Origin of the sequence: Modestobacter caceresii (genome assembly GCF_000761485.1) — a bacterium.
GTDB lineage: Bacteria > Actinomycetota > Actinomycetes > Mycobacteriales > Geodermatophilaceae > Modestobacter > Modestobacter caceresii.
In genome coordinates this window covers 74,593-129,600 of the sequence record NZ_JPMX01000058.1, presented here as the reverse complement: position 1 = coordinate 129,600, position 55,008 = coordinate 74,593, and the positions used below count along the sequence as shown (strand labels likewise).

The 55,008-nt window shown below is 74.0% G+C and carries 56 protein-coding genes (1 of these 56 only partly in view); 23 read left to right on the top strand and 33 right to left on the bottom strand.

Annotated elements, in window-relative coordinates; all coding sequences use genetic code 11:
* The 3 genes from IN07_RS13400 to pcaH all read right to left on the bottom strand — a co-directional run.
* The coding region (locus IN07_RS13400; protein ID WP_036336389.1) for a lyase family protein at positions 1-1,144 on the bottom strand (1,144 nt) is incomplete at its 3' end.
* 37 nt (positions 1,145-1,181) lie between these two features.
* On the bottom strand, positions 1,182-1,862 hold the full coding sequence (gene pcaG / locus IN07_RS13395) for a protocatechuate 3,4-dioxygenase subunit alpha (protein ID WP_081975394.1): 681 nt from the start codon (positions 1,860-1,862) through the stop codon (positions 1,182-1,184).
* Positions 1,859-2,626 (bottom strand): protocatechuate 3,4-dioxygenase subunit beta, encoded by a 768-nt coding sequence (gene pcaH / locus IN07_RS13390; protein WP_036336388.1) that lies wholly within the window; start codon positions 2,624-2,626, stop codon positions 1,859-1,861. Before pcaH ends, pcaG begins: the two co-directional genes overlap by 4 nt.
* Before the next feature lie 69 nt (positions 2,627-2,695).
* Here pcaH and IN07_RS13385 point away from each other — a divergent pair, with 69 nt between their 5' ends.
* The 5 genes from IN07_RS13385 to IN07_RS25280 all read left to right on the top strand — a co-directional run bounded on the left by IN07_RS13385 (position 2,696) and on the right by IN07_RS25280 (position 6,532).
* Positions 2,696-3,472 (top strand): IclR family transcriptional regulator, encoded by a 777-nt coding sequence (locus IN07_RS13385; RefSeq protein WP_036336387.1) that lies wholly within the window; start codon positions 2,696-2,698, stop codon positions 3,470-3,472.
* 62 nt (positions 3,473-3,534) lie between these two features.
* The gene (locus IN07_RS13380) at positions 3,535-4,707 is read left to right on the top strand and encodes a 4-hydroxybenzoate 3-monooxygenase (RefSeq protein WP_036336386.1); all 1,173 of its coding nucleotides are present in this window, start codon (positions 3,535-3,537) and stop codon (positions 4,705-4,707) included.
* Positions 4,708-4,944: 237 nt separating this feature from the next.
* Positions 4,945-5,154 carry a hypothetical protein gene (locus tag IN07_RS13375; RefSeq protein WP_036336385.1) on the top strand — a complete coding sequence of 70 codons (210 nt, stop codon included), beginning with the start codon at positions 4,945-4,947 and terminating at the stop codon, positions 5,152-5,154.
* A 98-nt stretch (positions 5,155-5,252) separates the two neighbouring features.
* Complete coding sequence (locus IN07_RS25285; RefSeq protein WP_036336384.1) at positions 5,253-5,873, top strand: hypothetical protein; 621 nt, start codon at positions 5,253-5,255, stop codon at positions 5,871-5,873.
* Positions 5,873-6,532, top strand: a complete 660-nt coding sequence (locus IN07_RS25280) for a hypothetical protein (protein ID WP_036336383.1) — start codon at positions 5,873-5,875, stop codon at positions 6,530-6,532. The genes IN07_RS25285 and IN07_RS25280 overlap by 1 nt, the downstream gene beginning before the upstream one ends.
* A gap of 6 nt (positions 6,533-6,538) precedes the next feature.
* Here the strand turns inward: IN07_RS25280 and mftG are convergent, their stop codons facing one another.
* Positions 6,539-8,170 (bottom strand): mycofactocin dehydrogenase MftG, encoded by a 1,632-nt coding sequence (gene mftG / locus IN07_RS13360; protein WP_036336382.1) that lies wholly within the window; start codon positions 8,168-8,170, stop codon positions 6,539-6,541.
* A 27-nt stretch (positions 8,171-8,197) separates the two neighbouring features.
* Positions 8,198-9,064: an MBL fold metallo-hydrolase gene (locus IN07_RS13355; RefSeq protein ID WP_156119177.1), complete on the bottom strand. Its 867-nt coding sequence runs from the start codon at positions 9,062-9,064 to the stop codon at positions 8,198-8,200.
* A 65-nt stretch (positions 9,065-9,129) separates the two neighbouring features.
* Between IN07_RS13355 and IN07_RS13350 the strand changes: the two genes are divergently transcribed.
* Positions 9,130-9,609 carry a hypothetical protein gene (locus tag IN07_RS13350; RefSeq protein WP_036336381.1) on the top strand — a complete coding sequence of 160 codons (480 nt, stop codon included), beginning with the start codon at positions 9,130-9,132 and terminating at the stop codon, positions 9,607-9,609.
* 80 nt (positions 9,610-9,689) lie between these two features.
* Here IN07_RS13350 and IN07_RS13345 read toward each other — a convergent pair whose 3' ends face one another.
* From IN07_RS13345 to IN07_RS13330, 4 genes are all read right to left on the bottom strand, one after another.
* Positions 9,690-11,012: a M23 family metallopeptidase gene (locus IN07_RS13345; protein ID WP_036336380.1), complete on the bottom strand. Its 1,323-nt coding sequence runs from the start codon at positions 11,010-11,012 to the stop codon at positions 9,690-9,692.
* A 151-nt stretch (positions 11,013-11,163) separates the two neighbouring features.
* Positions 11,164-11,973 carry an ATP-binding cassette domain-containing protein gene (locus IN07_RS13340; RefSeq protein ID WP_036336379.1) on the bottom strand — a complete coding sequence of 270 codons (810 nt, stop codon included), beginning with the start codon at positions 11,971-11,973 and terminating at the stop codon, positions 11,164-11,166.
* Entirely contained in the window at positions 11,970-12,947 is a 978-nt protein-coding gene (locus IN07_RS13335; RefSeq protein WP_081975392.1) for an ABC transporter permease, read from the bottom strand. The genes IN07_RS13340 and IN07_RS13335 overlap by 4 nt, the downstream gene beginning before the upstream one ends.
* 80 nt (positions 12,948-13,027) lie before the next feature.
* On the bottom strand, positions 13,028-14,011 hold the full coding sequence (locus tag IN07_RS13330) for a sugar ABC transporter substrate-binding protein (protein WP_036336378.1): 984 nt from the start codon (positions 14,009-14,011) through the stop codon (positions 13,028-13,030).
* A gap of 287 nt (positions 14,012-14,298) precedes the next feature.
* On the opposite strand from IN07_RS13330, the gene IN07_RS13325 reads away from it, so the two are divergent.
* Together IN07_RS13325 and IN07_RS13320 are read left to right on the top strand one after the other, a co-directional pair.
* Positions 14,299-15,354 carry a Glu/Leu/Phe/Val family dehydrogenase gene (locus IN07_RS13325; protein ID WP_036336420.1) on the top strand — a complete coding sequence of 352 codons (1,056 nt, stop codon included), beginning with the start codon at positions 14,299-14,301 and terminating at the stop codon, positions 15,352-15,354.
* Between the two features lie 199 nt (positions 15,355-15,553).
* Positions 15,554-15,769: a DUF3073 domain-containing protein gene (locus IN07_RS13320; RefSeq protein WP_036336377.1), complete on the top strand. Its 216-nt coding sequence runs from the start codon at positions 15,554-15,556 to the stop codon at positions 15,767-15,769.
* 125 nt (positions 15,770-15,894) lie between these two features.
* Here the strand turns inward: IN07_RS13320 and purM are convergent, their stop codons facing one another.
* The 4 genes from purM to IN07_RS13300 all read right to left on the bottom strand — a co-directional run bounded on the left by purM (position 15,895) and on the right by IN07_RS13300 (position 20,296).
* Positions 15,895-16,959, bottom strand: coding sequence for a phosphoribosylformylglycinamidine cyclo-ligase (gene purM / locus IN07_RS13315; protein ID WP_036336376.1), 1,065 nt, complete (start codon positions 16,957-16,959; stop codon positions 15,895-15,897).
* Positions 16,956-18,515: an amidophosphoribosyltransferase gene (gene purF / locus IN07_RS13310; protein ID WP_036336375.1), complete on the bottom strand. Its 1,560-nt coding sequence runs from the start codon at positions 18,513-18,515 to the stop codon at positions 16,956-16,958. Before purF ends, purM begins: the two co-directional genes overlap by 4 nt.
* A 75-nt stretch (positions 18,516-18,590) precedes the next feature.
* Positions 18,591-19,199, bottom strand: a complete 609-nt coding sequence (locus IN07_RS13305; RefSeq protein WP_036336374.1) for an MBL fold metallo-hydrolase — start codon at positions 19,197-19,199, stop codon at positions 18,591-18,593.
* The gene (locus IN07_RS13300) at positions 19,196-20,296 is read right to left on the bottom strand and encodes an S-(hydroxymethyl)mycothiol dehydrogenase (RefSeq protein WP_036336373.1); all 1,101 of its coding nucleotides are present in this window, start codon (positions 20,294-20,296) and stop codon (positions 19,196-19,198) included. The genes IN07_RS13305 and IN07_RS13300 overlap by 4 nt, the downstream gene beginning before the upstream one ends.
* 236 nt (positions 20,297-20,532) lie before the next feature.
* Between IN07_RS13300 and IN07_RS13295 the strand changes: the two genes are divergently transcribed.
* Positions 20,533-21,951 (top strand): OFA family MFS transporter, encoded by a 1,419-nt coding sequence (locus IN07_RS13295; protein WP_036336372.1) that lies wholly within the window; start codon positions 20,533-20,535, stop codon positions 21,949-21,951.
* The gene (locus IN07_RS25815) at positions 21,948-22,097 is read left to right on the top strand and encodes an MFS transporter small subunit (RefSeq protein ID WP_164700067.1); all 150 of its coding nucleotides are present in this window, start codon (positions 21,948-21,950) and stop codon (positions 22,095-22,097) included. Before IN07_RS13295 ends, IN07_RS25815 begins: the two co-directional genes overlap by 4 nt.
* A 137-nt stretch (positions 22,098-22,234) precedes the next feature.
* Here the strand turns inward: IN07_RS25815 and IN07_RS13290 are convergent, their stop codons facing one another.
* The 4 genes from IN07_RS13290 to purS are packed head-to-tail and all read right to left on the bottom strand — an operon-like array spanning position 22,235 to position 25,933.
* Positions 22,235-22,645, bottom strand: coding sequence for a sterol carrier family protein (locus IN07_RS13290; RefSeq protein ID WP_036336371.1), 411 nt, complete (start codon positions 22,643-22,645; stop codon positions 22,235-22,237).
* A 36-nt stretch (positions 22,646-22,681) separates the two neighbouring features.
* On the bottom strand, positions 22,682-25,003 hold the full coding sequence (gene purL / locus IN07_RS13285; protein ID WP_231558328.1) for a phosphoribosylformylglycinamidine synthase subunit PurL: 2,322 nt from the start codon (positions 25,001-25,003) through the stop codon (positions 22,682-22,684).
* The gene (gene purQ / locus IN07_RS13280) at positions 25,000-25,674 is read right to left on the bottom strand and encodes a phosphoribosylformylglycinamidine synthase subunit PurQ (RefSeq protein WP_036336370.1); all 675 of its coding nucleotides are present in this window, start codon (positions 25,672-25,674) and stop codon (positions 25,000-25,002) included. The genes purL and purQ overlap by 4 nt, the downstream gene beginning before the upstream one ends.
* 10 nt (positions 25,675-25,684) lie before the next feature.
* Positions 25,685-25,933, bottom strand: a complete 249-nt coding sequence (gene purS, locus IN07_RS13275; protein WP_036336369.1) for a phosphoribosylformylglycinamidine synthase subunit PurS — start codon at positions 25,931-25,933, stop codon at positions 25,685-25,687.
* 135 nt (positions 25,934-26,068) lie between these two features.
* On the opposite strand from purS, the gene IN07_RS13270 reads away from it, so the two are divergent.
* Positions 26,069-26,821 carry a flagellar brake protein gene (locus IN07_RS13270; RefSeq protein ID WP_036336368.1) on the top strand — a complete coding sequence of 251 codons (753 nt, stop codon included), beginning with the start codon at positions 26,069-26,071 and terminating at the stop codon, positions 26,819-26,821.
* 44 nt (positions 26,822-26,865) lie between these two features.
* On the opposite strand, the gene IN07_RS13265 is transcribed toward IN07_RS13270, so the two are convergent.
* Complete coding sequence (locus IN07_RS13265) at positions 26,866-27,744, bottom strand: phosphoribosylaminoimidazolesuccinocarboxamide synthase (RefSeq protein ID WP_036336367.1); 879 nt, start codon at positions 27,742-27,744, stop codon at positions 26,866-26,868.
* Entirely contained in the window at positions 27,741-29,048 is a 1,308-nt protein-coding gene (gene purB, locus IN07_RS13260) for an adenylosuccinate lyase (protein WP_036336366.1), read from the bottom strand. Before purB ends, IN07_RS13265 begins: the two co-directional genes overlap by 4 nt.
* A 92-nt stretch (positions 29,049-29,140) precedes the next feature.
* Here purB and IN07_RS13255 point away from each other — a divergent pair, with 92 nt between their 5' ends.
* Complete coding sequence (locus IN07_RS13255) at positions 29,141-30,589, top strand: AI-2E family transporter (protein ID WP_036336365.1); 1,449 nt, start codon at positions 29,141-29,143, stop codon at positions 30,587-30,589.
* A gap of 95 nt (positions 30,590-30,684) precedes the next feature.
* Here IN07_RS13255 and purD read toward each other — a convergent pair whose 3' ends face one another.
* Together purD and rsgA are read right to left on the bottom strand one after the other, a co-directional pair.
* Entirely contained in the window at positions 30,685-31,938 is a 1,254-nt protein-coding gene (gene purD / locus IN07_RS13250) for a phosphoribosylamine--glycine ligase (RefSeq protein WP_036336364.1), read from the bottom strand.
* A 56-nt stretch (positions 31,939-31,994) separates the two neighbouring features.
* Positions 31,995-32,933, bottom strand: coding sequence for a ribosome small subunit-dependent GTPase A (rsgA, locus tag IN07_RS13245; protein ID WP_231558316.1), 939 nt, complete (start codon positions 32,931-32,933; stop codon positions 31,995-31,997).
* A gap of 179 nt (positions 32,934-33,112) precedes the next feature.
* On the opposite strand from rsgA, the gene IN07_RS13240 reads away from it, so the two are divergent.
* Positions 33,113-34,159 carry a glycerophosphodiester phosphodiesterase family protein gene (locus IN07_RS13240; RefSeq protein ID WP_036336362.1) on the top strand — a complete coding sequence of 349 codons (1,047 nt, stop codon included), beginning with the start codon at positions 33,113-33,115 and terminating at the stop codon, positions 34,157-34,159.
* A gap of 71 nt (positions 34,160-34,230) precedes the next feature.
* Positions 34,231-34,398 (top strand): hypothetical protein, encoded by a 168-nt coding sequence (locus IN07_RS25810; RefSeq protein WP_164700075.1) that lies wholly within the window; start codon positions 34,231-34,233, stop codon positions 34,396-34,398.
* Positions 34,399-34,475: 77 nt separating this feature from the next.
* On the opposite strand, the gene IN07_RS13235 is transcribed toward IN07_RS25810, so the two are convergent.
* Positions 34,476-35,765 carry an adenylosuccinate synthase gene (locus IN07_RS13235; protein ID WP_036336361.1) on the bottom strand — a complete coding sequence of 430 codons (1,290 nt, stop codon included), beginning with the start codon at positions 35,763-35,765 and terminating at the stop codon, positions 34,476-34,478.
* Between the two features lie 76 nt (positions 35,766-35,841).
* Between IN07_RS13235 and IN07_RS13230 the strand changes: the two genes are divergently transcribed.
* From IN07_RS13230 to IN07_RS13220, 3 genes are all read left to right on the top strand, one after another.
* The gene (locus IN07_RS13230) at positions 35,842-36,459 is read left to right on the top strand and encodes a hypothetical protein (RefSeq protein ID WP_036336360.1); all 618 of its coding nucleotides are present in this window, start codon (positions 35,842-35,844) and stop codon (positions 36,457-36,459) included.
* Positions 36,460-36,532: 73 nt separating this feature from the next.
* Positions 36,533-37,633 carry an ABC transporter permease gene (locus tag IN07_RS13225; RefSeq protein ID WP_231558302.1) on the top strand — a complete coding sequence of 367 codons (1,101 nt, stop codon included), beginning with the start codon at positions 36,533-36,535 and terminating at the stop codon, positions 37,631-37,633.
* Positions 37,630-38,451: an ATP-binding cassette domain-containing protein gene (locus IN07_RS13220; protein ID WP_052091232.1), complete on the top strand. Its 822-nt coding sequence runs from the start codon at positions 37,630-37,632 to the stop codon at positions 38,449-38,451. Before IN07_RS13225 ends, IN07_RS13220 begins: the two co-directional genes overlap by 4 nt.
* A gap of 15 nt (positions 38,452-38,466) precedes the next feature.
* On the opposite strand, the gene IN07_RS13215 is transcribed toward IN07_RS13220, so the two are convergent.
* A complete protein-coding gene (locus IN07_RS13215; protein WP_197058475.1) occupies positions 38,467-39,939 on the bottom strand; it encodes an AAA-type ATPase lid domain-containing protein in 1,473 nt (490 codons plus the stop codon).
* Between the two features lie 212 nt (positions 39,940-40,151).
* Here IN07_RS13215 and IN07_RS13210 point away from each other — a divergent pair, with 212 nt between their 5' ends.
* The 3 genes from IN07_RS13210 to IN07_RS13200 are packed head-to-tail and all read left to right on the top strand — an operon-like array spanning position 40,152 to position 43,005.
* Positions 40,152-41,195, top strand: a complete 1,044-nt coding sequence (locus IN07_RS13210) for an amidohydrolase family protein (protein WP_036336359.1) — start codon at positions 40,152-40,154, stop codon at positions 41,193-41,195.
* Entirely contained in the window at positions 41,195-41,983 is a 789-nt protein-coding gene (locus IN07_RS13205; RefSeq protein WP_036336358.1) for an iron-sulfur cluster assembly protein, read from the top strand. The genes IN07_RS13210 and IN07_RS13205 overlap by 1 nt, the downstream gene beginning before the upstream one ends.
* Positions 41,980-43,005: an NAD(P)-dependent alcohol dehydrogenase gene (locus tag IN07_RS13200; protein WP_036336357.1), complete on the top strand. Its 1,026-nt coding sequence runs from the start codon at positions 41,980-41,982 to the stop codon at positions 43,003-43,005. The genes IN07_RS13205 and IN07_RS13200 overlap by 4 nt, the downstream gene beginning before the upstream one ends.
* Positions 43,006-43,053: 48 nt before the next feature.
* Here the strand turns inward: IN07_RS13200 and IN07_RS25805 are convergent, their stop codons facing one another.
* From IN07_RS25805 to IN07_RS13170, 7 genes are all read right to left on the bottom strand, one after another.
* Positions 43,054-43,197 (bottom strand): GPGG-motif small membrane protein, encoded by a 144-nt coding sequence (locus IN07_RS25805; protein ID WP_164700081.1) that lies wholly within the window; start codon positions 43,195-43,197, stop codon positions 43,054-43,056.
* A gap of 120 nt (positions 43,198-43,317) precedes the next feature.
* Positions 43,318-43,725: a DUF3151 domain-containing protein gene (locus IN07_RS13195; RefSeq protein WP_036336356.1), complete on the bottom strand. Its 408-nt coding sequence runs from the start codon at positions 43,723-43,725 to the stop codon at positions 43,318-43,320.
* Positions 43,726-43,728: 3 nt separating this feature from the next.
* Positions 43,729-44,763: a class II fructose-bisphosphate aldolase gene (gene fbaA / locus IN07_RS13190; protein ID WP_036336355.1), complete on the bottom strand. Its 1,035-nt coding sequence runs from the start codon at positions 44,761-44,763 to the stop codon at positions 43,729-43,731.
* Between the two features lie 98 nt (positions 44,764-44,861).
* Positions 44,862-46,223 (bottom strand): FAD-dependent oxidoreductase, encoded by a 1,362-nt coding sequence (locus IN07_RS13185; RefSeq protein WP_036336354.1) that lies wholly within the window; start codon positions 46,221-46,223, stop codon positions 44,862-44,864.
* 29 nt (positions 46,224-46,252) lie between these two features.
* Positions 46,253-47,689, bottom strand: coding sequence for an FAD-binding oxidoreductase (locus IN07_RS13180; RefSeq protein WP_052091231.1), 1,437 nt, complete (start codon positions 47,687-47,689; stop codon positions 46,253-46,255).
* 49 nt (positions 47,690-47,738) lie between these two features.
* Positions 47,739-48,296 carry an orotate phosphoribosyltransferase gene (gene pyrE / locus IN07_RS13175; protein ID WP_036336414.1) on the bottom strand — a complete coding sequence of 186 codons (558 nt, stop codon included), beginning with the start codon at positions 48,294-48,296 and terminating at the stop codon, positions 47,739-47,741.
* Between the two features lie 69 nt (positions 48,297-48,365).
* Complete coding sequence (locus IN07_RS13170; protein WP_197058474.1) at positions 48,366-49,079, bottom strand: fasciclin domain-containing protein; 714 nt, start codon at positions 49,077-49,079, stop codon at positions 48,366-48,368.
* Between the two features lie 101 nt (positions 49,080-49,180).
* Here IN07_RS13170 and IN07_RS13165 point away from each other — a divergent pair, with 101 nt between their 5' ends.
* Positions 49,181-49,654: a hypothetical protein gene (locus tag IN07_RS13165; RefSeq protein WP_036336353.1), complete on the top strand. Its 474-nt coding sequence runs from the start codon at positions 49,181-49,183 to the stop codon at positions 49,652-49,654.
* Between the two features lie 6 nt (positions 49,655-49,660).
* Here IN07_RS13165 and IN07_RS13160 read toward each other — a convergent pair whose 3' ends face one another.
* Together IN07_RS13160 and clpB are read right to left on the bottom strand one after the other, a co-directional pair.
* Positions 49,661-50,299 carry a hypothetical protein gene (locus tag IN07_RS13160; RefSeq protein ID WP_036336352.1) on the bottom strand — a complete coding sequence of 213 codons (639 nt, stop codon included), beginning with the start codon at positions 50,297-50,299 and terminating at the stop codon, positions 49,661-49,663.
* Positions 50,300-50,541: 242 nt separating this feature from the next.
* The gene (gene clpB, locus IN07_RS13155; protein ID WP_036336351.1) at positions 50,542-53,133 is read right to left on the bottom strand and encodes an ATP-dependent chaperone ClpB; all 2,592 of its coding nucleotides are present in this window, start codon (positions 53,131-53,133) and stop codon (positions 50,542-50,544) included.
* A gap of 196 nt (positions 53,134-53,329) precedes the next feature.
* On the opposite strand from clpB, the gene IN07_RS13150 reads away from it, so the two are divergent.
* Entirely contained in the window at positions 53,330-53,791 is a 462-nt protein-coding gene (locus IN07_RS13150; protein WP_036336350.1) for a MarR family winged helix-turn-helix transcriptional regulator, read from the top strand.
* A 194-nt stretch (positions 53,792-53,985) separates the two neighbouring features.
* Positions 53,986-54,420, top strand: coding sequence for an OsmC family protein (locus IN07_RS13145; protein ID WP_036336349.1), 435 nt, complete (start codon positions 53,986-53,988; stop codon positions 54,418-54,420).
* Positions 54,421-54,537: 117 nt separating this feature from the next.
* On the opposite strand, the gene IN07_RS13140 is transcribed toward IN07_RS13145, so the two are convergent.
* On the bottom strand, positions 54,538-55,008 hold the final stretch of the coding sequence (locus tag IN07_RS13140; protein ID WP_081975388.1) for an MFS transporter. Its footprint extends 1,194 nt past the window's final position; the window shows 471 of its 1,665 coding nt (coding positions 1,195-1,665); its start codon lies beyond the right edge, outside the window; the stop codon is at positions 54,538-54,540.

The window sequence follows — 55,008 nt, the reverse complement described above, 5'->3', positions numbered from 1 at the left end:
CCGCGGCGTCGTGCGCGGGGCCCGCGCCCAGGGCCGGGGCGAGCGCCTCGGCCAGCGCACCGGCCAGCTGGGGGTCGCCGGCCGCGGCCACCGTCCGCGCCATCCGCTCCGGGTCCAGCCGCAGCGAGGCCAGGCACTCGGCCAGCCAGGACGCCGCCGAACCGACCGTGCCGAGCAGGTCGGTGAGCGTCGGCCACTCCGCGTGCCAGGTGCCCGCGCCGCGCTCGTGCTCCTGCTCCATCGCGGCGAAGAGGGTGGCGACCAGCCCGGGGGCGCGGCGGGCGCAGGCCCGGGCGGAGACCGCGGCCACCGGGTTGTTCTTGTGCGGCATCGCCGAGGAGCCGCCGCGGGCCTCGGCCACCTCGGCCACCTCGGCGACCTCGGTCTGGGCCAGCAGGACGACGTCCAGGGCGATCGTGGCCACCACCCCGGCCGCCGCACCGAGCACGCCGGCGACGTCGGCGATCGGCAGCCGCACGGTGAACCAGGGCACCTCGGTGGCGACCAGCCCGAGCTCGGCGGCCAGCTCCCGGCGCAGGTCCACCCCGGAGCCGGAGCTGGCGGCCAGCGTGCCCACCGCCCCGCCGTACTGCACCGGCAGCGCCGCCGTCACCGCGGCGATCCGGGCGCGCACGCCGTCCAGCCCGGCGAGCCAGGTGGCGGCCTTGAGGCCGGCGGTGATCGGCAGCGCCTGCTGCAGCAGGGTGCGGCCCATCAGCACGTCGTCCCGGTGCGCCCCGGCGAGACGGGCGCAGGCCTCGGCGGCCGCGGCGAGGTCGGCGTCGATCAGCTGCAGGCCGCGGCGGGCCAGCAGCACCGCCGCGGTGTCCACGACGTCCTGGCTGGTGGCGCCGACGTGCACGGCGCGGGCGGCGTGCGGGCCGACGGCGTCCTGCAGCGCCCGGACCAGCGGGGGCACCGGGTTGCCGGCGTCCCCGGCCCGGGCGTACACCGCCGCGAGGTCCAGGGCGGCCGGGTCGGCGCACACCCGGCTCACCTCGTCCGCGGCCGTGCCGGCCACCAGGCCGACCCGGGCGGCGGCGCGGGCCAGCGCACCCTCCACCTCCAGCAGGGCCACCAGCCAGGCGTCCCCGGAGGTGCCGGCGGAGACCGGGCCACGGGCGAAGGTCGCGTCGAGGATCACGCGCCCATCCTGGCGGGTGCCCCCGCGTGGCCGGCGCTCACACCGCGAAGAAGACGGTCTCGTCCATGCCCTTGGCCGTGCAGCCCTGCAGGTGGATGTCGAGCACGTAGCCGTCCGCGCTGGGCTGGGCGATCAGCGTGGCGCGGGAGGCGTCGTCCGGCAGGCTGCGCAGCACGGCGTCCTCGGCGTTGGCGGCGGCCTCGTCGGCGAAGTAGATCCGGGTGACGAGCCGGTCGAGCAGGCCACGGGCGAAGACCGAGACGTCGACGTGCGGCGCCTGCAGCCCGCCCTCGCCGTCGGGCACGCGGCCGGGCTTGAGCGTGCGGACGGCGTACTCACCGCCCGGGACCGTGTGCGACCGCCCCACGCCACGGAACCCGGGGGTGGTGACGGCGCCGCGCGGGTCGTCCGGGTGGGCGAAGCGGCCGTCCGGGTCGGCCTGCCAGGTCTCGATCATGCCGTCGGGCACCAGGTCGCCGTTGCCGTCGAAGACCCGGCCACGCAGCCAGATGGCGCCCGGGGTGCCCTCGGCGACGACGTCCGGGCCGTCGGGCCAGGTCAGCCCGATCGCCAGGTACGGCCCGACGGTGGAGCTCGGGGTGGTGCCCAGCCGGAAGGGCTCGGTCAGGAAGCCGGTGCCGCGCCGTGGCGTGCCCTGGCGGCGGTCGTTGCTCTCGTCGGCGGCCAGCACCTGGGGGGGCAGTCGGTCCGCGCTCACGCCACGTCTCCGTCGTCGTCGGTCTCGAAGGGCGTCTGGTCCTGCCCACGCAGCACGATGTCCCACTGGAACGCCAGGGCCCAGTTGGGCTGGCTGCGCTCCAGGTCGAACCGGCTGACCGCCCGGTGCCGCGCCGTCGTCGGCATGGAGTTGAAGATCGGGTCCTGCCCGAACAGCGGGTCGTCCGGGAAGTACATCTGGGTGACCAGCCGCTGCGTGAACGCCTGGCCGAAGAGGCTGAAGTGGATGTGCGCCGGCCGCCAGGCGTTGTGGTGGTTGCCCCACGGGTAGGCCCCGGGCTTGATGGTGGTGAACTCGTAGCGCCCCAGGTCGTCGGTCACCACCCGGCCCAGCCCGTCGAAGTGCGGGTCCAGCGGGGCCGGCCAGTTGTCGACCACGTGCCGGTAGCGGCCCGCGGCGTTGGCCTGCCAGATCTCCACCAGTGCGTGCGGCACCGGGCGGCCGTCGCTGTCGAGCACCCGGCCGTAGACGATGATCCGCTGACCCTGGGCCTCGCCGCCCTGGCGCAGCGTCAGGTCGGCGTCGGCGGCGGTGACCATGTCCTCGCCCAACACCGGGCCGGTGATCTCGGTCAGCCGGTGCGGCAGGTCGACCGGCGTGCGCAGCGGCGCACGCAGCCCCGTGCTCTTGTAACCGGCGTAGGCCACCGGGGTGCGCCGCTCGGCGGGCTCCCGGAGGTAGCGGGGCAACACGAGGGCGCTGTCCGACGCCGGTCGCGGCTCGCGAGATGTGGTCCCGGTCATGCCGGGACCGTACGACCCGGCACTACGCTGCCCAAGCAACGTCTTCCACTGAGCAGAAAGAAGGACGCCATGGCCGGTGGTGCTGCCGCGGCCGGCCGCTCGGTGACCTCCCGTGCGCTCGGCGTCCTGGACGCCTTCGACGCCGCCCACCCCCGGCTCAGCCTCTCCGAGGTCGCCGAGCGGTCGGGCACCCCGCTGACCACGACCCACCGGCTGCTCGCCGAACTGGCCGCCTGGGGCGCCCTGGTCCGCCGCAGTGACGGCCGGTACGAGATCGGCCGCAAGCTCTGGGACCTCGGGCTGCTCGCCCCGGTCGACCTGGAGCTGCGCCAGGTCGCCTCGCCGTTCCTGCTCGACGTGCACACCGCCACCCGCGACACGGTGCACCTGGCGGTGCGCGAGGGCACCAAGGCGCTCTACGTCGAGCGGATCTCCGGCCGGGAGTCGGTGCCCGTGGTCAGCCAGGTCGGGAGCCGGCTGCCGCTGCACGCCACCGGGGTGGGCAAGGTGCTGCTGGCCTCCGCACCGGACGACGTCCTGGAGCAGGTGCTCCGGCAGCCGACCCGGGAGACCCGGCACACCGTCGTCGACGCCGGGCTGCTGAGCCGGGAGCTGGCCGAGGTGCGCCGCCGCGGCTGGGCCCGCACCGCGGAGGAGATGAGCCTGGGCGCGGCGTCGGTCGCCGTCCCGGTGACCGTGGAGCGGCTGGCCGGGCCGATGGTGGTCGCCGCGCTGGGCATCGTCGTCCCGGCCCACCGTCGCGACGTCGCCCGGCTGGCCCCGGTGCTGCAGGTGGCCGCCCGCGGCATCGGCCGGGCCCTGGCGCGCACCGAGCAGTTCCGCTGATCCTTCCGCCCAGCGGGAGGGGGAGGTCGCCCCAGGTCGGCGGCCGGGGTCACACTCGGGCGATGCGCACCCAGGTGGGGATCATCGGAGCCGGCCCGGCGGGGCTGCTGCTGTCCCGGCTCCTGCAGCTGCAGGGCATCGACACCGTCGTCCTGGAGAACCGGTCCCGCGACTACGTCGAGGCCCGGATCCGGGCCGGGATCCTGGAGCAGCACACCGTCTCCACGCTGATCGACGCCGGCATGGGCGACCGGCTGCAGCGCGAGGGCCTGCCGCACGACGGCATCTTCCTGCAGTACCCCGGCACCCGGCACCACCTGGACTTCCCCGAGTTGTGCGGCCGCAAGGTGTGGGTCTACGGGCAGACCGAGGTGACCAAGGACCTCATCGCCGCCCAGCTCGACGACGGCCCGCCGCTGCTGTTCGAGGTCTCCGACGTCACCCCCGAGGACGTCGACACCGACAGCCCCCGCATCCGGTTCACCGACGCCGACGGCGTGCCCCAGGTGCTCGAGTGCGACGTCATCGCCGGCACCGACGGCTTCCACGGCGTCTCCCGCCCGGTGGTCACCGCCGGCACCTCCGGCCGACTGTGGGAGCGCACCTACCCCTACGCCTGGCTGGGCATCCTGGCCGACGTCGCCCCGTCGGAGGACGAGCTCGTCTACGCCTGGCACCCCGACGGCTTCGCGCTGCTGTCGATGCGCTCGCCGTCGGTGTCGCGGCTCTACCTGCAGGTCGACCCGGACGAGAAGATCGAGGACTGGTCCGACGACCGGATCTGGGAGAACCTGTCCACCCGGTTCGCCCTCGACGGCTGGGAGCTGGAGACCGGCCCGGTCACCGAGAAGTCCATCCTGCCGATGCGCTCGTTCGTCAGCGCGCCGATGCGCCGCGGCCGGCTGTTCCTCGCCGGCGACGCCGCGCACATCGTCCCGCCGACCGGCGCCAAGGGTCTCAACCTCGCCGTCGCCGACGTCACGCTGCTCGCCACCGCACTGGTCCGCCTGCTGCAGGAGAAGCAGACCGACCTGGTCGACGGCTACAGCGACCGGGCGCTGGCCCGGGTCTGGCGCTGCACCCACTTCTCCTGGTGGATGACGTCGATGCTGCACCGCTCCGGCGACGACTTCGACGCCGAGCTGCAGCTCTCCCAGCTCCGCCGGGTCTGCTCCTCCGAGGCCGCCGCCCGCGAGCTGGCCGAGAACTACACCGGCCTCCCCCTCGACGCCTGAGGCCTTCTCCCCACCACCACCGAAATGGCCATTTTGGTGGTGAGGGGTGGGGACGGCGCTGGGCGGGGCTGTCGCGAATCCGTGTGCACTGGCAGACTCTGCCGGGTCGGATCGTCCAATCCTGGTCGACATGTCGACGTCCACTGTCAGATGTCCCGCATCTGGTGATCGACTTCGGCTACTTGTGCCCAGTGGAACGCCGGACACGGACCAATCCGCACCACTAGTTTCAGCTGCATGCTCTCGACGCTCTTGAACATCGCCGGCGTTCTCGTGGGGCTGCTCGTCCTGCTCTTCCTGATCGTGCACCTGTCCGCCCGCCCGGCCACCCGGGGCAGCACGACGGGCAGCCGCGCGCCGGGCTGGGCGAGCGACGCCGGGCAGCCGCACCCCGACCCGTGGGCACCGCTGTCGACCACCAGCACCCAGATCCGCACCGTCCGCTGAGCTGACCTGGGCGGCGGCCTCCCCGGGCCCCCCGGACCGGCCGACACCGGCCCGGCGGCCCGGCGTCGGACTCCCGACCCCGGTTAGGCTCGCCCGCGATGACCAGCGACTCGACCGCGTTGCAGGTCTACCCGATCGGTCAGCTGATCGGCGTCCGCGCGGTCGTGGACCAGTTCGACGTCCGGGTCGGCGCAGCCCTGCACAGCCTCACCTCGGCCGAGTTCGGGGTCTGGGCCATGGCGCACGGGCCCGCCGACCACGTACCGCGCCCGTGGACCCCCGACGCGCTGGCCGCGCAGGCCGAGTCGGTCGGCGTTCCCGACTGCGCGCAGCGGCTGGACCGGCTGCAGGAGCAGGGGCTCGTCGCCCTGGCCGCGCCCGGCACCGAGTCGGCCCGCGACCTGGCCCGACGGGTCCGGATGGTGCCCCTGGTGCTGGGCCTGGGGAACAGCGCCGCCGCGCCGGACGCCTACGCGGTCGGGTTGCCCGGCCGCCCGCTCGCCGTGCTGTCGGCCGCCGCCTACGACCTGTTCGAGTGGGCGCACATGGAGACCAGCCTCTGGCGGGCCTGCGAGGGCGCTGCGGCCACCGCCGCGCGGGTGGGCATCGCCGACACCCTCGCCACCGATCCCGACGCGCTGCTGACGTCGTTGCTGGAGGACCTGCACCGGCTCCTCACCCCCAACGCCGTCCACCTGGACACCTGGGCGGTGAGCTGATGCCCTCCTCCGACGAGGCGCTCGTCTTCCCCCTCGGCCATCCCATGGGGGCCTTCCACCAGCACCGCGGGGAGCCGCCGAGCTACTGGGTGGTCCGGCTGGGCTGGGACAGCCCGCTGCTGGGCGACCAGACCACCGCCGACGTGTGGACGCTGACGCACGGGGTGCCCAGCCGGGTGCGGGACGGCGTCCCGTGGACCCGCACCGCAGTGCGCGAGGCAGCCGAGGAGGCCGGCGTCCCCGACTGCGACCTCGTGCTCGACACGCTGATCGAGCGGGGGCTGGTGGCCGAGCTCGTCCCCGGCAGTGAGCCGGCCGCCGAGTTCGCCCGTACCCACCGGGTGCAGTCACTGCTGCTGGGGCTGGGCGAGCCGCCCGACCGGCCGGGCGTCGACGGCATCGGGCTGCTCGGGACGCCCGCCTCCGCCCTGGTGGGGCCGGCCACCTACGAGTTCTGGCAGTGGGCCCACCTGTGGCCGACGCTGGCCGACGCGTCGGTCGGGCTGGCCGAGATGGCCGGGCAGGCGCCGGACCCGGACCCGGCGGACACCGACCCCGCCGCGGTGCTGGACCGGTCGTTCCGGGAGCTGCACCGACTGCTGTCCGGCAACGCGGTCTACCTGGACCGGTCCTTCGCCGTGGCCGACGCCCAGCGCTGAGCCGCCCTACAGGGTGGTCCTCCAACGGGCACCGGTCATCAGCTCGGCGGCCCGCTCGCCGATCGCCACGGCCGTCGCCGCCGGTCCGCGCGAGGGCACCGTCGGCATCACCGAGGTGTCGACCACCCGCAGGCCCACGATCCCCCGCACCCGCAGGTGCTGGTCGACGACCGCCCCGGGGTCGGTGGCCGGCCCCATCCGGGCGCTGCCGGCCAGGTGCACCGCGGTCGCCAGGTGGGCCCGGGTCCACCGGTCCAGCTCCCGGTCGTCGGCCAGGACGGCGTCGGGCAGGCCGGTGCGCTCGGCGACCAGCGGCGCGAAGGCGGGGGTGCGCAGCAGTTCGGCGGCCAGCCGGACGCCGGCCCGCAGCCGTCGCCGGTCGGCGTCCGCGGTCAGGTAGCGGTACTGGATCCGTGGCTGCACCAGCGGGTCGGCGGTGGTCAGGCTGATCCGGCCGCGGCTCTCCTCCTGCTGCAGCGCCACGGCCAGGTAGAGGTCGTCCCGCCGACGGGCGGAGTCCAGCAGCCGGGACACCGAGGCGCCCCGCAGCGCCCGCAGCGTCGCCGCGGGCCGGCGCAGCACCTCCGTGACGCCGGACAGCGCCGGACCCGACGTCCGCAACAGCATCACCTGCCGGAACGGCTTGAGCCAGGGCATGACCTCGAGGTGGTCGGCGGTGTTCAGCGCGGTGGCCAGCGGGAGCAGCCCCCGGGGCATCGGGGTGCGCCGGGCCGGCCGGTAGGTCACGTAGACGTCGGGGTGGTCGCTGAAGCCCTGACCCACCCCGGGCACGTCGGCGACGACGGCGACACCGGCCGCCCGCAGGTGGTCGGCGGGGCCGATCCCGGAGAGCAGCAGCAGGTGCGGGGAGCCGACCGCACCGGCCGACAGCACGACCTCCGCGGCACGCACCGGGCCACGGTCGGTCTGCACGCCCACCGCCCGGCCGCGCTCCACCAGCACCCGGGTGACCCGGACCCCGCCCACGACGGTGAGGCCGGGGGACTCCCGGCGCGGGGACAGGTAGGCCATCGCGGTGTTGACCCGCACGCCGTCGGCGACGGTGAACGGCACCGGCCCGTGCCCGGGCGGGCCGTCGGCGTTCTTGTCCGGCTCGGCCGGGAAGCCCAGCGCGTCGCAGGCACCGGTGAAGGCGTCGGTGAGCGGGTGCTGCCGGTGCACCCGGGTGACCGGCAGCGGGCCGGTCGAGCCGTGGCCGGGGCGGTCGCCGTAGTCGGCGTCGCTCTCGCAGCGGACAAAGGCCGGGCGCAGCGCGTCCGCCGACCACAGGTCGTTGCCCGCTGCGGCCCAGCCGTCCAGGTCGGCCCGGGTGGCCCGGATGAAGTAGGTGCCGTTCAGCGCGCTGGAACCGCCCAGCACCTTCCCCCGCGGCACCGGCCAGCGCAGGTCGTCGGTGAGCTCTCCGGTGAGCTCCCAGTTCGCGGGGTGCCCGGGGGTCGCGGCACCCATCGTCGCGGCGTCCCGGATCGTCGCCGGGAAGTCCTCGGGGCGCGGGTGGTCGGCACCGGCCTCCAGGACCAGCACCCGCCGGCCGGCGTCGACCAGCCGGGCGGCCAGCGCGCAGCCCGACGACCCGGCACCGACGACCACGACGTCCCACTCCCCCGCGAGCTCCACCCCCGGGACCCTAGGACGGCGGCGGGCTCAGGACAGTCGCACCCGGTCCCCGTCGGGCTCGACCCGGCCCTCGGTGACCAGCTTGGCCAGGGTGGCCCGGGTCGACTGGGCGGCGGCCGGCCAGACCGCCTGCGGCACGGCCGCGTAGACGACGGCGACCAGCTCCTCGACCGTCCGGGGCCCCTCGGTGAGGGCGTCGAGCAGCTGCTGCTCGCGGTACGTCCGGTGCGCCAGGTAGAACCGCAGCACCGCCCCGGGGTCGGTGGTCAGCTCGGGCCCGTGGCCGCAGTACAGCGCGGAGGGGCCCAGGTCGTGCACGCGACGGAGCGACTCGAGGTAGGCGAGCACGTCGCCCTCGGGGTGGGTGACCACGGAGGTGCCCCGGCCGAGCACGTGGTCGCCGACCAGCACGGCACCCGACGCCAGCCGGAAGGCCAGGTGGTCAGCGGTGTGCCCGGGTGTCGGGACGACGTCCAGGGTCGTGCCCGCCAGCTGCAGCCGCTCCCCCGCCCGGAGCAACCGGCCGCCCGGGCCGGCGACCTCACCGGTGGCCGCAGCGACCGGCGCACCGAAGTGCCGCCCCCACGGCAGCGCCGCCTCGGCGTGGTCGGCGTGGTGGTGGGTGACCAGCACGGCCACCACCCGGGCGTCCCGGGCGGCCAGCGCCGCCTCGACGGCGGCCAGGTGCCGGGGGTCGTCCGGCCCGGGGTCCACGACGACGGCCTGGCCCGAGCCCGGCTCGCCCACCAGGTGGGTGTTGGTGCCGTCCAGCGTCATCGGCGAGGGGTTGGGGGCCAGCACCCGGGTGACCAGGGGCTCGGGGGCCGCAACCGGCGCCATCGTGCCGGGTGCCGGCAGCGCCCAGCTGGTCCGCGGGTCGACGGGGGCGGTCACGGCAGCACGGTAGCGGGCACGGTGGGCCCCGGTGGCCGCCGCCGGGAGCGGCTACCGTCGAGAGCATGCGCGCTCTCACCACCCCGTTCCGCGCCGGACTCTCCGCCGCAGCCGCCGTCGTCCTGCTGGCAGCGTGCGGCAGCGACGACGAGCAGCCCGATGCCGCGTCGACCACCAGCAGCTCCAGCAGCTCCAGCAGCTCCAGCAGTCCCGCCACCACCTCCGACGAGGAGGTCCAGGCGTTCTGCACCGAGGCCGAGACCGTGCTCACCACACCCCCGGATGCCGGCCTGACCCAGCAGGAGGCGCTCGACCGGACCATCGCCGACCTGGACCAGCTGGACCCGCCGGCCGAGATCAGCGCCGACTGGGACGTCCTGGTCCAGACGTTCGTCGGCGTGCGAGAGGCCGTGGCCGACGTCGACCTGACCACCCCGGAGGGGCAGGCCAGCGTGGAGGAGGAGCTCGCCGGCCTCGAGGCCGGGGCGACCGACGCCCAGACCCGGCTGGACACCTGGCTCACGGAGAACTGCGACAACGCCTGAGCCGACGACGCACCGCGGCCCGGCCCCCTCCCCAGGGTGCCGGGCCGCAGTGCGTCGGTGCCGCGCCGTCGTCGCCCGGGTCAGCCGCAGCCGCGGATCGTGATGCCCCGGGCACGCAGCCACGGCACCGGGTCGACCTGGCCGCTGTGCATCTGCCCGTCGGGGTGCACCTCGAAGTGCAGGTGCGGCCCGGTCGACTGACCGCGGTTGCCCACCTCGGCGATCTGGTCACCGGCCGCGACCCGCTCCCCGGCTCGGACGAAGTGCCGGTTGACGTGGCCGTACACGGTGATCGCGCCGTCGTCCCCGCGGAGGTAGACCGCCAACCCGAAGCCGGTCGCCGGCCCCGCCCGCTGGACCACCCCGGCGGTGGCCGCGCGCACCGGCGTGCCGATGGGGGCGCCGATGTCGACGCCGAAGTGCGTGACCCCCCAGCGTGCGCCGAAGCAGCTGCTCGTGATGCCGACGGCCGGCCGGGCGTAGCCGGACCCGGTGGCGGCGGCGGCGTCCGCCTGGAGCGCCTGCTGGTCGTCGGCGAGCGCCTGGGCCCGGGCCTGCTCCTCGGCCAGCCGGGCCGCGGCCTCCTCGGCCGCCTTCTGCTGCTGCCACACCTGGTAGGCGTTGCGCGCTCCCTGGAGCGTGAGCAGCTGCACCTGGGCGTCCTGCAGCTGCTGGTCCAGCGCCGCCTTCTCCGCGGTCACCTGGGTGTACACCGACTGCTGGTTGGCCAGCTGCCGTTCGGCCTCGACGCGGGCGCCCTCGGCCGCCACCTCGGCCGCCACCTTCTCGTCGCGGGCCGCCCGGGCGGCCGCGTCGGCCTGGGCCTGCTGCACCCGGGCCTGTTCCATCACGCCCAGGACGTCGACCTGGTGGTCGCCGACGTAGGACAGCATCGCGGCCTTCTGCACCAGCTCGGCCGGCCCACCGACGTCCAGCAGGGCCATCTCGCTGGTGAGCTCGCCGCCGTTCTTGTACGTGTCCCGGGAGAACTCGGCGATCCGCGTCTGGGCGGCGGCGACGGCGTCGGCCGCGGCCTGCAGGTCCTGCGCCGTCCGTGCCGCGACGGCCTCGGCCAGCACCCGGGCCTCCTCCGCCGCCAGGTAGGCGGTGCCGGCGGCCTCGGCCAGCACCTGGACCTGCTCCAGCTGCGCCTCGGCGGCCGCGACCTGCCCGGCGATCCGGCCGACCTCGGCTGCGGCAGCGTCCTGCGCCGTCTGGGCGCCGGTGAGCTGCTCGTCGCTGGGGTTCACCGGCTCGGCGTGCGCGATGCCGCCGCCGGCCCCGACCAGCACGGTCGCGACGGCTGCGGTCAGCGCACCGGCCAGCAGTCGGGACGGCCGGCGGCGTCCGGCGCGGACCCGGCGGACGGCCGCCGAGGCCGGGCGCCGCACGTGCTGCGTCATGGTCGCTCCCTGGGGAAGAGGGATGGACGGGTGGGCTCGACGAGCGTCCCAGTCGCACCACGAGTCACACGGTCAACACGCGCAGCAACCGCGAGCCGTCATGAAGTCGTCCGGTCGTCCCCCGGTCCGGTCATCATGTCGACGCTTCAGCTCAGGCGCCGCCCGGCCGCCCCAGCTCCTCGGCGAGCCGGGTGAGCTCGTCCCCGCCGGCCATCATCTCGGTCAGCTGCTCCCGCGTCACCTCGCCCTTGGCGAAGTCCCCCATGCTCCGGCCACGGTTGAGCAGCAGGAAGCGGTCGCCCACCGGGTGCGCGTGGTGCGGGTTGTGGGTGATGAAGACGACGCCGAGCCCCTGGTCCCGCGCCTGGGCGATGTAGCGCAGCACCACGGCGGCCTGCTTGACCCCCAGCGCCGACGTCGGCTCGTCCAGGATCAGCACCCGCGCCCCGAAGTGCACCGCCCGGGCGATGGCCACCGACTGCCGCTCCCCGCCGGACAGCGTGCCCACCGGCTGGTCCGGGTCGCGGATGTCGATGCCCATGGCGGCCAGTTCACGCCGGGTGACCTCCTTGGCGGTCGCCCGGTCGAACCGCCGGAAGGGGCCCCACCCGGTCGTCGGCTCCGAGCCGAGGAAGAAGTTCCGCCAGATCGACATCAGCGGGATCATCGCCAGGTCCTGGTAGACGGTGGCGATGCCGGCGTCCAGCGCGTCGCGCGGCGCACCGAAGTCGACCGGCTCGCCGTCCAGCAGCAGCTCGCCCCGGGTCGGCCGGTGCACCCCGGAGAGGACCTTGATCAACGTCGACTTGCCGGCGCCGTTGTCGCCGAGCACGCAGGTGACCTGCCCGGCGCGCACGGCAGTGGAGATGCCCTCGAGGGCGATCACCGAGCCGAAGTCCTTGCCGATGCCGCGCAGCTCCAGCAGCGGGGCGCCACCTGGCGCGTCGGTCGCGGTGCTCATCGCCGGGCCGCCTCGGCGTAGCGCCGGACCAGCCGGTTGGTGAGCACCGCGAGCAGCAGCATGGCCCCGAGGAAGAAGTAGAACCAGTCGGCGTCCCAGTTCAGGTAGACGATCCCCTGCTGGGTCATGCCGAAGATGAGCGCACCCAGGGCCGCGCCGATCGCCGAGCCGAACCCGCCGGTGAGCAGGCAGCCACCGATCACGGCCGCGACGATGTAGATCAGCTCCTGCCCGGTGCCGGTGTTGGCCTGCACCGAGGTGAGCCGGACGGCGGTGATCGAACCGACCAGCCACGCGGCGGTGGCGGTGGTCATGAACAGCACGATCGTCGTCCGCTGCGCCGGGACCCCGACGTTGCGGCTGGCCACCTCGTCACCGCCGGTGGCGAAGACCCAGTTGCCGAACCGGGTGCGCAGCAGCACCCAGCTGGCCACCGCCGTGACCAGCAGCCACCAGAGGACGGCGACGCGGAACGGCTGCCCGAAGACGTCGATCGTGGAGGCGAGCACCAACTCGGCCGAGTGGTAGCCGGGGGCGTCGGCGATCCCGCGCACGATCACCGTCCCGGTGAACAGCTTGGTCAGCCCCAGGTTCAGCCCCTGCAGCATCAGGAACGTGCCCAGCGTGATGATGAAGCTGGGCAGGCCGGTGCGGGTGACCAGCCAGCCGTTGAAGGCGCCGATCCCCAGGGCCAGCACCAGCGCGGCGGCGATCGCCACCCAGATGTTCTGCTGCAGCTCGACCGCGACGATGCCCACGGTCAGCGCGGTGGTGCCGGTCATCACGCCGGCCGAGAGGTCGAAGTGCCCGCCGATCATCAGCAGGGCGACGGCGACCGCCATGATCCCCAGCACCGAGGCGACGTCCAGCCAGTTGGCCACCCCCGCCAGCGACCGGAAGACGTCGGACTGGGCGGAGAAGAACCCCAGGATGACGACGGCCCCGATGAGCGAGCCGAGTTCGGGCTTGACCATCAGCCGGCGCCACGGACCGACCCGGGCGACGCGTTCGTCCGCGCGGGCCGGCCCGTCGACGGGCGCCTCCCGGGTCGTGCTCAGCGGGTCCCTGCCGAGGCGAGGTCGGCGATCTCGTCGACGTTCTCGGCGTCGACGATCCCCGGGCCGGTCAGCACCGCCTGGCCGCCGCCGACGGTGTTGAGGTTCTCCGCGTACAGCTTGAGCATCACGATGGGCAGGTAGCCCTGCTCGTACTGCTGCTGGTCGACGGCGAAGGAGATCGTGCCGTCCTGGATGGCGGAGATGACGTCGGCGTTGAGGTCGAAGGTGGCGATCGCGGCGTCGGAGCCGGCGTCGGCAGCGGCAGAGGCGGCCACCGAGGCGACGGCGGAGTTCAGCGTCAGCACGGCGTCGATCGAGGGGTTGCTCTGCAGCTGAGAGGTGATCGTCGACTGGGCCGCCTGCAGGTCGTTGATGTCCACCTGCAGCAGCTGCACGTCGCTGCCCAGCCCCTGGGAGGCGCCGTCGCACCGCTGCTCGAGGCCGATGTTGCCCGCCTCGTGCACCACGCACAGCACGTTCGTCGCGCCGTCCTGGGCCAGCCGCTGCCCGGCCCCGATGCCGGCGATCGTCTCGTCCTGCCCGACGTGCCCGATCGCGCCGAACTCGGCGGAACGCTCGGCGCCGGAGTTGATCGTCACCACCGGGATGCCTGCCTCCGTCGCGGCGCTGATCGAGTCCTCGAGCGCGTCGGGGTTGGCCATGGAGACCACGATGCCGTCGACGTCCTGGTTGACCGCGGCCTCGATCAGCTGGGACTGCCGCTGCGGGTCGCCGTCGCTCTGGTAGTCCACACCGACGCCGAGGTCCTCCCCGGCGGCCTCGGCGCCGTTCTGCACCACGTCCCAGAAGGCGTCACCGGCCGCCCCGTGGGTGACGACGGCGAAGTCGAGGTCACCGGAGGCGGCCGTGCCACCGCCGTCCCCGCCCTCGTCGCCACCGCCGGAGTTCTCCGTGGAGCAGGCGCTCAGCAACAGGGGTGCCGCCAGGGCGAGTGCGAGCAGCCGCTTGGATCGAGCCATCGTGTGCGTGTCCTCCTGTGTGGCGGCGCTGCGATGCCCCGCTGGTGTCCTCCACCGGTCGGCCCCGACTCGGGCCACCCAGAGGAGTGTGCGGCACCGGGGTCGGCCGGCGCCTGTGGTCCACCTCTGATCATGCCCGCCGCGGCAGGCGGACACGGCACGGACCTCCTCGACGAGACCCGGTCGTTGCCGTTGCGCCGTCCGCGGAGCGGCGACAGCGCCCCCGCGGGGGCGCGCGCACGCGGCGGACAGGCCCGCGGCTGCCTAGGCTGCAGGTCGTGGACGTGATGGGCTCCGGGCACGAACAGGTCGTCTTCTGCTCCGACCCCGGGTCGGGGCTGCGCGCGGTGATCGCGGTCTACTCCACCGCGCTCGGCCCGGCGCTCGGCGGCACCCGCTTCTTCCCCTACGCCTCCGAGGAGGCCGCGGTGGCCGACGCGCTCGCGCTGTCGAAGGCGATGGCCTACAAGAACAGCCTGGCCGGCCTCGACCTGGGCGGCGGCAAGGCGGTCATCATCGGGGATCCGCACACCGACAAGACCGAGGCGCTGCTGCGCGCCTACGGGCGCTTCGTCGAGAGCCTCGGCGGGCGGTACCTCACCGCGTGCGACGTCGGCACCTACAACGCCGACCTGGACGTCGTGGCCCGGGAGACCCGCTTCGCCCACGGCCGGTCCGAGGCCTTCGGCGGCTGCGGCGACTCCTCGGTGCTCACCGCCTTCGGCGTCTTCCAGGGGATGCGCGCCGCGGCCCAGCACCGCTGGGGCTCCCCGACGCTGGCCGGCCGCACCGTCGCGGTCGCCGGGGTGGGCAAGGTGGGCAGCTGGCTGGTCGACCGGCTGATCGCCGACGGCGCGTCCGTCGTCGTCACCGACGTCGACCCGGCCGCGGTCGCCCGGGTCCGGGCCCGGCACTCCGCGGTGCAGGCGGTCGCCGACACCGCGACCCTGGTGCGCACGCCGCACGACGTCTACGCCCCCTGCGCCCTCGGTGGCGCCCTGGACGACGAGACCGTGGCCGTGCTGCCCGCCGAGATCGTCTGTGGCGGGGCGAACAACCAGCTGGCCCACGAGGGCACCGCCGAGCTGCTGCGCGGCCGGGGCGTCCTCTACGCCCCCGACTACCTGGTGAACGCCGGCGGCGTGATCCAGGTCGAGGACGAGCGGCACGGGTTCTCCTTCCCCCGGGCCGAGTCGAAGGCGACCTCGATCTTCGACGTCGCGCTGCGGGTCTTCGCCGCGGCCGATGCCGAGGGCGTCTCCCCGGCCGTGGCCGCCGACCGACTCGCCGAGGAGCGGATGAGCTCGGTGGGGCGACTGGCGACCATCCGACTGCCCCGATGACCGGCTCCTGCAGCCGAAACGGGTGAGACCCCGGTCACATCCACCTCCGGATGGGGCAGCCGGGGGGTGGGCTGCGTGCCCGTGACCGATCCGTGTCGTAAGCTCGGCCAAGGACACAGTCACTCAGTCGGGGTCGCCACACGGGCCGTCCAGCCCAGTGCTGGAGACGACCCGCACTCCGTCACGAGGGGGTCGAGCCATGGGGCGCGGCCGAGCGAAGGCCAAGCAGACACGCGTGGCCCGTGAGCTCAAGTACAGCTCACCCAACACCGACCTCACTGCCCTCCAGCGCGAACTGGCTGGACAGCCGTCGTCGTTCCCCTCCCGGGGGCCGAAGGACGACGACGAGGACGACACGCACGTCGGGAGCTGGTCGCAGGACGACGAAGATGACGACTGGGCTGCCAGCCGCTGAACCGGCGACCCAGCCCTCTGTAGCACGGCGACACCGCTCCTCCTCCGGGGGGAGCGGTGTCGCCGTGCGTCCCGACCCCCGGCAGGTCCCGCCGCGAGCGAGCGGTGGGAGCCGGGGGCCCTCCGTCAGCGGTAGGAGCTGACCAGCCGCGCCGAGGCGTCTCCGTCGTGCGGCCCGACCGTGCCGGCCACCCAGGCCGGGACGCCGCGGGCGAGGAGCAGCTCGACCGCCCGGTCCGCGTGCTCGGGCGCGACCGCGGCCACCATGCCGACGCCGCAGTTGAAGGCCCGCTCGGACTCCGCGCGCGGCACCCCGTGCTCTTCCAGCAGCCGCACCACCGCGGGCAGCGCCCAGGTGCTCCGGTCCAGCACCGCCTCCAGCCCGGCCGGGACGACGCGGACCGTGTTGCCGGCCAGCCCGCCACCGGTGATGTGGGCGAAGGCGTGCACCGTCTCCACGCCCAGCTGCTCGACCAGCGCGAGGCAGTCCCGGGCGTAGATCCGGGTGGGCTCGAGGAGCTCGTCCCCGAGCGGGCGGCCGAGGCCGGCCGGGGTGCCGGTGAGGTCCAGCCCCGCCCGGTCGATGACCCGGCGCACCAGCGAGTAGCCGTTGGAGTGCAGCCCGGACGAGGCCATGGCGACGACGACGTCACCGGCCCGCACCCGCTCCGGCCCCAGCACCGCATCGGCCTCGACGACCCCGACCGCGGTGGCGGCCAGGTCGTAGTCGTCGGCACCCATGAGGTCGCCGTGCTCGGCGGTCTCCCCGCCGACCAGCGCGGCTCCGGCCTGCGTGCAGCCGTCGGCGATCCCGGTGACGATGGCGGCGATCCGCTCCGGCACGACCCGACCGCAGGCGACGTAGTCCTGCAGGAACAGCGGCTCGGCGCCGCAGGCGACCAGGTCGTCGACGACCATGGCGACCAGGTCGATCCCGACGGTGTCGTGCCGGTCCAGGGCCCGGGCCAGCGCGATCTTGGTGCCCACGCCGTCGGTCGAGGAGGCGAGCAGCGGCTTGCGGTACTTGGCGGTGTCCAGGGCGAACAGCCCGGCGAACCCGCCCAGGCCACCGACGACCTCCGGACGGTTGGTCTTCTCCACCGCGGCGCGCATCAGGGTGACCGCTCGCTCGCCGGCGTCGATGTCGACCCCGGAGGCGGCGTAGGTCAGGTCGCCCTCGTGGGTCGTCACGGCCGGCTCAGCGCGTCGTCGGCACCGCCGGGGACCATCGGGCTGCCGGCCTGCTGGCCGGTCCACCCGGTGACCGCGGAGGCCTCCTCGGTCAGCGCCCGGCGGCCGATGCCCTCGAGCAGGTGCTTGCCCAGCACCTCCGGCTGGCCCAGGGCGATCGGGTACTCGCCGGTGAAGCAGGCCGTGCACAGCCGGTTGGCCGGCTGCTCGGTGGCCGCGATCAGCCCCTGCTCGGAGACGTAGCCCAGCGAGTCGGCGTTGATCGAGGCGCGCACGCCGTCGACGTCCAGCCCGTTGGCGACCAGCTCGGCCCGGCTGGCGAAGTCGATGCCGTAGAAGCACGGCCACTTCACCGGCGGTGAGGCGATCCGCACGTGCACCTCGAGGGCGCCGGCCTCACGCAGCATCCGGATCAGCGCGCGCTGGGTGTTGCCCCGCACGATCGAGTCGTCGACGACCACCAGACGCTTGCCGCGGATGACGTCGCGCAGCGGGTTGAGCTTCAGCCGGATGCCCAGCTGCCGGATCGTCTGGCTGGGCTGGATGAAGGTGCGCCCGACGTAGGAGTTCTTGACCAGGCCCAGCCCGTAGGGGATCCCGGAGGCCTCGGCGTACCCGACCGCAGCCGGCGTGCCCGACTCGGGCACCGGGATGACGAGGTCGGCCTTGACCGGGTGCTCCTTGGCCAGCCGGCGGCCGATCTCGACCCGGGCCGCGTGCACGCCGCGGCCGGAGATCGTGGTGTCCGGCCGGGCGAGGTAGACGTACTCGAAGACGCAGCCCTTGGGGTCGGCGACGGCGAAGTGCTGGCTGCGCAGCCCGTCCTCGTCGATGGCGATCAGCTCACCGGGCTCGACCTCGCGGACGAACGAGGCACCGCAGATGTCCAGCGCCGCCGTCTCGCTGGCGACGACCCAGCCCCGCTCCAGCCGGCCGAGGACCAGCGGCCGCACGCCCTGTGGGTCACGCGCGGCGTAGAGGGTGTCCTCGTCCATGAAGGTGAAGCTGAACGCCCCCCGCAGGCGCGGGAGCACCTCCATCGCCGCCGCCTCGACCGACATGTCGGGCTTGGCCGCGATCAGCGAGGTGACCAAGTCGGAGTCGTTGGTCGCGACGAACGCCCCGGCCACGCCCTCGTCGGCCGCGGCACTGGCCAGCTCGGCGGTGTTCACCAGGTTGCCGTTGTGGCACAGCGCCAGCCCGGTGCCCGCCCCGGTGGTGCGGAACGTCGGCTGGGCGTTCTCCCAGGTGGAGGCCCCGGTGGTGGAGTACCGGGCGTGGCCGACGGCGATGTGACCACGGAGGCTGCCGAGCGTCGGCTCGTCGAACACCTGGCTGACCAGGCCGAGGTCCTTGTAGACCACGACGGAGGAGCCGTCGGACACCGCGATGCCGGCCGCCTCCTGACCGCGGTGCTGGAGAGCGTACAGGCCGAAGTAGGTCAGCTTGGCGACCTCCTCCCCCGGGGCCCAGACCCCGAAGACGCCACAGGCGTCCTGGGGACCAGGGTCGTGGGGGTCGAGGTCGTGCGTCAGCCGTCCATCACCGCGAGGCACGGGTGCGAGCGTACCGGCTGCGCCGTCCCCTCCCGGGTGGGACCGCTCACTCGGGAGGGGACGGCGGAGGACCGGCTAGGAGATGTTGCCCAGCTCGGCGTCGATCGTGGTGTCGTCGCCGTGACCGGTCCTGACCACCGTGTCACCGTGCAGCGTCATCAGCCGGTCGGTGATCGACCGCAGGATCGTCGGCTTGTCGCTGAACGACCGCCCGGTGGCGCCGGGGCCGCCGCAGAACAGCGTGTCGCCGGTGAAGACGGTGCGCAGGTCCGGCGCGTGCAGGCAGGTGCTGCCCGGAGAGTGCCCGGGGGTGTGCAGCGCGTGCAGCTGCACGTCGCCCACGCCGAACCGGGTGCCCTCGACCAGGTCGTGGTCGGGCTCGGTGTCAGGGTGGACGACGTCCCAGAGCATCCGGTCAGCGGGGTTGAGCCAGATCGGTGCCCCGGTGGCCTCACGCAGGGCGACCGCCGCGGTGATGTGGTCGTTGTGCCCGTGGGTGAGCACGATCCCGGTCACCCGGCGGCCGCCGATCGCCTCGACGATGGGGGCGGCGTCGTGCGGCGCGTCGATGACGAGCACCTCGTCGTCGTCCCCGACCAGCCAGACGTTGTTGTCGACGTCGAAGTCCTGCCCGTCGAGGCTGAAGACCCCGCTGACGACGGCCTGCTCGACCCGGGCCCTCACTGGCCGGCCCCCTCGAACACGACCACGGAGCGCAGCACCTCACCGGCGTGCATCTTGTCGAAGGCCGCCTCGACGTCCTCGATCCCGATCGTCTCGCTGACGAACGCGTCCAGGTCGAACCGGCCCTGCAGGTACAGGTCGATCAGCATCGGGAAGTCCCGGCTGGGCAGGCAGTCGCCGTACCAGGAGGACTTGAGCGCGCCACCGCGGCCGAAGACCTCGATCAGCGGCAGCTCGATCGTCATCGTCGGGTTCGGCACACCGACCAGGACGACGGTGCCGGCCAGGTCGCGGGCGTTGAACGCCTGCTCGTAGACCGCCGGGTGTCCGACGGCGTCGATCGCCACGTCGACCCCGAACCCACCGGTGAGCGCCTTGATGGCCTCCACCGCGTCGGTCTCGGAGGAGTTGACCGTGTGCGTGGCGCCCATGCCCTTGGCCCACTCGAGCTTCTTGTCGTCGATGTCGACGGCGATGATCGTGCCCGCGCCGGCGAGCCGGGAGCCGGCGATCGCGGCGTCACCGACGCCACCGCAGCCGAAGACGGCGACCGAGTCGCCGCGGCCCACCCCGCCGGTGTTGATCGCCGCACCCACACCGGCCATCACGCCGCAGCCCAGCAGCCCGGCCGCGGTCGGCTTCGCCGCGGGGTCGACCTTCGTGCACTGCCCGGAGTGGACCAGCGTCTTCTCGGCGAACGCGCCGATCCCCAGCGCCGGGGAGAGCTCGGTGCCGTCGGCCAGCGTCATCTTCTGCGCGGCGTTGTGGGTGTTGAAGCAGTACCAGGGCTTGCCCTTGGCGCAGGCCCGGCACTCCCCGCACACCGCGCGCCAGTTCAGCACCACGTAGTCGCCGACGGCCACGTTGGTGACGCCCTCGCCGACCGCGGAGACCAGGCCGGCCGCCTCGTGGCCCAGCAGGAACGGGAACTCGTCGTTGATCCCGCCCTCCCGGTAGTGCAGGTCGGTGTGGCAGACCCCGCACGCCTGGACGTCGACCACCGCCTCACCCGGCCCCGGGTCGGGGACGATGATCGTCTCGATGGTGACCGGAGCACCCTTGCTCAGGGCGACGACGCCCTTGACCTCGTACGGCATGTCGCCAGCCTAGGGAACGGGACGGCTGTTCCGCTCCCCGCTCCCGCACCGTGGAAACGACGGTTGTGCGTGCAACGAATTGGTCTCAGCCTCACCCGGCTGGGGTCCGCCGTGCAGCCGAAATCGTCACAGCGTCGTACGGTGCCCTCGGCCGCGACCTGTGTCACACCTGTGAACGGGCCGCGACCGGGTTGCGTCCGCCGGGCGCGCCGTTCCCGTACCTCGGAGGTCGTTCCGTGGCAGTACCCAGCTTCCTGGCCCGGGAGCGCATCATCGCTCGTCCGGGCTTCAACCGCTGGCTCATCCCGCCAGCCGCGCTCGCCGTGCACCTGTGCATCGGCCAGGCCTACGCGACCAGCGTCTACAAGGCCGCGCTCGTCTCGCACTTCGACTCCAGCCTGACCGCGATCGGCATCATCTTCTCGATCGCCATCGTCATGCTCGGCCTCTCCGCCGCCGTCTTCGGCACCTGGGTCGACCGGAACGGCCCGCGTGCCGCCATGTTCACCGCCGCGTGCTTCTGGTCCGCCGGCTTCCTGGTTGGCGCCCTCGGCATCTCCACCGAGCAGCTGTGGCTGGTCTACCTCGGTTACGGCGTCCTCGGCGGCATCGGGCTGGGCATCGGCTACATCTCCCCGGTCTCCACGCTGATCAAGTGGTTCCCGGACCGGCCGGGCCTGGCCACCGGCATGGCGATCATGGGCTTCGGTGGTGGCGCGCTCATCGCCTCGCCGCTGTCCCGCCAGCTGATGAACTGGTACGACCCGACCTACGACGGCACCATCGGCACCACGCCCACGGGCGCGGCCGTCGCCCAGCTGTTCGTCACGCTGGGCATCGTCTACCTGGCCTTCATGATGTTCGGCGCCTTCATCATCCGCGTCCCTGCACCCGACTGGCGCCCCGACGGCTTCGACCCGTCCACGGTCAAGGCCAAGTCCCTGGTGACGACGGAGAACGTCTCCGCCAACAACGCCATCAAGACCCCGCAGTTCTGGCTGCTCTGGACGGTGCTGTTCTGCAACGTCACCGCCGGCATCGGCATCCTCGAGCAGGCCGCGCCGATGATCCAGGACTTCTTCCGCAACGGGGAGACCTCTGCGGTCGCCGCGGCGACCGCGGCCGGCTTCGTCGGGCTGCTCTCGCTGTTCAACATGGGCGGCCGGTTCGTGTGGTCCAGCACCTCGGACTACATCGGCCGCAAGCCGATCTACATGGTGTACCTGGGCGTCGGCCTGGTGCTGTACGTCCTGCTGGCCACCGTCGGCAGCACCGCCACCTGGGTCTTCGTCATCCTCGCCGCGATCATCATCTCGTTCTACGGCGGTGGCTTCGCCACGGTCCCGGCCTACCTGCGGGACCTCTTCGGGACCTACCAGGTCGGCGCGATCCACGGTCGGCTGCTGACCGCCTGGGCGGCTGCCGGCATCGCCGGCCCGCTGATCATCAACGGCGTCCTCGACGCCCGCGGCACGCCGGGTCAGCTCACCGCCGGTGACTACCGTCCGGCGCTGTTCATCATGGTCGGTCTGCTGGCCGTCGGCTTCGTCGCCAACCTGCTGATCAAGCCGGTCGCCGAGAAGTGGTTCGAGCCGAAGGACACCGACGCCCCCACCACCGCGTCCACCACCGGAGATCGGAGCCTCTCGCGATGAGCACCTCACAGCGCACCGGTGACCAGCAGGCCACCACGCACACCCCGACCGGTCTCGTCGCCTTCGCCTGGGCCCTGGTCGGCGTCCCCCTGGCCTACGGGCTGTACAACACGGTGAAGGCGGCCAGCGCGCTCTTCGGCGGCTGACCCACCCGCACCACGCAGCACAGCGCCCCTCCTGCCACCGGCAGGAGGGGCGCTGTCGTTGGGGCCACCCGCACCCACAGTCGGTCATCGGCGGACGGCGGCGCCCATCGGCGTGGCGGGCTGCCGTCCGCCGATGATCAACCCGGGGAGGGATGCGGCCCGGAGGCTCGGACCGGGCGCAGCGGGAGGTGCTCGGAGAGGTCGGCGCGGTTGCCGCTGGCGCTGACCCGCCCCTCCCCCACCGCCTCGGCCCAGGAGAGCGCGCCGGTCGCCAGCCGCAGCCAGGTCGCGGCGTCGGTCTCGACCACGTTCGGCGGGGTGCCGCGGGTGTGCCGCGGCCCGGGCACGCACTGCACCGCCACGAACGGCGGCACCCGCAGTTCGACCGAGCGCCCGGGCACGTGCTGGGCCAGCCAGCGCGCCGAGGTCTTCACCGCAGCCCCCAGCACCGCGCGGGGCGGCTGCTCGGCCTCCCCGGCCAGCCAGCCGGCCGTGGGGGCGAGCGCCGCCCGCAGGTCCTCGGCCGAGATCGGCGCGACCCCGGCCATCAGCGCGGGACCGGGACCAGCACAGCGGACACGAGGTCAGCTCGTCGGGACGGTGCCCGCCGGGACGGTGCCCACCGCGACCTCCGGGCTGCCGAACAGCGCCGGCAGGGTCGCCGTCCACGCCGCCCGCAGCTCGGCCAGCGGCAGCTCCAGCAGACCGTCCAGCACCAGGGCGTCGCCGCCCGTCGTCCCGAGCTCGGTGACCGGCACGCCCGCCGCCTCGGCCACTGCCCGCACCGCGGCGGGGTCGGCGGTGGTGACCACGACGCGGGCCACCGACTCGCCGAACAGCGCCGCCGTCGGGTCGCCGGTCACGTTCAGCCGGGCGCCGGTGCCGTACCGCAGCGCCGACTCGGTGAGCGCCTGCGCCAACCCGCCGTCGGCCAGGTCGTGCGCCGAGCTGACCAGCCCGTCGGCCGCCAGGGAGGTGAGCACCTCGCCCAGCGAGCGCTCGGCGGCCAGGTCCAGCCGGGGCGGCAGCCCGCCCAGGTGGCCGTGGACGACCGCGGCCCAGGCCGAGCCACCGAACTCCGGCCGGGTCTCCCCCAGCAGCAGCACGGACTCGCCGTCGGCCCGCCAGCCGGTGGGCACCCGGCGGGTGACGTCGGCGTGCACGCCCAGCACCCCGATCACCGGGGTCGGGTTGATCGCGACGTCACCGGTCTGGTTGTAGAGGCTCACGTTGCCGCCGGTGACCGGCAGGCCGAGCTCGCGGCAGCCGTCGGCCAGGCCGCGGACGGCCTCGGCGAACTGCCACATCACCTCGGGGTTCTCCGGGGAGCCGAAGTTCAGGCAGTTGGTGACCGCCAGCGGCTTCGCGCCGGAGACGGCGACGTTGCGGTAGGCCTCGGCCAGGTTCAGCTGGGCGCCGGTGTAGGGGTCCAGCCGGGCGTAGCGGGCGTTGCCGTCCAGCGAGAGCGCGATGCCCAGGTTGCTGGACTCGTCGATCCGCAGGACGCCGGCGTCCTCGGGCTGGGCGAGCACGGTGTTGCCCCGCACGTAGCGGTCGTACTGCTCGGTGACCCAGCTCTTGTCCGCGCCGTCCGGGCTGGAGACGACGGCGAGCCAGTCGGCCCGCAGGTCGGCCGAGGACGACGGCGGGGTGTCGGCCTGCAGCGCGTCCAGGTCGGCCGGGCGGGACATCGGTCGCTCGTAGCGCGGCCCCTCCAGGGCGACCGTGCGCGGCGGGACGTCGATGATCCGCTCGCCGTGCCAGTCGATGGTGAGCCGGTCCCCGTCGGTGACCTCACCGATGACGGTGGCCAGCACGTCCCACTTGGCGCAGACCGCGAGGAAGGCCTCCACCTTGTCCGGCTCGACGATCGCGCACATCCGCTCCTGCGACTCGCTCATCAGGATCTCGGCGGGGGTGAGCGTCGAGTCCCGCAGCGGGACGGCGTCCAGGTCGATCGCCATGCCACCCGAGCCGGCCGCGGCGAGCTCGCTGGTGGCGCAGGAGATGCCGGCCCCGCCGAGGTCCTGGATGCCGGTGACCAGGCCGGCGGCGAAGATCTCCAGGCAGGCCTCGATCAGCAGCTTCTCGGTGAACGGGTCGCCGACCTGGACGGCGGGGCGCTTGGCCGGGCCCTCGGCGTCGAAGGTCTCGCTGGCCAGCACCGAGACGCCGCCGATGCCGTCGCCGCCGGTGCGGGCCCCGAAGAGGACCACCTTGTTGCCGACGCCCTCGGCCTTGGCGAGCTGCAGCTCCTCGTGCCGCAGCACGCCGACGCAGAGCGCGTTGACCAGCGGGTTGCCGGCGTAGCAGTCGTCGAAGAGCAGCTCGCCGCCGATGTTGGGCAGGCCCAGGCAGTTGCCGTAGCCGCCGACCCCGGCGACCACGCCGGGCAGCACCCGGGCGGTGTCGGGGGCGTCGGCGCGACCGAAGCGCAGCGAGTCCATGACGGCGATCGGGCGGGCGCCCATGGTGAGGATGTCGCGGACGATGCCGCCGACCCCGGTGGCCGCGCCCTGGTAGGGCTCGACGTAGCTCGGGTGGTTGTGCGACTCGACCTTGAAGGTGACCGCGTAGCCCTCTCCTACGTCGACCACGCCGGCGTTCTCGCCCATGCCGACCAGCAGGGCGTCGCTCTTCGGCAGGTCACCGAAGCGGCGCAGGTGCACCTTGGAGGACTTGTAGGAGCAGTGCTCGCTCCACATCACCGAGTACATCGCCAGCTCGGCCGTGGTCGGCCGGCGCCCGAGGATCTCCCGGATCCGGGCGTACTCGTCGTCCTTCAGCCCCAGCTCGGCGTAGGGCTGCGCGTCGTCGGGCTGCTCGGTGGCGAGCGCGACGGTGTCCAGCCGGTTCGTCCGGCCCGGGGCGGTGTCGAGCTCGGAGAGGCCCTCGGTGGCGCTCACGCGGCGACCACCAGGGCGGAGAGGACCGAGGTGAAGAAGCCCAGGCCGTCGACCGACGGGCCGGTGAGCTCCTCGACCGCGTGCTCCGGGTGCGGCATCAGCCCGACCACCCGGCCGTCGGCGCTGGTGACCCCGGCGATGTCGCGGGAGCTGCCGTTGGGGTTGCCGTCGACGTAGCGCACCACCACCCGGCCCTCACCCTCCAGCCGGTCCAGCTCGGCCGGTGCCGCCACGTAGCGGCCCTCGCCGTTCTTCACCGGGACGACGATCCGCTGACCCTGCTCGAACGACGACGTCCACGCGGTGTCGGCGCGCTCGACCAGCAGCCCCTGGTCACGGTTGCGGAAGTGCAGGTGGCCGTTGCGGGTGAGCGCACCGGGCAGCAGCCCCGCCTCGCAGAGCACCTGGAAGCCGTTGCAGATGCCCAGCACCGGCAGGCCGCCGCGCGCCGCGGCCACGACGTCGGCCATCAGCGGCGAGCGGGCGGCGATGGCGCCGGCCCGCAGGTAGTCGCCGTAGGAGAAGCCGCCGGGCAGGACGACGGCGTCGACGTCCTTCAGGTCGTGGTCGGCATGCCACAGCGCCACCGGCTCGCCGCCGGCGAGGCGCACTGCGCGCGCTGCGTCGACGTCGTCCAGGGAACCCGGGAAGGTGATGACACCGATGCGCACTGGGTCTCTCTCAGTCGGTGGTGCGAGCGGGGAGGTGCAGCTCGACGTCCTCGATGACGGGGTTGGCCAGCAGCGTCTCGGCGATCTGGCGCAGCTCCGCCTCGTCGGGCTCGCCGTCGACCTCGAGGACGAAGTGCTTGCCCTGACGGACGCTGCGCACGCCGGTGTGGCCGAGGCGCCCGAGGGCGCCGAGCACCGCCTGCCCCTGGGGATCGGAGATCTCTGGCTTCAGGACGACGTCGACGACCACCTGGGACACGCCGATGAGGGTACCGGCTGGGCGATGGGCGCCGACACCACACCGGTCGGCGGACCGGTCGTGCAGGACCGGTCACCCGCTGTCCGGAGTCCTCCGACCGGTGCTCATCCGAACGGGTCACCGACCTGCACCGTTGTGCTGGACAACCGGCTCCGCCTGCCGATGATGGGCCCGGACACGGTCGCCACCCGGCGGTCGGCGTGGTGGACGGAGGAGCACGGGATGGTCGCCGGAGTGCCCAACGTGGACCACCCGGCCGCCGCCACCGCGCTCAGCGTCCTCCCCCTCGGGGAGGACGAGGCGCTCACCGCCCGGGTCCGCCGGGAGAGCGAGTCGCACCTCTACCTCAGCGCACCGCGCAACGCCCTCGGAGAGGCCACCCCCTTCGTCGAGCGGGACATGCTCGAGCTGTCCTGGCAGGCCGACGACGGGCTCCGGTCCGTCCCGGCCGACGCGGTCGCGGTCACCGACGACGGCCTGTGGAAGGTCAGGATCACCGGCCCGGCCAGCAAGATCCAGCGCCGCGACGCGGTCCGCGCCCCCATCGGGCTGTCGGTGACCCTCTCCTGGGACCGCGCCACCCTGGTGGGGAGCACCGCCGACCTCAGCGAGGGCGGGCTGCTCGCCGTCTTCCGCCCGCACGGCGACCTGGGCGTGGGCGTCCCGTTCCCGACGAGGAACCAGTCACTGACCCTCTCGCTCGACCTCTACTCCGACGAGCTCGTCACCGAGGTGGCGCTGGTCCGCCGCAGGCCCCGGCAGGACAACCTGCACGAGTGGTCGCTGCGCTTCGTCGACCTGCCCGACCCGGCCGCCGACCTGATCCGCTCGCACGTCTTCACCGCGCTGCGCAACGCCCGCGCCCGCGGCATCACCGCCATCTACTGACCCACCAGAACGGCCATTCTGGTGGGGACGGGGGCTCGGGCGGCTCAGTTCCAGGGCAGGCCGGTGAGCTGTTCGTAGGCCCTCACGTAGCGGTCGCGGGTGGCGGCGACGACGTCCTCCGGGAGGTCCGGCGGCGGGGACACCCGGTCCCAGCCGGAGGTGGTCAGCCAGTCCCGGACGTACTGCTTGTCGAAGGACGGCTGCGGCGCGCCCGGCGACCAGGTCATCGCCGGCCAGAAGCGCGACGAGTCCGGGGTCAGCACCTCGTCGGCCAGCACGAGGCCGTCCGCGGCCGTGCCGAACTCGAACTTGGTGTCGGCCAGCACGATCCCGGCCTGCTCGGCGATCTCCGCGCCGCGGCGGTAGAGCGCCAGGGTCAGCGACCGCAGCACCTCGGCCCGGTCGGCGCCGACGGCGTCGACGACCTGGGCGAACCCGATCGCCTCGTCGTGCTCGCCCACCTCGGCCTTCGTCGAGGGGGTGAACACCGGCTCGGGCAGCCGGGAGCCCTCGACCAACCCGGCCGGGAGCGGGACGTCGACGATCGCACCCGTGCGCTGGTACTCGACCGTGCCCGACCCGGACAGGTAGCCGCGGGCCACGCACTCCACCGGGAGCATCTCCAGCCGGCGGACCAGCATCGACCGGCCGGTCAGCTCGGCCGGGACGCCGGAGGCGAGCAGGTCGTCACCGGCGGCCAGCAGGTGGTGCTCGGCGCCGTGCTCGGCCAGCACCGGCGCCAGCTGCTCGAACCACCACACCGACAGCGCGGTGAGCACGCGCCCCTTGTCCGGGATCGGGGTGGGGAGCACGTGGTCGTAGGCGGAGACCCGGTCGCTGGCGACGAGCAGCAAGCGGTCGTCGTCGACGGCGTAGACCTCGCGGACCTTGCCCTGGGCGACGAGCTCGAAGGGCAGGCTCACGACAGCGCGGCCAGCCGGTCGAACAGCGGGCCCAGGTTCGCCACGTACTGCTCCGGCCGGCAGATCTCGTCCAGCCGGGCCTCGTCGAGGGTCACGCCGTCCTCGGTCGCCCGCTCGCGCAGCGTCTGCCGGAACGGGGTGCCGTCGGACCAGGTGCGCATCGCCGCGGACTGCACCAGCGCGTAGGACTGCTCACGGCTCATCCCGCCCTCGACCAGCTCCAGCAGCACCGACGAGGTGTAGATCAGCCCGCCGGTGGACTCCAGGTTGGCGCGCATCCGGTCGGCGTCGACGACGAGGTTCTCCACCAGGCCGGCGGTCAGGTCCAGCAGGTAGTCGGTGGTGATCGCCGCGTCGGGCAGGAACACCCGCTCGGTGGAGGAGTGCGAGATGTCCCGCTCGTGCCACAGCGGGATGCCCTCCATCACCGGCACGATCGCCGCACGCACGACCCGGGCCAGCCCGGCGATCCGCTCGGAGCGGATCGGGTTCTTCTTGTGCGGCATGGCGCTGGAGCCCTTCTGGCCCTTGCCGAACGCCTCGGACAGCTCGCGCACCTCGGTGCGCTGGCCGTGCCGCACCTCCAGGGCGATCGCCTCGCACACCGTGGCGATGACGGCCAGCGCGGACACCCACTCGCTGATGCCGTCGCGCAGCACCACCTGGGTGGACGCGTCGGCGGCGCGCAGGTCCAGCGCCTCGGCCACGGCGACCTCGACCGAGGGGTCGATCAGGGAGTAGGTGCCGACGGCGCCGGAGATGGCCACCACGCCGACGGCCGAACGGGCCCGGCGCAGCCGGTCCCGGGAGCGGGCCATCGCGAAGGCCAGGTCGGCGACCCGGTGACCCCAGACGACCGGCTCGGCGTGCACGCCGTGGGTGCGGCCCACCTTGATCGTGCCCCGGTGCGCCAGCCCGTGGTCGCGCAGCGCCACCACCAGCCGGTCGGCCTTGGCCAGCAGCACGTCGGTGGCGTCGGTGAGCTGGACGGCGAGCGCGGTGTCCAGCAGGTCCGAGGAGGTCATGCCGTGGTGCACGTAGGCCGCGGCCGAGCGCGGCTCGGTGTTGTCGGCCCAGGCGGTGAGGAAGGCGATGACGTCGTGCTGCGTCGTCTCCTCGATCTCCGCGACCCGTTCGGGGGTGGGCGGCGGCGCGTTGCGCACCGGCTCGACGACGTCGGCGGGCACCCGCCCGGCGGCCGCGTGCGCCTCCAGCACCAGCGTCTCGACCCGGCACCACAGGTCGTACTTGTGCTGATCGCTCCAGACCCGGCCCATCTCCGGCAGGGTGTACCTGTCGATCATGCGGGCACCGCTTCGGACCGGTCAGCTCGTCGCACCACGGCCCCATCCTCTCGCACCGCTGCGAGCGGGCCCCCATCAGCTCGGAGGACTCGATGTTGCAGCGGGCCAGACGCGTGGTCGACCGGGCGCGGGAGCGCATCCGGGCCGCCGCCGAGCACGATCCGCACGCCTGGCCCGACGGCACCGTGCTGGTCCTGGAGGACGGCAGCCGCGCCGTCGTCGACCACGTCGAGGAGCCGCACCCGGGTGACGGCCACCAGGCCACCGGCGCCCCCGTCCGCGACGCTGCTCCCCTCGCTCCCGGCAGCCCGCACCCCGACGCCCCGGACGTCGACGTCCCCGGCGGGGTCAGCGGCCCCCCGGCACCGGGTGGCCCGCCTCCGGCGCCCGGCCGGGACCGCAGCCGGGGCAGCCTGCTGGCCCCGGAGTCCGCTCCCCGGGCCGTGGAGCGGGACGTCCCCTACGGCCTGCGGGTCGCCGCGGCCTGGTCGTGGCGGACGGTGGCCGTGGTGGCGGCGCTGTACCTGCTGCTGCGCGCGGCGGGATACGTCGCCGTCGCCATCGTGCCGGTCATCGTGGCGCTGCTGCTGGCCGCGCTGCTCCAGCCGGGCGCGGCCTTCCTGCGGCACCGGGGCTGGCCCACCTCACTCGCCGCGCTCACCATGCTCGTCGTCGGCGTGGGCGTGGTCGCGGGGATCGTCACCCTCGTGGTCGAGGAGTTCGTCGCCGGCTACGCCGACCTCGTCTCCCAGGTCGACGAGGGGCTCACCCAGGTCCAGGACTTCGTCACCCGCACGTTCCCGGTCACCGACGGCCAGATCACCGACGCGCTCGAGAGCGCCAGCCAGGCCGTCGCGGACAACCAGGACGTGCTCACCTCCGGCGCGCTGACCACCGCCGCGACCGTCGGCGAGGTGCTCACCGGCGCCCTGCTGACCCTGTTCACGCTGTTCTTCTTCCTGATGGACGGCCGGCAGATCTGGCTGTGGGTGGTCGGGCTGACCCCGGCGAACTCCCAGGCCTACCTGGACGAGGCGGCCCGCCGGTCCTGGCGCACGCTGATCTCCTACGTGCGGGCCACCGTGGGGGTGGCCGCCTTCGACGCCGTCTTCATCGGCATCGGCCTGGTCTTCCTCGGGACGCCGCTGGTCGTGCCGCTCGCCGCGCTGGTCTTCCTCGGCGCCTTCATCCCGATCATCGGGTCGTTCCTCGCCGGCACGGTCTCGGTGCTGGTCACCCTGGTCGCCGTCGGACCGGTCCGGGCGCTGATCGCCCTGGGGATCATCGTGCTGATCATGCAGCTGGAGAGCCACGTGCTGCAGCCGCTACTGCTGGGCCGCGCGGTCTCCGTGCACCCGCTGGCCGTGGTGCTCGGCATCGCCGCCGGGCTGCTGATCGGCGGGATCTTCGGTGCGCTCATCGCCGTCCCGGTGATCGCCTGCGGCAACGTGGCGGGCACCTACCTGTCCCGGCGGCACGAGGGACCCCGGCCACCCCAACCCGACACCCGCCGCGCCCGCCGACCGGTCACCGCTCGGTGAGCCCGGTCATCGACGGGGCTGAGCCGGCCCGCCGACGGTCGGACCGCGCGTCAGGACGTGGACCCACCGTCGGTCACGCGGCTCGACCCCACCGGTTACACCGTGATGCGGCCCTCGACGGCGGCCAGGGCGATGTCGGTGCGCCAGTGGGCACCGGCCAGCCGGACGGACGCCAGCCGCTCGTAGACGGTCTGCCGTGCCGCGGCCAGGTCGTCGCCGACCGCGGTGACCGCGAGCACCCGCCCCCCGGCCGAGTGCACCAGACCGTCGGCGCCCAGCGCCGTGCCGGCGTGCAGCACGCCCTCGCCGTCGGCACCGGTGATCGGGTCGCCGAGGCGCGGCCGCTCGGGGTAGCCCGAGGCGGCGACGACGACGGTCACCGCCGCCCCGTCCCGCCAGCGCAGCGGCGGGTGCTCGGCCAGCGTGCCGGTGGCCGCGGCGTACAGCAGCCCGGCCAGCGGGGTCTCCAGCAGCGGCAGCACGACCTGGGTCTCCGGGTCGCCGAACCGGGCGTTGAACTCCACCACCCGCACGCCGTGCGAGGTCAGCGCCAGCCCGGCGTAGAGCAGGCCGCTGAACGGCTCCCCGCGGCGGGCCATCTCGTCGATCGTGGGCTGCAGGACGGTGGCGCGGACCTGCTCGACCAGACCGGCCGGCGCCCAGGGCAGCGGCGCGTAGGCGCCCATCCCGCCGGTGTTGGGCCCGCCGTCGCCGTCGTCCCGGCGCTTGTGGTCCTGGGCGGGCAGCAGCGGCACCACCGTCGTCCCGTCCGACAGCGCGAACAGCGACACCTCCGGGCCGTCGAGGAACTCCTCGATGACCACCGAGTGCCCGGCGTCCAGCACGGCTCGCCCGTGCGCGACGGCCGCCGCCCGATCGGTGGTGACCAGGACGCCCTTGCCGGCCGCCAGCCCGTCGTCCTTGACCACGTAGGGGGCGCCCGCCTCGTCCAGCGCGGTCTCCAGCTCGGGAGTGCCACCGACGGCCCAGAACTGCGCCGTCGGGACCCCGGCGGCGGTCATCACGTGCTTGGCGAAGGCCTTGGACCCCTCGATCTGGGCGGCTTGGGCCGAGGGACCGAAGCAGGCGATCCCGGCGTCGCGCACCGCGTCGGCGGCGCCGGCGACCAGCGGCACCTCCGGGCCGACCACGACCAGGTCGGCCTGCCACTCGACGGCGAGGGCGCTGACCGCGACCGGGTCAGCGGCGTCCAGCGGGAACGCCTGGGCCAGGGTGACGGTGCCGGCGTTCCCTGGTGCACAGGCCAGCGCCGTGACGGCGGGGTCGGACTGCAGAGCCACGCACAGGGCGTGCTCCCGGGCACCGGAACCGATCACGAGGACGCGCACCGGGCGAACCTACCCACCGGCGCCGGAGGCACCACAACGGCCGTTTCGTGGGGAGGTCACCGCCCGGGCCGGGCGCGCAGCTGCCGGTGCAGCGCCCGCAGCCGGGCCGACTCGGCCGCGCGGGCCCGGGCGTCGGCGCGCAGCTCCTGCCGGTGGGCCTCGGCCTGCAGCTTGCGCCAGGCGACGAACCGCGCCGGGTCCAGGTCGCCGCGGTCGATCGCGGCCGCCACCGCGCAGCCGGGCTCGGTGCGGTGCGCGCAGTCCCGGAAGCGGCACCCGGCCGCCCAGTCGGCCACGTCGGCGTAGGTCGCCGACAGCCCCTCGCCGTCGGCCAGCGCCAGCTCGCGCATCCCGGGGGTGTCGATCAGCAGCCCGCCGCCGGGGAGCGGGTGCAGCTCCCGCGCCGTGGTGGTGTGCCGGCCGCGCCCGTCGCCGCGGATCCCGGCGACCGCGGCCACCGGCTGGCCGGCCAGGGCGTTGAGCAGGCTGGACTTGCCCACGCCGGAGGGGCCGACCATCGCCGCGGTGCACCCGGCCGGGACGAGCTCCCGCACGGCGGCCAGCCCGCTGCCGGTGACCGCGCTGACGGGCAGGACGTCGACGCCGACGGCGTCCTCGGCGACCTGCGCCACCGCCGCCGGCACGTCGGCGCACAGGTCGGCCTTGGTGAGGACGACGACCGGCGTCGCCCCGCTGGCCCAGGCGACGGCGAGGTACCGCTCGATCCGCCGCAACCTCGCCTCGGCCCCCAGGGCGTCGACCACGAGGACGACGTCGACGTTCGCCGCGACCACCTGCGCACCGGACCCGCGGCCGGCCGCCGTGCGCACGAAGGCGGTTCGCCGCGGCAGCACCTGCACCGCCTGCTCGCCGCGCAGCGCCACCCAGTCCCCGACCGCGGGCGCGGTCCCCGCGTGCACCGCGCCGGCACAGCTGACCCGGCGCTCACCCTCGGCGGTGAGCACGGTGAGCCGGCCCCGGTCGACCCGCGCCACCCGGGCCACCTCCCCTTCGTCGGGGAGGCCGGTGACGTGCTGTCCTACACCTGGTCCTGCTGAGAGATCCCTCACAGGGGTCATGCTCGTCTCCAGGTGAGGGCGCTGTCCCCCGATTTGTCCTCATGAAGTCGGCGCGCGTTCAGACCCCGGACAGCGAACTGGGTTTCCCTGGAGCCATGCAGGAGACCGGCCTGAAGGCCGTTCACTCGCCCCGTCAGGAGCGCTCACCGCGCATCATCGGGCACCGCGGTGCCCCCAGCTACCGCCCCGAGCACACCGTGGCCAGCTACGAGCTGGCGATCGACCTGGGCGCCGACCTCATCGAGCCCGACGTCGTGGTGACCCGGGACGGCCAGCTCGTGGCCCGCCACGAGAACGAGCTCTCCCGGTCGACCGACGTGGCCCAGCACCCCGAGTTCGCCGACCGCCGCCGCACCCAGGAGGTGGACGGCGAGGAGCTGACCGGCTGGTTCAGCGAGGACTTCACCCTCGCCGAGCTGCGCACCCTGCGCGCGGTCGAGCGGCTGCCCGGGATGCGGCCGATGAACACCGCCTACGACGGCCGGTTCGGCATCCTGACCCTGGCCGAGGTCGTGGAGGTGGTCCGGCGCCGCTCCACACCCGGCCGCGAGGTGCGGGTGCAGGCGGAACTGAAGTGCCCGGCCTGGTTCGCCGCGCAGGGGCTGCCGATGACCGAGCTGGTCGCCGCGGAACTGCGCCGGCTGGACGCCACCCGGTCCGACGGCTCCGTCGTCGTCATGGCCTTCGAGCAGTCGGCGCTGCGCGAGCTGCGGGCCGACCTCGGCAGCGACGGCCCCCGGCTGGTGCAGCTGATCGAGGAGGAGGGCCGCCAGGACGCCCTCGTCACCCCTTCGGGCCTGCGCGAGGTCTCCACCTACGCCGACGGGATCGCGCCGCACAAGGGCCGGATCCTGCTGCACGGCGCCGACGGCGGGCTGGTCGGCGTCTCGGACCTGATCACCCAGGCGCACCGGGCCGGGCTCACGGTCGAGCCGTGGACGCTGCGGCCGGAGAACGTGTTCCTCCCCAGCCACCTGCGCCGCGGCGGCGACCCCCGCGGGCTGGGCGACGCCCAGACCGAGGCCCGGCTGCTCTTCGCCCTGGGCGTCGACAGCGTGATCACCGACGCGCCGGAGACCGCCCACCGGGCCCGCGCGGAGCTCTCCGCCGCCGCCATGGCCCCGGTGCGCCCCCGGGTCTGAGCGCTGCCGGCGGCCGGGCGGGACCGACCCGGTCGATGGCGGAGGCGATCATGCGCTGGTTGACTCGCGGCATGACGGCCATCCCGGAACCGGACTCACCCCTCGACCCGGACCAGCCGGTGCCGGACGACGCCGGCGAGCTCCTGCCGGACACCCCGGACACGCTGCCGCCCCCGCCGATCGAGTCGACGCCCGACGACCCCGGCGGCGACACCGGCGGCGTCCCCGAGCCCGCCTGACACAGGTCCGCCACCGCCGAGCGACAACGTCCGCCGGGCACCCCTCCTGGCCGCGTTGCGGCCCGGAGGGTCGCGATCTAGTCGATCAGGTCGTGCAGGACGACGTTCTCGTCCCGCCCGGGGCCGACGCCGATGACGCTGACCCGGGCGCCGGAGAGCTCCTCGAGCCGGCGCACGTAGGCCTGCGCGTTGGCCGGCAGGTCCTCGAAGCGACGGCAGGCGGTGATGTCCTCGAACCAGCCGGGCATCTCCTCGTAGATCGGCTTCGCGTGGTGGAAGTCGGTCTGCGTCATCGGCATCTCGTCGTGCCGCACCCCGTCGACGTCGTAGGCGACGCAGATCGGCACCGTCTCCAGCCCGGAGAGGACGTCGAGCTTGGTGAGGAAGTAGTCGGTGATGCCGTTGACCCGGCTGGCGTAGCGGGCGACCACGGCGTCGAACCAGCCGCACCGCCGGTCGCGGCCGGTGGTCACGCCGACCTCGCCGCCGTGCTTGCGCAGGTACTCGCCCCACTGGTCGTGCAGCTCGGTCGGGAAGGGGCCGGAGCCCACGCGGGTCGTGTAGGCCTTGAGGATGCCGACGACCCGCTCGATCCGGGTGGGGCCGACGCCGGCGCCGACGGCCGCGCCGCCGGCAGTCGGGTTGGACGACGTCACGAACGGATAGGTGCCGTGGTCGACGTCCAGCAGGGTGCCCTGCGAGCCCTCCAGCAGCACCCACTCACCGGCGTCGAGGGCCTTGCCCAGCAGCAGCCGGGTGTCGACGATGCGGTGCTTGAGCGCCTCGGCGTAGGCCGCGTACTCCTCGACCACCTCGTCGACGTCGATGGCCTTGCGGTTGTAGACCTTGACCAGGACCTGGTTCTTCTCCTGCAGCGTGCCCTCGAGCTTCTGCCGCAGGATCGACAGGTCGAGCAGGTCCTGCACCCGGATGCCGGTGCGGGCCACCTTGTCGCCGTAGGCCGGGCCGATGCCGCGGCCGGTGGTGCCGATCTTCCGCTGGCCGAGGAACCGCTCGGTGACCCGGTCCAGGGCGCGGTGGTGCGGCATGATCAGGTGCGCGTCGGAGGAGATCACCAGGCGCGAGGTGTCCACCCCGCGCTCCTCCAGGCCGGCGAGCTCGCCGATGAGCACCTCGGGGTCGATGACCACGCCGTTGCCGATGACCGGCGTGCAGCCCGGGGTGAGGATCCCGCTGGGGATCAGGTGCAGCGCGTACTTCTCGCCGTCCGGGGTGATCACGGTGTGGCCGGCGTTGTTGCCACCCTGGTAGCGCACGACGTACGGGACGCGGCCGCCCAGCAGGTCGGTGGCCTTGCCCTTGCCCTCGTCGCCCCACTGGGCGCCGATCAGCACGACTGCCGGCATCGGGGGGTTCTCCTCGTTCGTCGCGTCTGCCCAAGACACCGGCGGTTCCCGGCTGGCCAGGTGGCAGGGTATCGGCATGCCCGCGACTCAGCTCGACCTGCGCGGCCTGGCGGCGGTCCAGCCGCCGTCGCGCCGGCACGTCGCCTCGGTGGTGGACGGCGCCGAGGCGGTGCACGTGCTGGGCCCGGTGCCGGCGCTGTCCGCCGTCCTGACGCGGTTGTGGAAGACCGAACGGCTGCCCGCTGTGCCGGTGAGCTGGGAACCCGCGGACGACCCGGCGTCCACCGGGCTGGCCCGCTCCCTGGGCGTCGGCGCCGGGGCCGAGCGGGAGCTTCCGCTGGTCCGCGACGACCACGGCGGGGTGCTGCTGCACACCGGCCTGGTGACCGCGCACGGCGCGTCGCGCCGCCTCCTGGCCCGCCGGTTCGGTGCCCGGGCGTACTGCGACGACACCCGGGTGGCCGACGGCTCGATCACCCGGATCGACGTCCGACCGGACTGGACGGCGGTGGACCGGATCGGCGTGACGGTGGTGACGCTGCCGCTGCGCCCGGTGCGCCGGGCCGTCGGGCGGGCCCTGCAGATGGCGTCGGACCCGGCCCAGGTCAGCCGGGACGGCGTGCCGTTCGACCGCCAGGTCACGAAGTGGACCTGGTACGCCGACGACCGGGTGCGCTGGCGCCTGCGCCCCTGACGGGCGACGGTCCGGCCGCCGGCGATCGTGGACACTGGGGACTCCGCCCCGCTCGAGGAGGTCCCGCGTCGCCGTGCCACCCCTGCACCCCTTCTCGGCCGAGTCCCCGGTGAGCACCGAGCGCCCGGCCGGCTTCGGCCCCGTGGCGCCCGTCGCCCCACGCTCGGCCGGGCGCCGGGTGCTGGACCGGCTGCTCGCCCGCCCGGGCATCGGCGCGCTGTTCGGGGTGCTGGTGCTCGCCGTCTTCTTCGGGCTGCAGGCACCGGGGCTGATCAGCTCCGGTGGCCTGGCCACCGTGCTCGACATCGCCGCCCCGCTGGGCATCGGCGGCGTCGCGGTCGCGCTGCTCCTGGTCGCCGGCCAGTTCGACCTGTCCATCGGGGTCGTCGCGGTGGGCAGCAGCCTGGTCACCGCGCTGCTGGTGACCCAGCTCGGCCTCGGCATCTGGCCGGCCCTGTTGGTGTCGCTGCTCGCCGCCCTGCTGGTCGGGGCGGCCAACGGGCTGCTCGTGGTGACCACCGGGCTGCCCAGCTTCCTGGTGACGCTGGCGACGTTCCTCGTGCTGCAGGGCGCCTCGCTCGCCGGGGCCGCCGCGATCGCGGGGTCCTCGCGGATCACCGGGCTGGCGGACGCACCGGGCTGGGAGTCGGCGCTGGCGGTGTTCGGGGCCACCGCGCAGCTCGGTGACGGACGGTTCCGCATCTCGCTGCTCTGGTGGCTGCTGGCCACCGTCCTGACCACCTGGCTGCTGTGGCGCACCCGCTTCGGCAACGCCGTCTTCGCCAGCGGCGGCGCGAGCCGGGCGGCCCGGGAGCTGGGCGTCCCGGTCGCGCGCACGACGGTCCTGCTGTTCCTGGGCACCGCCGCGGCCGGCTGGCTGATCGGCACCCTGACCCTGGTCCGGCTCGGCGGCGTGCAGGTCGACCCGGCCCTGGGCGACGAGATCGAGTTCATCGTGGTCGCGGTGATCGGCGGCTGCCTGCTCACCGGCGGGTACGGCTCCACCGTGGGCGCCGCACTGGGGGCGCTACTGTACGCCGTGGCCCGGGAGGGCCTCTCGCTGGCCGACTGGGACCCGCGCTGGTTCCAGGCCTTCCTCGGGATGCTGCTGCTGGTGGCCCTGCTGGTCAACGGCGTGGTCCGCCGCCGGCTCCGCTCGGTGCCCCGCTCATGAGCACGGCCGCCCACCTGTCCGCGCACGGCTCCCCGGCGCCGGTCCTGGAGCTGCGCGGGGTGACGGTCCGCTTCGGCAGCGTGCCGGCCTTGTCCGGGGTGTCGCTGGCCCTGCGGGCCGGCGAGGTGGTCTGCGTGCTCGGGGAGAACGGCTCGGGCAAGTCGACGATGGTCGCCGTCCTCTCCGGCTTGCAGCAGCCGGCCGAGGGCGAGCTGCTGGTCGACGGCCGGCCCGAGCGCTTCCGGTCGCCGCAGCAGGCTCGCGCCTGCGGGATCGCCACGGTCTGGCAGGACCTGGCGATCGCGCCGCTGATGTCGGTCTGGCGCAACTTCTTCCTCGGCGCCGAACCGACCCGCGGGCTGTGGCCGTTCCGGCGGCTGGACGTCGGGCGGGCCGAGGAGATCACCACCCGGGCGATGGCCCGGGTGGGCGTCCCAGGGCTCGACCCCGGTCAGGCCGCCAGCGCGCTGAAGGCCGGGGAGCGACAGAGCCTGGCGATCGCCCGCGCCCTGCACTTCGGTGCCCGGGCACTGGTCATCGACGAGCCCACGGCACCGATGACGGTGGCCCAGCGGGCACTGGTGCTGCAGTCGGTGGTGGCCGCCCGTGAGGCGGGGCTCGCCGTGCTGTTCGTGACCCACAGCCCGCAGCACGCGCACCTGGTCGGCGACCGCTTCCTGCTGCTCGGCGGTGGGCGGGTGGCCGGTGACCTGACCCGGGAGGACGTCGACGTGCACGACCTGACCCGGCTGGTCGCCGGCGGGGACGAGCTGTCCCGGCTGGGCGACTCGCTGCGGGCTGCCCAGCGCGACCGCTGAGCGGGCGGCCGCGGGCTACACGGTGATCCGGTACTGGGCGATCTTCCGGTAGAGGGTGGCCCGGGACAGGCCCAGTTCGGTGGCGGCGTGCACCACCGTCGTCCCGGGGCGGCTCAGGCAGCGCACGATCTCGTCCCGCTCCAGCTGCTCCAGCCGCCCGAGCGTCCGGCTGCCGTCGGACAGCACCCCGGGCGGCAGGTGCGCGACGTCGACGAGGTCGGTCCGGGCGGCGGCCGCGCGCACCGCCGCCCGCAGCTCCCGCACGTTGCCCGGCCAGCCGTGCGCGGCCAGCGCCCGCAGCGCACGCGCGGTGAACTCGACGTCGCGGTGCCGGAGCTGCCGGGCGAAGGCCCGGGCCAGCGGCTCGACGTCGGCGGGCCGGTCGCGCAGGGCGGGCACCTCGACGACCGCCTCCACCAGTGCGGCCAGCGGGCCGGGGAGGGCGGTGAAGGAGGAGCCGGTGAGCACCAGGGGGCCCGGCGCGCCCGTGGTCGTCGGCACGGCGGCGACCTCCGCGGCCAGCTGCTCGGCCGCCCAGACCGGCAAGGTGTCGACCTCGGCGACCACGACGCAGGTGTCCGGCGCGTGCAGCTCCGGCGTCCACAGGGTGAGCCACTCGCCGACCTCGGCCGGCTCGGGTGGCCGGGCGACCAGCACCCGTTCCCGCAGGCCGGTGGCGCGGCGGGCCAGCGAGGTCGCCGTCGTCCGCCCGGCACCCGGCTCGCCGACCACGGCGACCAGCCGGCCGCCGGTGACCGCGTCGCGCACCGCCCCCACGGCCGTCTGCCAGGCCGGGGACACGCACGGGTCGTCGGCGACGCCGTCGACCAGCCGGCCGGTCAGCACGTGGAACACCTCACCGCGCGGCGCCGCGCGGAGCAGCTGGCCACCGGCCCGCACCTGCATCAGCGCCGCGGTGTTCCCCGCGGCGGCCTGGGCCAGCGCCAGCAACAGCTCCGAGGAGGCGTCGGACCAGGTGGTGAGGTTGATGCTGCCCACCAGCCCACCGGTGCGCGGGTCCAGCACCGGCACCGCGGCACAGGTGTAGCGGCGCAACGGTGCGACGTAGTGCTCCGGTCCGCGGACCAGGGTCGGCACCCGGTCGGCGAGGGCCAGGCCCAGACCGTTGGTGCCGGCGGTCTGCTCGCCGAAGTAGAAGCCGGGCGCCAGGTGCACCCGGTCCAGGGAACGGTTGATCGTCTCGTCGTCGCACCAGCGGGCCAGCACGAGGCCCTGCGGATCGGTGAGCATGAAGCCGACCGGCTCGCCGGCCAGCGTGCCGTGCAGCCCCCGGACCACCTCCGCACCGCACTCGTAGAACAGCGAGTCGGTCGGCACCCCGTCGACGTAGACCGGCACCACCTCCTCCGGGGTGACCCCGTAGCGCTCGCTGCGCTGCCAGGAGGCACGCACCCGGGCCGGGCTGCTCGGCCGGTCGAGCCCGACGGCACCGGCCGGCCGCAGCCGGTCCGGAGGTGGAGGTGACACGGCGACCCTCCTCGGGACGCTGGCGGGCGGACCTGCAGGTGTCGGCCGGTCGACGGGGCTCGGGCGCGGCTGCGGCCGGCGGGGGACCCGGGCCCGAGGTGTCTCAAAGTGAGACAGCAGACCCCCTCATTGTGGTCCACACCACACCTACCGTCGATCCCGAGGTGCTCCGGCCCGCAACGACGCGGGCGGGAGGAGTCGAGGAGGACCCCATGTACAGCAAGGACGGCGTCGACTACTTCGTGGTCGACGCGCACATCGCGCTCTGGGACGCGCGGCCGGAGAACCAGCGGAACGTGCACGGCAAGCAGTTCATCGACTGCTTCTACGACTACCACCGCAACCTCAGCCCGGAGTCCGAGGTCTGGCCGTACGAGGAGTACCTCTACCAGGGCGGCGAGCGGCTGATGCGCGACGTCTTCGCCGGCGGCATGGTCGACCACGCCATCTTCCAGCCGGCCCGGCTCGGCGAGTTCTACCACCGGGGGTTCGGGCAGACCGAGGAGGCGTTCGCGCTCACCCAGCAGCACCCCGACCAGCTCACCTACAACCACTGGTGGGACCCCCGGGACGGGGAGAACGGGCTGGACCAGCTGCGGGCGGACGCCGAGCGTTTCGGGCTCAAGGGCGTGAAGCTCTACACCGCCGACTGGCACGGGGAGTCCCGCGGCTGGAAGCTCACCGACCCGATGGCCTACCGGTACCTCGAGCTCTGCCGGGAGCTCGGGATCACCAACATCCACGTCCACAAGGGCCCGACGATCCGCCCGCTGGACCGGGACGCCTTCGACGTCGCCGACGTCGACCACGTGGCGACCGACTTCACCGACCTGCAGTTCATCGTCGAGCACTGCGGCCTGCCCCGGCTGGAGGACTTCTGCTGGATCGCCACCCAGGAGCCCAACGTGCACGCCGGCCTGGCGGTGGCGCTGCCGTTCATCCACACCCGACCGCGGTACTTCGCCCAGATCATCGGCGAGCTCGTCTACTGGCTCGGGGAGGACCGGATCCTCTTCTCCAGCGACTACGCGCTCTGGACGCCGACGTGGCTGGTCGAGCGGTTCGTGGACTTCCAGATCCCCGAGGACCTGGCCGAGTACGCACCGCTGACCACCGAGGTGAAGAAGAAGGTGCTCGGGCTCAACGCCGCGAAGCTCTACGACATCCCGGTGCCCGAGCGGCTGCGACTGCCCGACGCCGACGAGCCGGCCACCGGACCCCGCCAGCCGGACGCCGCCGACCTGGCGATGTCCTGATGACGGCGACCCTGCTGACGGAGGTGACGGAGGCGCAGGTCCGTGCTGCGCTGGGCACCGTCGTCGACCCGGAGCTCGACGAGCCGATCACCGACCTCGGCTTCGTCCGGTCGGTGGCCGTCCAGGGGCCGGAGGTGGCGGTGCACCTGCGGCTGCCCACGTCGTTCTGCGCACCGAACTTCGCCTGGCTGATGTGCTCCGACGCCCACGACGCGGTCTCCGCCGTCCCCGGGGTCGAGCGGGTGGTGGTGGAGCTCGACGACCACCACGACTCCGACCTGATCAACCGCGGCCTCGCCGCCGGGGCCGGGTACCGGGGCACCTTCGGGCACGAGGCGGAGGAGTCGCTGGACGAGCTGCGGGCGGTCTTCGTCCGCAAGGGGCACACCGCGGCGATGGAGCGTGCGCTCACCGCCCTGCTCCGTGCCGACCGGTCGCTCACCGAGGCCGACCTGCAGCGCACCACCCTCGGCGACCTGCCGGCCGACGAGCCGACCACCGGTGCGCTGCTGCGCCGGCGGGCCGCGCTCGGCCTGCCGATCGACCCGGACGCCGCCGTGCTCGTCGCCGCCGACGGCACCCGCCCGTCGGTCGGCGAGGCCGCCCTGTTCCTGCGCCGGGCCCGGTCGGTGCGGATCTCCGTCGACGGCAACGCGCACTTCTGCCGCGGTCTGCTCGCCACCCGCTACCCCGGCGCCGAGACCGACCAGACGCCCCGGCCCAGCGTCGACGACGTCCCGCTGCCCGGTCCGACCCGCCCCGCGCTCCCCCTGGAGGTCCTGTCATGAGAGCCGTCCGCGTCACCGGTTACCACGAGCCGCTCCGGCTGGACGACGTCCCGCAGCCGGAGGTCACCGGCCCGCACGACGTCGTCGTGAAGATCGGCGGCGCCGGGGTCTGCCGCACCGACCTGCACATCCTGGAAGGGCAGTGGGCGGAGAAGTCCCAGGTCGCGCTGCCGTACACGATCGGGCACGAGAACGCCGGCTGGGTGGCGGCCGTGGGCAGCGCGGTCACCCACGTGGCCGAGGGCGACAAGGTGATCCTGCACCCGCTGGTCACCTGCGGGCTGTGCCGCGCCTGCCGGTCCGGGGACGACGTGCACTGCGAGAACTCCCAGTTCCCCGGCATCGACAGCGACGGCGGGTACGCCGAGTACCTGAGGACCACGGCCCGCAGCGTGGTGCGGATCGACGACTCGCTGGAGCCCGCGGACGTCGCGGCCCTGGCCGACGCCGGGCTCACCGCCTACCACGCGGTGGCCAAGGCGGCCCGCCGGCTGCGGCCGGGGTTCCGGTGCGTGATGATCGGCGCCGGCGGGCTCGGGCACATCGGCATCCAGGTGCTCAAGGCGCTCTCCCCGGCCGAGCTGATCGTGGTCGACCGCAACCCCGACGCGGTGAAGCTGGCCGAGTCGATCGGTGCCGACCGGGGGATCGTCGCCGCCGGCAGCCAGGTCGAGCAGGTGCGCGAGCTCACCGGTGGGCACGGCGCCGAGGTGGTGATCGACTTCGTCGGCGAGGGCGGCTCCACCAAGGAGGGCCTGGCGATGACCCGGCGGGCCGGGGACTACCTGGTGGTCGGGTACGGGGAGAACGTCGACGTCCCGACGATCGACCTGGTCTCCGCGGAGATCAACGTGCTGGGCAACCTGGTCGGTTCGTACAACGACCTGGTCGACCTGATGGCGTTGGCGGCGCAGCAGAAGGTCACGCTGCACACCGCGAAGTACGCGCTGGAGGACTTCCAGTCGGCGATCGACGACCTCGACGCCGGCCGGGTGCGCGGCCGCGCCATCCTGGTGCCCTGACGCCTCCTGGTGGGGCCGAGAGGCTCTCTCGGCCCCACCAGGGGCAGCTCAGTTGAAGATGCTGACGCCCCCCGGGCCGACCAGCAGCCCGAGGACGATCAACACGACCCCCCACACGATCTGCTTGCGGACGACCGCGACGATCCCCGCGACGACCAGGACGACGGCGAGGATCCAGAGCAGGGTGACCATGATCAGCCTCTCTTCCCGAGGTGACGCCCCGTGGCGCCGACCGGAGGGCAGACGGTAACGGAACTGCCGCGTCCCGTCATCGGGACGGACAAGATCCGTTACCTGCTGGAGTCCCCTGGGTCAGGGGGCGAGCGTCGGGTCGCAGTCGCGCAGCAGCTGGGTGCAGCGCTCCTGCTCGTCGACCTCGCCGATCCGCCCGGCCGCCGTGGCCAGCACGGTGACACAGCGCAGGAAACCGCGGTTGGGCTCGTGCGACCACGGCACCGGGCCGTAGCCCTTCCAGCCGTTGCGGCGCAGCGCGTCCAGCCCGCGGTGGTACCCGGTGCGGGCGTAGGCGTAGGCCTCGATGGTGCGGCCGGCCTCCAGCGCGGTCTCGGCGAGCGCGGCCCAGGCTGCGCTGGAGGTGGGGTGCCCCGCCGCGACCTCGGCCGGGTCGGCGCCGGCAGCCAGCGCGTCGTCGGCCTCCGGGATGCCCGGCAGCAGGGTGGCCGGCGGCTCGCCGAGCAGGTTGTGGTGTGCGTGGGTCATGGCTCAGGCCGCCTGCGACCGGCCGGCGGACAGCAGGTGCTCGCAGGCCTCCACGATCCGGTCGGCCATGCTCGCCTCGGCGAGCTTCATGTAGGTGCGCGGGTCGTAGGTCTTCTTCACGCCGACCTCGCCGTCGACCTTGAGGACGCCGTCGTAGTTGCTGAACATGTGCCCGGCGATCGCCCGGGTCAGCGCGTACTGGGTGTCGGTGTCGACGTTCATCTTCACCACGCCGTAGGAGAGCGCCTCGCGGATCTCCTCGAGCGCGGAGCCGGAACCGCCGTGGAAGACCAGGTTGAACGGCTTGGCGCCGTCCCCGAGGCCGAACTGCTCGGCGACGACGGCCTGGCCGCGCTCGAGCACGTCGGGGCGGAGCTTCACGTTGCCCGGCTTGTAGACCCCGTGCACGTTGCCGAAGGTCGCCGCCAGCAGGTAGACGCCCTTCTCACCGAGCCCGAGCGCCTCGGCGGTGCGCACGAAGTCGCCGTCGGCGGTGTAGAGCTTCTCGTTGATCTCGTGGGCGACGCCGTCCTCCTCGCCGCCCACGACGCCGATCTCCACCTCGAGCACGATCTTGGCCGCCGCGCACTTCTCGATGAGCTCCTGGGCGATCTCCAGGTTCTCGGTGAGCTCGACGGCCGAGCCGTCCCACATGTGCGACTGGAACAGCGGCTCCTTGCCGGCGTCCACCCGCTCCTGGGAGAGGGCGATCAGCGGCCGGACGTAGCTGTCCAGCTTGTCCTTGGGGCAGTGGTCGGTGTGCAGCGCCACCTGGACGGGGTACTTGTCGGCGACCACGTGGGCGAACTCGGCCAGCGCGACCGCACCGGTCACCATGTCCTTCACCCGGGTGCCCGAGCCGAACTCCGCACCCCCGGTGGAGAATTGGATGATCCCGTCACTGCCGGCGTCGGCGAAGCCGCGCAGCGCGGCGTTGATCGTCTCGGACGAGGTGCAGTTGATCGCCGGATAGGCGAACCCGCCCTCCTTCGCCCGGGCGAGCATGTCGGCGTAGACCTCGGGTGTCGCGATCGGCATGCCCGCACCTTAGTGGAGCCGACCGCCACCGGGCGCACCGCTCATCGGCCCCTCCGGGGCACCGCCCGGGGGTCGCGAGGGTGCGGAGGAGGGGCTCCTCAGCCCTGCTCGATCCGGCTGACGGCGCGGGCGGCCACCACCACCGGGTCGTAGGTGGGCGAGAACGGCGGGGCGTAGGAGAGGTCGCTGCCGGCCATCTCCTCGGCGGTCATCCCCGCCCAGATCGCGGTGGCCAGCACGTCGATCCGCTTCGCCGACCCCGGCCCGCCGACCACCTGCGCCCCGAGCAGCTGCCCGGAGCCCGCCTCGGTGACCAGCTTGACCGCGATCTCCTCGGCGCCGGGGAAGTAGCCGGCCCGGGTGGTCGCCTCGATGACGTCGGTGCGGTAGGCGAACCCGGCCTCCTCGGCCTGGGTGGTGCACAGGCCCGTGCGGCCGATCTCCAGCTCGCGCACCCTGGTCACTGCGGTGCCGAGCACCCCGGCGAACCGGGCCGGCCGGCCACCGATCACCGAGCCCGCGACCCGGCCCTGCTTGTTGGCGTGCGTGCCCAGCGCGACGTGCGCGACCTCGCCGGTGACCCGGTGGAACGTCTGCGCGCAGTCACCGGCGGCGAAGACCTCCGGGTGGTCCCGGCAGCGCTGGCTCCGGTCGACGTCGACCGCGCCGGTCGGCCCGATCGCCAGCCCGGACTCGGCGGCCAGGGACACCTCCGGCCCCATGCCGAGCCCCAGGACGATCAGGTCGGTCTCGTACGTGCCGACGTCGGTGCGCACCCCGCAGGCCCGGCCGTCGGCGTCGACGAGCACCTCCCGCACCGCCTGGTCGGCGTGCACCGTCATCCCCATCGCCCCGAGGGCGGCGCAGACCCGCTCCCCCATGTCGGTGTCCAGCAGCGCCATCGGCAGCGGGTCGGCCAGGACGACGGTGACCTCCAGGCCCCGGTCCTGCAGGGCCTCGGCCATCTCCAATCCGATGTAGCCGCCGCCGAGCACCAGCCCGCGCCGCGGGCCGTCGGCGGGCAGCCGGTCGATCGCCGCCCGGATGGCCGCGCCGTCGTCCAGCCGGTGCACGCCGAACACCCCGGGGGCGTCCAGGCCGGGGATCGGGGGCCGGCTGGGCCGGCCGCCGGTGGCGACGACCAGCCGGTCGTAGCCGAACCGCGCGCCCCCGCGGGCGTGCACCTCACCGGCGTCCAGGTCGATCGCCTCTGCCCGCGTGCCGATGTGCACGGTGATGTCGGCGGCGGCGAACTGTGCCGGCGTCCGGGCGATGAGGTCGTCCCGGTCGCCCACCTGCCCGGCGACCCAGTAGGGGATGCCGCAGGCGGAGTAGGAGACGACGTCGCTCTGCTCCAGGACGACGATCTCCAGCTCGGCCGCCGTGCGCAGGCGCCGGGCCTGGGCGGCCGCCGACATCCCGGCCGCGTCGCCGCCGACCACCACCAGTCGTTCGGTCATGTCCCGCAGCCTCCCACCGGCACGGCGGTTCAGCCGCCGACCAGGCCGGAGACGGCGGCCAGGTCGCCGCCGGCAGCGCGGCGGAACACCTTGCCCGGGTTGAGGACCCCCGCCGGGTCCAGCGCGTGCTTGATCGCCTGGTGCACCGAGAGGGAGACCGGGCCGATCTCCCGCTCCAGCCAGTCGGCCTTGATCGTGCCCACCCCGTGCTCACCGGTGATGGTGCCGCCGAGGGAGAGGCCGAGCTCCAGGATCGCGTCGAAGGCGGCGTAGGCCCGGGTGCACTGGTCGGGGTCGGCGCCGTCGAAGACGACGGTGGGGTGCATGTTGCCGTCACCGGCGTGCCCGACGACCCCGACCACCAGCCCGGCGGTGGCGGCGATCGCGTCGCAGCCGTCGATGAACGTGGCCACCCGCGACCGCGGGACGGCGACGTCGTCGAGCAGCAGGCTGCTGCCCAGCCGCTCCAGGGCCGGCAGCGCCATCCGCCGGGCGGTCATCAGCAGGTCGCCCTCGGCCGGGTCGTCGGTGGAGTGCACGAAGTCCGCCCCGGCCTCCTCGCACAGCCGGGTCAGCGCCGCGATCTCGGCGAGCGCCACGTCCCCCCCGCTGTCGGACTGGGCCAGCAGCAGCGCCGCGGCGTCCCGGTCCAGGTCGGCCTTCATCAGGTCGTCGACCGCGCGGATGCAGGTGCGGTCCATCACCTCGAGCATGCTGGGCACCAGGCCGCTGGTGACCACCCGCTCGACCACCTGGCCGGTCTGCGCGCTGGTGCCGAAGCTGGCGACCAGGGTGACCGGCGGCTGCGGCGCCGGCCGCAGGGCGAGCGTCGCCTCGGTGATCACGCCCAGCGTGCCCTCGGAGCCGACGAACAGCCGGGCCAGGTCGTACCCGGCGACGCCCTTGACGGTGCGCCGTCCGGTGCGGAGCACCCGGCCGTCGGCGAGCACGACCTCCAGGCCGAGCACGTAGTCGGTGGTGACGCCGTACTTCACGCAGCACAGCCCGCCGGAGTTCATCGCCAGGTTGCCGCCGAGGGTGCACCAGTCGTAGCTGGCCGGATCCGGTGGGTAGAACAGCCCGTGCTCCCGGACGGCGTCGCGCAGCGTCTTGTTCACCACGCCGGCCTGGACGACGGCGAGCCGGTCGGCCGGGGCCACCTCCAGGACGGCGTCCATCCGGGTCAGGGCCAGGATGATGCACCCGTCGACGGCGTTGGCCGCACCGACCAGACCGGAGCCGGCGCCCCGCGGCACCACCGGCACCCCGTGCCGGCTGGCCAGCCGGAGCACCGCCGACACCTCCTCGGTGCTGCGCGGCAGCGCCACCGCGGCCGGCAGCCCCGCCTCGGCGAGCATCGCCTGGTCGCGTGCGTAGGCGGCGGTGACGTCGGGGTCGGTGAGCACGCTGTCCGGGCCCAGGGCGTCCTGGAGCTCGCGGACCCACGTCGTCGTGAGGGCGGTCACGTCGCCACCGTACGACGCCGCCGTCCCCTCCGGCCCGCCGCAGGGTGCTTCAGGAGAGGCCGAGGTCCGCCAGCTCGAACGCCGCGCGGTACTCCAGGCCGGCCGCCTCGACGGCTGCGCGGGCGCCGCGGTCGACGATCACGGCCACGCCCAGCACCTCGGCGCCGGCCTCCTGCAGCGCCTCGACGGCGGTGAGCGGGCTGCCGCCGGTGGTGGAGACGTCCTCGACCACGAGCACCGTGCGGCCGGCGACGTCGGGCCCCTCGATCCGCCGCTGCATCCCGTGGGCCTTGGTCGCCTTGCGCACCACGCAGGCGTCCAGGAACCCCTCGCCGTCCGAGGCGGCGTGCAGCATCGCGGCAGCGACCGGGTCGGCGCCGAGGGTGAGCCCGCCGACCACGTCGTAGCGCAGGTCGCCGGTGAGCTGGCGCATCACCCGGCCCACCAGCGGGGCGGCCTCGTGGTGCAGCGTCACCCGGCGCAGGTCGATGTACCAGTCGGCCTCCTGGCCGGAGGAGAGGGTCACCTTCCCGTGCACCACTGCGAGGTCGACGATGAGCTCGAGCAGCCGGTCGCGGTCGGGGTGGGCCGGAGCAGGGGCGTTCACCCCGCTGACCCTACTGAGGCCGGCGGAGCGGGTGCCGGTGACCGGGACCCCCGCTCGGCCCGGCACGGCTCAGCCGACGGGGGCGAGCACCTGGTCGATGACGTAGACCGTGGCGTTGGCCGTCGGCACGTTGCCGCAGACCACGGTCGCCGGGGCGGCGCCGGCCAGGGTGCCCTCGGCGGCGACCGTCGGCGCCTCGGCCGTCCCGGCGACGGTGATCGGGTCCCCGTTGAGCGTGACGTGGTCGCCGACGAGGTCGGCCGGCGCCAGCCGACCGGGCAGGACGTGGTGGGTCAGCAGCGAGGTCAACCGCGGGACGTCCCCGAGCAGCGCGGGCACCGCATCCGGGCCCAGCGCGTCGAAGGCGGCGTTGGTCGGCGCCAGCACGGTGACCTCCTCGCGGGTGTTGAGCACGTCGACCAGGTTGGCCGCGCCCACGGCGGCGGTGAGGGTGCTCAGCTGGGCGTTGGCGCCCACCGCCGCGCTCACCGGCTGGGTGGCCAGGTCCGCCGGCGCACCGCCGGCTGCGGGGAAGACCTGCTCGCAGCCCGGTCCGATCGGACCGGTGGGCGCCGCAGCGGCCTCCGGTGTCGGTTCGGCGCTGGTCTCGGCCGCCGTGGCGCTGGGGGTGGCGCGCGCGGTCGGTTCGTCGTCGGACCCGCTGCAGCCGGCCAGCCCGGCCAGGAGGACCGGGACGGCGAGGAGCCCACCGATCCGGGACGGGACGGCGGCTCGGGTCTGCCGGGGGGCCATCACTGCGGCTGTCCTCCTGGTCTCGGTCACCACATGCACGGTGGTCCTGGCCCGCTGGTCAGGCCGCTGCCAGCATCGCATCCGGCACGGCGGGCGACCGAGCTGCCGTCCCGGCGTGCCACCCTGTCGCGGTGAGCAGCAGCCCTCCGCCCTCCGGTCCGGCCCGCCCGGAGACCCCCGTCTCGGTCAAGGTCTCCATCGGGGTGCTCGCGGCGCTCGCCCTGCTGCTCCTGCTCAACGCACTGCTCACGTTCGTCGTCCGGGACACCGTGATCGACACCCTCGCCGATGCCCAGCCGGGCTCGCCGCGCTCCGACGCCGAGCGGGCCGTGCTCCTGAACCTGGTCCAGGCAGTGGTCTTCGGGGTGCTGGCCGCCGTCTCCGCGGTCTTCCTCGCCCGCGGCCGGGCGTGGGCGCGGTGGACCGGGCTGGCCGTCAGCCTGCCGCTGGGGCTGCTGACCCTCGGCGCGACCTTCCTGACGGGGGGCGTGGCGGCCTCGTCGCTGCTGGTGCTCGTGCTCTGTGCGGCCGCCGCCACCAGCCTGCTGGCGCGGACGACGGCTGCGTGGGCCTCGTCCGGCCCACGCAGCCGCACCTCCCGCTGACGGGGGTCAGAGGCGGTTCCGGCGCTGCGTCTCCGCCTTGTACCAGTCGCTGGAGGGCTTCAGCGCGAGGAGCACGATCCCGGCGATGGTGAGCAGCAGGCCGAGCAGGCCGAGGAAGCCGAGGGATCCTGCCCCCAGCAGGCTGAACAGCACGCTCAGGCCGCCCAGCACCCAGAGGACGATGCGCGCCCAGTTGCGCCCCTTCCAGGCGAAGAACAGCACCAGCAGGTAGGCCGCCGTCAGGAGGAGGCCGATGCCCGCGCCGATGGTGAGCGCCGCCGAGGCCTCGTCGCGGGTGAGCGCCTGGTCGACGACCAGGTCGTCGATCTGCGAGTCGAGGCTGGTGAAGGTGATGATCGAGGCGATCAGCCCGAGGATCGTGTTCGCCAGGAACGCACCGATCCCGGCCTTGACGGTGGTCGGTCGCTCCGTCGGGGCCTCCGGGGCGCCGCCGTACTGGGCGCCGGGTGCGGCGGGGTAGGCGTACTGGCCAGGCTGCTCCGGCCCGCCCTGCCCGTAGCCGGACTGCTGCCCGTAGCCGGACTGCTGCCCGTAGCCCGGCTGCTGCCCGTACTGGGGCGGCCCGCCCTGCGGCGGCTGCTGCCCGTACCCGCCCTGTTGCGGGTCCTGCGGTCCTGACGTCATGACGGCTCCTCGGGTCACCTCTGGCTTGCGATTCCGGATGATCATGGTCTACCCAGGCCACCCGGCACCTCATCGTCCGCCTGCCGGGCCCGTCGCAGGCGCTCCCGGGCCGCCCCCGTCACCCGAGCGGACGACGTGCGGTGCGCGGCAGGCGGCAGGCGGCACGGTCCGAGCGAGCCCGGTCGCCGTCCTCGGGGGGAGTGGACGGCGACCGGGCGACACTCGGCTCGGACGGGGTGTGGTCAGGCCCGGGTGACCGTCAGCCCGGCGTCGCCGTCGGCCACGTCGGCCGCCCAGTCGACGACGACGTCGTCGCCGTCACGGATCTCCCCGGCGAGCAGGGCCCGGGCGAGCTGGTCACCGATGGCCGACTGCACCAGCCGGCGCAGCGGCCGTGCCCCGTAGACCGGGTCGAAGCCGTTGAGCGCCAGCCACTCCCGGGCGGCGTCGGTCACCCGCAGGGTGAGCCGGCGGGCAGCCAGCCGGCGGGCGAGCACCTCGACCTGGATGTCGACGATCCCGACCAGCTCGTCGGAGCCCAGCGCGCGGAACGTGACGACGTCGTCGAGCCGGTTCAGGAACTCCGGCTTGAAGTGCGCCCGCACCACGTCCTGCACCGCCCGCTGCTTCTGCTCGTCGGGCACCGACTGGTCGGCGATCACCTGCGACCCCAGGTTCGAGGTCAGCACGAGCAGCGTGCTGCGGAAGTCAACCGTGCGGCCCTGCCCGTCGGTGAGCCGGCCGTCGTCGAGCACCTGCAGCAGCACGTCGAAGACGTCGGGGTGCCCCTTCTCCACCTCGTCGAGCAGCACCACCGTGTACGGGCGGCGGCGCACCGCCTCGGTGAGCTGGCCACCCGCCTCGTAGCCGACGTACCCGGGCGGGGCGCCGACCAGCCGGGCCACCGAGTGCTTCTCGGAGTACTCGCTCATGTCGATGCGGACCATCGCCCGCTCGTCGTCGAACAGGAACTCCGCCAGCGCCTTGGCCAGCTCGGTCTTGCCGACGCCGGTGGGCCCCAGGAACAGGAAGGAGCCGGTCGGCCGGTCCGGGTCGGCGACGCCGGACCGCGCCCGGCGGACGGCGTCGGAGACGGCGCGGACGGCGTCGGGCTGGCCGACGACCCGCTTCGCGAGCTCCTCCTCCATCCGCAGCAGCTTCTGCGTCTCCCCCTCCAGCAGCCGGCCGGCGGGGATCCCGGTCCAGGCCTGGACGACCTCGGCGATGTCGTCGGCGCCGACCTCCTCCTTGAGCATCGAGTCGCTGGCCGCCACCGACGCCTCGGCCTCGGACAGCGCCCGCTCCAGCGCCGGCATCCGGCCGTAGCGCAGCTCGGCGACCCGGGCCAGGTCGCCGTCCCGCTCGGCGCGCTCGGCTTCCAGCCGCACCCCCTCGAGCTCCTCCTTGGTGTGCTGGATCCGGTCGATCGCGGTCTTGTCCTGCTGCCAGCGGGCGGTCAGCTCGCCGAGCGCCTCGCGGCGGTCGGCGAGCTCCTCGCGGAGCGCCGCCAGCCGCTGGAGGGAGGCCGGGTCGTCCTCCTTGGCCAGCGCCATCTCCTCGATCTCCAGCCGGCGCACGACCCGCTCGACCTCGTCGACCTCGACCGGCCGGCTGTCGATCTCCATCCGCAGCCGGCTGGCGGCCTCGTCGACCAGGTCGATCGCCTTGTCCGGGAGGAAGCGGGCCGTGACGTACCGGTCCGACAGGGTGGCCGCCGCGACGATGGCGCCGTCGGTGATCCGCACCCCGTGGTGCACCTCGTAGCGCTCCTTGAGGCCGCGCAGGATGCCGATCGTGTCCTCGACCGACGGCTCCCCGACGTAGACCTGCTGGAAGCGGCGCTCCAGCGCCGGGTCCTTCTCGATGTGCTCGCGGAACTCGTCGAGCGTGGTCGCGCCGACCATCCGCAGCTCACCGCGGGCCAGCATCGGCTTGATCATGTTGCCGGCGTCCATGGCCGAGTCGCCGCTGGCCCCCGCCCCGACGATGGTGTGCAGCTCGTCGATGAAGGTGACGACCTGCCCCTCGGCCTCGGTGATCTCCTGGAGCACGGCCTTGAGCCGCTCCTCGAACTCGCCGCGGTACTTGGCCCCGGCGACCATGGCGCTCAGGTCCAGGGCCATGAGCCGCTTGCCCTTGAGGCTCTCCGGCACGTCGCCGGCGACGATCCGCTGGGCCAGGCCCTCGACGATCGCCGTCTTCCCGACGCCGGGCTCACCGATGAGGACAGGGTTGTTCTTGGTGCGCCGGGAGAGCACCTGCACCACCCGGCGGATCTCCGTGTCCCGCCCGATGACCGGGTCCATCCGGCCCTCGCGGGCGCGGGCGGTCAGGTCCACGGCGTACTTCTCCAGCGCCTGGAACGTGCTCTCCGGGTCGGGGCTGGTGACCTTGCGGTTGCCGCGGACGGTGCGGAAGGCCGCGACGAGGGCGTCGCGGGTGGCCCCGGCACTGGTCAGGACGGCGCCGGCCTCACCGTCGGTGGTGGCCAGGCCGACCAGCAGGTGCTCAGTGGAGACGTACTCGTCGCCCAGCGCACTGGCCTGCTCCCCGGCGGCGTTGATCGCCCGGAGCAGCTCCCGGGACGGCGCGGGGGCCGCCACGGTGGAGCCGCTGACGCTCGGCATCCGGCGCAGCGCGGCGTCGGCCTTGGCCCGGACGTCGCCCGGGTCGGCGCCGGTGGCCTGCAGGAGCGGCCCGGCGATGCCGTCGGCCTGCTCGAGCAGGGCGACCAGCAGGTGCAGGGGCTCGAGGGCCGCCTGGCCCCGGTCGACCGCCAGCCGCTGAGCGGCGGCGACGGCCTCCTGCGAACGGGTGGTGAGCTTGCTCTGCATGGCGGGTGGGTCTGTCCTCTCCTGCGACACGGGACGGTTCGTGGAGTCCAACGGACCAGGACTTGAGTCTGTTCCACTCAACCCGGACACGTCCAGGGCCGCCCCGCAGCCTTCCGGGACCTTCGCCCCTGGCAGAAAAGCCGACGAGGAGGACCACATGGCTGCTTGCCGCCGGATCGCGCCCTACTCTTGCCCCATGACAGACACCCCGTCGCCGAGCGTCGCTCTCGACGATCAGCTCTGTTTCGCGCTCTACGCCGCCTCGCGGGCGGTCACCGCCCGCTACCGGCCCATGCTGGACGAGCTGGGGGTCACCTATCCCCAGTACCTGGTCCTCATGTTGCTGTGGGAGGAGGACGGGCAGACCGTCGGCCAGTTGGGCACCCGCCTGGCACTGGACTCCGGCACCTTGTCCCCCCTGCTCAAGCGGCTCACCGCCGCGGGGCTGGTGACCCGGCACCGCCGGGCCGACGACGAGCGGTCCGTCTCCGTCCGCCTCACCGACGCGGGCCGGGCCCTCGAGGCCCCGGCGTGCGCGATCTCCGCGGAGATGATCGACGCCCTGGCGCTCAACCAGCAGCAGTTCGACGAGCTGAAGAGCCAGCTGCGGCTGATCACCGACCGGGTCGCCGACACCCGTGCGAGCGCCTCCGCCTGAGGAAGGGCCCGCTGCCCCCCACCAGTCGCGAGCTCGCGGCGGGACCCTGCAGCGGGGCCGGACGGCCGCGTCGGCTGCGGGGCCGGTCCGGTGGCGGGAACACCGGCGGCCCGGAACGGTTGACCCCGTCAGAACCGGTGTCCGGTCCCGACGCAGACCTGCGCCGCGACCGCCACCGACGAAGAGGAGGTCCGATGCCCACCCGTACCGCACGCACCGCCTGGAACGGCTCCCTGCAGGAGGGCTCCGGCCAGGTCGAGCTGTCCAGCTCGAAGGTCGGCACGTTCGACGTCAGCTTCCCGAAGCGGGCGGCCGAGGAGGCCGGGGGCACCACCAGTCCCGAGGAGCTCATCGCCGCCGCGCACTCGTCCTGCTACGCCATGGCGCTGTCCAGCGAGATCGGCAAGGCCGGCGGCACGACGCAGTCGCTCGAGGTGAGCGCCGACGTGACCTTGGGCCAGCAGGACGGCGCCCCGACGATCACCGCCATCGCGCTGACCGTGCGCGGTGAGGTCGACGGGCTCGACGCCGCCGGGTTCGACAAGGCAGCCCAGGCCGCCAAGGCCGGGTGCCCGGTGAGCAAGGCGCTGGCCGCCGTGGACATCAGCCTGGACGCCGCGCTCCTCTGAGGAAGGACCCCCCTTCCCCCCACCCTTCGCACGCTCAGGGTGGGCCCCTGAAGGGGGGCCGTGACGCACGGAGGCCCGTCTCCCCGGTGGGGGACGGGCCTCTGCGCATCCTGGCGGTCAGCCGCGTCGGCCCGCGAGCTGGGCGTCGACGTCGGCGGTCGTACCGCCCGAGGTGGCACCGTCCTCGCTGCGCAGCCGCTCGTCCCCGGTCTCGGTGCGCAGCGCGACCTCCCGGATCAGCAGGACGGCCACGATCGTGATCAGCGACAGCAGCGCCGCGATGAGGAAGACCCGCCCGGTGGCGTCGCCGTAGGAGACCTGGATCAGCGCACGGATCGGCGCCGGCGCGTCGGCGAGGTCGGCGAGCCCGATCTCCTGTGATCCGGCCGCCGCGGAGGCGCCCGGCACGTCGGACAGCCCGGACCGGATCAGCGTGCCCACCCGGCTGGAGAGCACCGCACCGAGCACCGAGACGCCGATCGTGCCGCCGAGGCTGCGGAAGAACGCGACCGCCGAGCTCGCCGCCCCCAGGTCGGTGGCGGCGACGGTGTTCTGCACGGCCAGCACCAGGTTCTGCATGGTCATCCC

Bases quoted from the DNA above. Each gene is read 5' to 3' on its own strand.
- pcaH (WP_036336388.1), bottom strand. From the start codon at position 2,626: ATGACCGGGACCACATCTCGCGAGCCGCGACCGGCGTCGGACAGCGCC.
- IN07_RS13385 (WP_036336387.1), top strand. From the start codon at position 2,696: ATGGCCGGTGGTGCTGCCGCGGCCGGCCGCTCGGTGACCTCCCGTGCG.
- IN07_RS13380 (WP_036336386.1), top strand. From the start codon at position 3,535: ATGCGCACCCAGGTGGGGATCATCGGAGCCGGCCCGGCGGGGCTGCTG.
- IN07_RS13375 (WP_036336385.1), top strand. From the start codon at position 4,945: ATGCTCTCGACGCTCTTGAACATCGCCGGCGTTCTCGTGGGGCTGCTC.
- IN07_RS25285 (WP_036336384.1), top strand. From the start codon at position 5,253: ATGACCAGCGACTCGACCGCGTTGCAGGTCTACCCGATCGGTCAGCTG.
- IN07_RS25280 (WP_036336383.1), top strand. From the start codon at position 5,873: ATGCCCTCCTCCGACGAGGCGCTCGTCTTCCCCCTCGGCCATCCCATG.
- IN07_RS13350 (WP_036336381.1), top strand. From the start codon at position 9,130: ATGCGCGCTCTCACCACCCCGTTCCGCGCCGGACTCTCCGCCGCAGCC.
- IN07_RS13345 (WP_036336380.1), bottom strand. From the start codon at position 11,012: ATGACGCAGCACGTGCGGCGCCCGGCCTCGGCGGCCGTCCGCCGGGTC.
- IN07_RS13340 (WP_036336379.1), bottom strand. From the start codon at position 11,973: ATGAGCACCGCGACCGACGCGCCAGGTGGCGCCCCGCTGCTGGAGCTG.
- IN07_RS13335 (WP_081975392.1), bottom strand. From the start codon at position 12,947: ATGGTCAAGCCCGAACTCGGCTCGCTCATCGGGGCCGTCGTCATCCTG.
- IN07_RS13330 (WP_036336378.1), bottom strand. From the start codon at position 14,011: ATGGCTCGATCCAAGCGGCTGCTCGCACTCGCCCTGGCGGCACCCCTG.
- IN07_RS13325 (WP_036336420.1), top strand. From the start codon at position 14,299: ATGGGCTCCGGGCACGAACAGGTCGTCTTCTGCTCCGACCCCGGGTCG.
- IN07_RS13320 (WP_036336377.1), top strand. From the start codon at position 15,554: ATGGGGCGCGGCCGAGCGAAGGCCAAGCAGACACGCGTGGCCCGTGAG.
- IN07_RS13300 (WP_036336373.1), bottom strand. From the start codon at position 20,296: ATGCCGTACGAGGTCAAGGGCGTCGTCGCCCTGAGCAAGGGTGCTCCG.
- IN07_RS25815 (WP_164700067.1), top strand. From the start codon at position 21,948: ATGAGCACCTCACAGCGCACCGGTGACCAGCAGGCCACCACGCACACC.
- IN07_RS13290 (WP_036336371.1), bottom strand. From the start codon at position 22,645: ATGGCCGGGGTCGCGCCGATCTCGGCCGAGGACCTGCGGGCGGCGCTC.
- purB (WP_036336366.1), bottom strand. From the start codon at position 29,048: ATGATCGACAGGTACACCCTGCCGGAGATGGGCCGGGTCTGGAGCGAT.
- IN07_RS13255 (WP_036336365.1), top strand. From the start codon at position 29,141: ATGTTGCAGCGGGCCAGACGCGTGGTCGACCGGGCGCGGGAGCGCATC.
- IN07_RS13240 (WP_036336362.1), top strand. From the start codon at position 33,113: ATGCAGGAGACCGGCCTGAAGGCCGTTCACTCGCCCCGTCAGGAGCGC.
- IN07_RS25810 (WP_164700075.1), top strand. From the start codon at position 34,231: ATGACGGCCATCCCGGAACCGGACTCACCCCTCGACCCGGACCAGCCG.
- IN07_RS13235 (WP_036336361.1), bottom strand. From the start codon at position 35,765: ATGCCGGCAGTCGTGCTGATCGGCGCCCAGTGGGGCGACGAGGGCAAG.
- IN07_RS13230 (WP_036336360.1), top strand. From the start codon at position 35,842: ATGCCCGCGACTCAGCTCGACCTGCGCGGCCTGGCGGCGGTCCAGCCG.
- IN07_RS13220 (WP_052091232.1), top strand. From the start codon at position 37,630: ATGAGCACGGCCGCCCACCTGTCCGCGCACGGCTCCCCGGCGCCGGTC.
- IN07_RS13210 (WP_036336359.1), top strand. From the start codon at position 40,152: ATGTACAGCAAGGACGGCGTCGACTACTTCGTGGTCGACGCGCACATC.
- IN07_RS13205 (WP_036336358.1), top strand. From the start codon at position 41,195: ATGACGGCGACCCTGCTGACGGAGGTGACGGAGGCGCAGGTCCGTGCT.
- IN07_RS13200 (WP_036336357.1), top strand. From the start codon at position 41,980: ATGAGAGCCGTCCGCGTCACCGGTTACCACGAGCCGCTCCGGCTGGAC.
- IN07_RS25805 (WP_164700081.1), bottom strand. From the start codon at position 43,197: ATGGTCACCCTGCTCTGGATCCTCGCCGTCGTCCTGGTCGTCGCGGGG.
- IN07_RS13195 (WP_036336356.1), bottom strand. From the start codon at position 43,725: ATGACCCACGCACACCACAACCTGCTCGGCGAGCCGCCGGCCACCCTG.
- fbaA (WP_036336355.1), bottom strand. From the start codon at position 44,763: ATGCCGATCGCGACACCCGAGGTCTACGCCGACATGCTCGCCCGGGCG.
- IN07_RS13185 (WP_036336354.1), bottom strand. From the start codon at position 46,223: ATGACCGAACGACTGGTGGTGGTCGGCGGCGACGCGGCCGGGATGTCG.
- IN07_RS13160 (WP_036336352.1), bottom strand. From the start codon at position 50,299: ATGACGTCAGGACCGCAGGACCCGCAACAGGGCGGGTACGGGCAGCAG.
- clpB (WP_036336351.1), bottom strand. From the start codon at position 53,133: ATGCAGAGCAAGCTCACCACCCGTTCGCAGGAGGCCGTCGCCGCCGCT.
- IN07_RS13150 (WP_036336350.1), top strand. From the start codon at position 53,330: ATGACAGACACCCCGTCGCCGAGCGTCGCTCTCGACGATCAGCTCTGT.
- IN07_RS13145 (WP_036336349.1), top strand. From the start codon at position 53,986: ATGCCCACCCGTACCGCACGCACCGCCTGGAACGGCTCCCTGCAGGAG.